Source organism: Pseudomonas sp. FW507-12TSA (genome assembly GCF_058781435.1).
In genome coordinates this window covers 111,706-166,567 of the sequence record NZ_JBYSWT010000006.1, presented here as the reverse complement: position 1 = coordinate 166,567, position 54,862 = coordinate 111,706, and the positions used below count along the sequence as shown (strand labels likewise).

Annotated in this window: 56 protein-coding genes (2 of these 56 running past the window's edge); 32 read left to right on the top strand and 24 right to left on the bottom strand. The window is 65.2% G+C overall.

What is annotated here, in order from left to right:
• Positions 1–413, top strand: partial view of a GMC family oxidoreductase gene (locus tag AC3WK8_RS08300; protein WP_103323863.1) — the end only. The gene continues 1,234 nt to the left of window position 1, outside the view; only the last 413 of its 1,647 coding nucleotides appear in the window; its start codon lies off the left edge, out of view; the stop codon is at positions 411–413.
• A gap of 208 nt (positions 414–621) precedes the next feature.
• Positions 622–2,244 carry an MFS transporter gene (locus tag AC3WK8_RS08295; RefSeq protein ID WP_103323864.1) on the top strand — a complete coding sequence of 541 codons (1,623 nt, stop codon included), beginning with the start codon at positions 622–624 and terminating at the stop codon, positions 2,242–2,244.
• A 50-nt stretch (positions 2,245–2,294) separates the two neighbouring features.
• Here the strand turns inward: AC3WK8_RS08295 and AC3WK8_RS08290 are convergent, their stop codons facing one another.
• Positions 2,295–3,512 carry a DUF2599 domain-containing protein gene (locus AC3WK8_RS08290; protein WP_022643832.1) on the bottom strand — a complete coding sequence of 406 codons (1,218 nt, stop codon included), beginning with the start codon at positions 3,510–3,512 and terminating at the stop codon, positions 2,295–2,297.
• 204 nt (positions 3,513–3,716) lie between these two features.
• Here AC3WK8_RS08290 and AC3WK8_RS08285 point away from each other — a divergent pair, with 204 nt between their 5' ends.
• Positions 3,717–4,457 (top strand): glycine-rich domain-containing protein, encoded by a 741-nt coding sequence (locus AC3WK8_RS08285; RefSeq protein WP_178087979.1) that lies wholly within the window; start codon positions 3,717–3,719, stop codon positions 4,455–4,457.
• Positions 4,458–4,562: 105 nt separating this feature from the next.
• Here AC3WK8_RS08285 and AC3WK8_RS08280 read toward each other — a convergent pair whose 3' ends face one another.
• Positions 4,563–6,020 carry a serralysin family metalloprotease gene (locus tag AC3WK8_RS08280; RefSeq protein ID WP_022643830.1) on the bottom strand — a complete coding sequence of 486 codons (1,458 nt, stop codon included), beginning with the start codon at positions 6,018–6,020 and terminating at the stop codon, positions 4,563–4,565.
• A 269-nt stretch (positions 6,021–6,289) separates the two neighbouring features.
• Between AC3WK8_RS08280 and AC3WK8_RS08275 the strand changes: the two genes are divergently transcribed.
• On the top strand, positions 6,290–6,586 hold the full coding sequence (locus AC3WK8_RS08275) for a hypothetical protein (RefSeq protein ID WP_022643829.1): 297 nt from the start codon (positions 6,290–6,292) through the stop codon (positions 6,584–6,586).
• A 57-nt stretch (positions 6,587–6,643) separates the two neighbouring features.
• Here the strand turns inward: AC3WK8_RS08275 and AC3WK8_RS08270 are convergent, their stop codons facing one another.
• Positions 6,644–9,004 (bottom strand): DNA polymerase II, encoded by a 2,361-nt coding sequence (locus AC3WK8_RS08270; RefSeq protein ID WP_103323866.1) that lies wholly within the window; start codon positions 9,002–9,004, stop codon positions 6,644–6,646.
• Positions 9,005–9,575: 571 nt separating this feature from the next.
• Between AC3WK8_RS08270 and AC3WK8_RS08265 the strand changes: the two genes are divergently transcribed.
• Both AC3WK8_RS08265 and AC3WK8_RS08260 read left to right on the top strand, forming a co-directional pair.
• Complete coding sequence (locus AC3WK8_RS08265; protein WP_031321517.1) at positions 9,576–9,905, top strand: hypothetical protein; 330 nt, start codon at positions 9,576–9,578, stop codon at positions 9,903–9,905.
• Positions 9,906–10,185: 280 nt separating this feature from the next.
• Positions 10,186–10,764 carry a GIY-YIG nuclease family protein gene (locus AC3WK8_RS08260; RefSeq protein WP_085596536.1) on the top strand — a complete coding sequence of 193 codons (579 nt, stop codon included), beginning with the start codon at positions 10,186–10,188 and terminating at the stop codon, positions 10,762–10,764.
• A 78-nt stretch (positions 10,765–10,842) separates the two neighbouring features.
• Here the strand turns inward: AC3WK8_RS08260 and AC3WK8_RS08255 are convergent, their stop codons facing one another.
• From AC3WK8_RS08255 to AC3WK8_RS08245, 3 genes are all read right to left on the bottom strand, one after another.
• Positions 10,843–12,693: an amidohydrolase gene (locus AC3WK8_RS08255; protein ID WP_085596537.1), complete on the bottom strand. Its 1,851-nt coding sequence runs from the start codon at positions 12,691–12,693 to the stop codon at positions 10,843–10,845.
• A gap of 28 nt (positions 12,694–12,721) precedes the next feature.
• Entirely contained in the window at positions 12,722–13,300 is a 579-nt protein-coding gene (locus tag AC3WK8_RS08250; protein ID WP_103323868.1) for an antibiotic biosynthesis monooxygenase, read from the bottom strand.
• A gap of 111 nt (positions 13,301–13,411) precedes the next feature.
• Positions 13,412–14,053, bottom strand: coding sequence for a hydrolase (locus AC3WK8_RS08245; RefSeq protein WP_068586830.1), 642 nt, complete (start codon positions 14,051–14,053; stop codon positions 13,412–13,414).
• Positions 14,054–14,211: 158 nt separating this feature from the next.
• Here AC3WK8_RS08245 and AC3WK8_RS08240 point away from each other — a divergent pair, with 158 nt between their 5' ends.
• The 6 genes from AC3WK8_RS08240 to AC3WK8_RS08215 all read left to right on the top strand — a co-directional run bounded on the left by AC3WK8_RS08240 (position 14,212) and on the right by AC3WK8_RS08215 (position 20,134).
• The gene (locus AC3WK8_RS08240) at positions 14,212–15,105 is read left to right on the top strand and encodes a LysR family transcriptional regulator (protein ID WP_103323869.1); all 894 of its coding nucleotides are present in this window, start codon (positions 14,212–14,214) and stop codon (positions 15,103–15,105) included.
• 76 nt (positions 15,106–15,181) lie between these two features.
• Positions 15,182–15,841, top strand: a complete 660-nt coding sequence (locus tag AC3WK8_RS08235; protein WP_103323870.1) for a methyltransferase family protein — start codon at positions 15,182–15,184, stop codon at positions 15,839–15,841.
• 622 nt (positions 15,842–16,463) lie between these two features.
• Positions 16,464–17,828, top strand: coding sequence for a glutamine synthetase family protein (locus AC3WK8_RS08230; protein ID WP_103323871.1), 1,365 nt, complete (start codon positions 16,464–16,466; stop codon positions 17,826–17,828).
• Between the two features lie 78 nt (positions 17,829–17,906).
• Entirely contained in the window at positions 17,907–19,220 is a 1,314-nt protein-coding gene (locus tag AC3WK8_RS08225) for an NAD(P)/FAD-dependent oxidoreductase (RefSeq protein WP_103323872.1), read from the top strand.
• 66 nt (positions 19,221–19,286) lie between these two features.
• Complete coding sequence (locus AC3WK8_RS08220; protein WP_068586767.1) at positions 19,287–19,673, top strand: GFA family protein; 387 nt, start codon at positions 19,287–19,289, stop codon at positions 19,671–19,673.
• The gene (locus AC3WK8_RS08215) at positions 19,670–20,134 is read left to right on the top strand and encodes a hypothetical protein (protein WP_085596542.1); all 465 of its coding nucleotides are present in this window, start codon (positions 19,670–19,672) and stop codon (positions 20,132–20,134) included. The genes AC3WK8_RS08220 and AC3WK8_RS08215 overlap by 4 nt, the downstream gene beginning before the upstream one ends.
• Before the next feature lie 131 nt (positions 20,135–20,265).
• On the opposite strand, the gene nadE is transcribed toward AC3WK8_RS08215, so the two are convergent.
• Genes nadE through AC3WK8_RS08200 form a run of 3 tightly spaced genes read right to left on the bottom strand, consistent with a single transcriptional unit; the run spans position 20,266 to position 22,999 of the window.
• Positions 20,266–21,111, bottom strand: coding sequence for an NAD(+) synthase (gene nadE, locus AC3WK8_RS08210; protein ID WP_085596543.1), 846 nt, complete (start codon positions 21,109–21,111; stop codon positions 20,266–20,268).
• 1 nt (position 21,112) lies between these two features.
• On the bottom strand, positions 21,113–22,342 hold the full coding sequence (pncB, locus tag AC3WK8_RS08205) for a nicotinate phosphoribosyltransferase (protein WP_085596544.1): 1,230 nt from the start codon (positions 22,340–22,342) through the stop codon (positions 21,113–21,115).
• Positions 22,343–22,351: 9 nt separating this feature from the next.
• Positions 22,352–22,999 carry a nicotinamidase gene (locus tag AC3WK8_RS08200; protein ID WP_085596545.1) on the bottom strand — a complete coding sequence of 216 codons (648 nt, stop codon included), beginning with the start codon at positions 22,997–22,999 and terminating at the stop codon, positions 22,352–22,354.
• A 184-nt stretch (positions 23,000–23,183) separates the two neighbouring features.
• On the opposite strand from AC3WK8_RS08200, the gene AC3WK8_RS08195 reads away from it, so the two are divergent.
• From AC3WK8_RS08195 to AC3WK8_RS08185, 3 genes are read left to right on the top strand one after another with little or no spacing between them, the layout of a single operon-like run.
• Complete coding sequence (locus AC3WK8_RS08195) at positions 23,184–23,729, top strand: adenylyltransferase/cytidyltransferase family protein (RefSeq protein WP_022643813.1); 546 nt, start codon at positions 23,184–23,186, stop codon at positions 23,727–23,729.
• Between the two features lies 1 nt (position 23,730).
• A complete protein-coding gene (locus AC3WK8_RS08190) occupies positions 23,731–24,438 on the top strand; it encodes an NUDIX hydrolase (protein WP_022643812.1) in 708 nt (235 codons plus the stop codon).
• Positions 24,439–24,443: 5 nt separating this feature from the next.
• Positions 24,444–24,950, top strand: coding sequence for an NUDIX hydrolase (locus AC3WK8_RS08185; protein ID WP_103323873.1), 507 nt, complete (start codon positions 24,444–24,446; stop codon positions 24,948–24,950).
• Here AC3WK8_RS08185 and AC3WK8_RS08180 read toward each other — a convergent pair.
• Positions 24,947–25,852 (bottom strand): LysR family transcriptional regulator, encoded by a 906-nt coding sequence (locus AC3WK8_RS08180; RefSeq protein WP_022643810.1) that lies wholly within the window; start codon positions 25,850–25,852, stop codon positions 24,947–24,949. The genes AC3WK8_RS08185 and AC3WK8_RS08180 overlap by 4 nt on opposite strands.
• Positions 25,853–25,955: 103 nt before the next feature.
• Here AC3WK8_RS08180 and AC3WK8_RS08175 point away from each other — a divergent pair, with 103 nt between their 5' ends.
• Positions 25,956–27,128 carry an aspartate aminotransferase family protein gene (locus AC3WK8_RS08175; RefSeq protein WP_103323874.1) on the top strand — a complete coding sequence of 391 codons (1,173 nt, stop codon included), beginning with the start codon at positions 25,956–25,958 and terminating at the stop codon, positions 27,126–27,128.
• Between the two features lie 81 nt (positions 27,129–27,209).
• Here AC3WK8_RS08175 and AC3WK8_RS08170 read toward each other — a convergent pair whose 3' ends face one another.
• Positions 27,210–27,746, bottom strand: coding sequence for a DUF4174 domain-containing protein (locus AC3WK8_RS08170; RefSeq protein ID WP_085596549.1), 537 nt, complete (start codon positions 27,744–27,746; stop codon positions 27,210–27,212).
• 662 nt (positions 27,747–28,408) lie between these two features.
• On the opposite strand from AC3WK8_RS08170, the gene AC3WK8_RS08165 reads away from it, so the two are divergent.
• The 3 genes from AC3WK8_RS08165 (at position 28,409) to AC3WK8_RS08155 (ending at position 31,773) form a co-directional block, all read left to right on the top strand.
• On the top strand, positions 28,409–29,398 hold the full coding sequence (locus AC3WK8_RS08165) for a response regulator (RefSeq protein WP_103323875.1): 990 nt from the start codon (positions 28,409–28,411) through the stop codon (positions 29,396–29,398).
• A gap of 3 nt (positions 29,399–29,401) precedes the next feature.
• Positions 29,402–30,349 carry a sensor domain-containing diguanylate cyclase gene (locus AC3WK8_RS08160; protein ID WP_103323876.1) on the top strand — a complete coding sequence of 316 codons (948 nt, stop codon included), beginning with the start codon at positions 29,402–29,404 and terminating at the stop codon, positions 30,347–30,349.
• A gap of 104 nt (positions 30,350–30,453) precedes the next feature.
• Positions 30,454–31,773 (top strand): YncE family protein, encoded by a 1,320-nt coding sequence (locus AC3WK8_RS08155; RefSeq protein ID WP_103323877.1) that lies wholly within the window; start codon positions 30,454–30,456, stop codon positions 31,771–31,773.
• A gap of 15 nt (positions 31,774–31,788) precedes the next feature.
• Here the strand turns inward: AC3WK8_RS08155 and AC3WK8_RS08150 are convergent, their stop codons facing one another.
• On the bottom strand, positions 31,789–32,907 hold the full coding sequence (locus AC3WK8_RS08150) for a saccharopine dehydrogenase NADP-binding domain-containing protein (protein WP_085596553.1): 1,119 nt from the start codon (positions 32,905–32,907) through the stop codon (positions 31,789–31,791).
• 447 nt (positions 32,908–33,354) lie between these two features.
• On the opposite strand from AC3WK8_RS08150, the gene AC3WK8_RS08145 reads away from it, so the two are divergent.
• A complete protein-coding gene (locus AC3WK8_RS08145) occupies positions 33,355–34,224 on the top strand; it encodes an isocitrate lyase/PEP mutase family protein (RefSeq protein ID WP_031321513.1) in 870 nt (289 codons plus the stop codon).
• A 33-nt stretch (positions 34,225–34,257) separates the two neighbouring features.
• Here AC3WK8_RS08145 and AC3WK8_RS08140 read toward each other — a convergent pair whose 3' ends face one another.
• Positions 34,258–34,662 (bottom strand): response regulator, encoded by a 405-nt coding sequence (locus tag AC3WK8_RS08140; protein WP_022643802.1) that lies wholly within the window; start codon positions 34,660–34,662, stop codon positions 34,258–34,260.
• 164 nt (positions 34,663–34,826) lie between these two features.
• Between AC3WK8_RS08140 and AC3WK8_RS08135 the strand changes: the two genes are divergently transcribed.
• The 3 genes from AC3WK8_RS08135 to ppnN all read left to right on the top strand — a co-directional run bounded on the left by AC3WK8_RS08135 (position 34,827) and on the right by ppnN (position 37,875).
• The gene (locus AC3WK8_RS08135) at positions 34,827–35,576 is read left to right on the top strand and encodes an SIR2 family NAD-dependent protein deacylase (RefSeq protein ID WP_103323878.1); all 750 of its coding nucleotides are present in this window, start codon (positions 34,827–34,829) and stop codon (positions 35,574–35,576) included.
• Between the two features lie 51 nt (positions 35,577–35,627).
• Entirely contained in the window at positions 35,628–36,281 is a 654-nt protein-coding gene (locus tag AC3WK8_RS08130; RefSeq protein ID WP_103323879.1) for a suppressor of fused domain protein, read from the top strand.
• Positions 36,282–36,501: 220 nt separating this feature from the next.
• Positions 36,502–37,875 carry a nucleotide 5'-monophosphate nucleosidase PpnN gene (gene ppnN, locus AC3WK8_RS08125; protein WP_022643799.1) on the top strand — a complete coding sequence of 458 codons (1,374 nt, stop codon included), beginning with the start codon at positions 36,502–36,504 and terminating at the stop codon, positions 37,873–37,875.
• A 58-nt stretch (positions 37,876–37,933) separates the two neighbouring features.
• Here the strand turns inward: ppnN and AC3WK8_RS08120 are convergent, their stop codons facing one another.
• A complete protein-coding gene (locus tag AC3WK8_RS08120) occupies positions 37,934–38,959 on the bottom strand; it encodes a hypothetical protein (protein ID WP_256592202.1) in 1,026 nt (341 codons plus the stop codon).
• Between the two features lie 135 nt (positions 38,960–39,094).
• Between AC3WK8_RS08120 and AC3WK8_RS08115 the strand changes: the two genes are divergently transcribed.
• Both AC3WK8_RS08115 and AC3WK8_RS08110 read left to right on the top strand, forming a co-directional pair.
• Positions 39,095–39,469, top strand: coding sequence for a DUF2784 domain-containing protein (locus AC3WK8_RS08115; RefSeq protein ID WP_103323881.1), 375 nt, complete (start codon positions 39,095–39,097; stop codon positions 39,467–39,469).
• Positions 39,470–39,601: 132 nt separating this feature from the next.
• Entirely contained in the window at positions 39,602–40,303 is a 702-nt protein-coding gene (locus AC3WK8_RS08110) for a TetR/AcrR family transcriptional regulator (RefSeq protein ID WP_103323882.1), read from the top strand.
• Here the strand turns inward: AC3WK8_RS08110 and AC3WK8_RS08105 are convergent.
• Together AC3WK8_RS08105 and AC3WK8_RS08100 are read right to left on the bottom strand one after the other, a co-directional pair.
• Positions 40,300–41,121, bottom strand: coding sequence for a helix-turn-helix domain-containing protein (locus AC3WK8_RS08105; protein ID WP_103323883.1), 822 nt, complete (start codon positions 41,119–41,121; stop codon positions 40,300–40,302). The two genes, AC3WK8_RS08110 and AC3WK8_RS08105, sit on opposite strands and share 4 nt — an antisense overlap.
• Before the next feature lie 16 nt (positions 41,122–41,137).
• Positions 41,138–41,596, bottom strand: a complete 459-nt coding sequence (locus tag AC3WK8_RS08100; protein ID WP_053136225.1) for a GNAT family N-acetyltransferase — start codon at positions 41,594–41,596, stop codon at positions 41,138–41,140.
• A gap of 141 nt (positions 41,597–41,737) precedes the next feature.
• Between AC3WK8_RS08100 and AC3WK8_RS08095 the strand changes: the two genes are divergently transcribed.
• Positions 41,738–42,139, top strand: coding sequence for a DUF6713 family protein (locus AC3WK8_RS08095; protein ID WP_103323884.1), 402 nt, complete (start codon positions 41,738–41,740; stop codon positions 42,137–42,139).
• A gap of 13 nt (positions 42,140–42,152) precedes the next feature.
• Positions 42,153–42,476, top strand: a complete 324-nt coding sequence (locus AC3WK8_RS08090) for a DUF2834 domain-containing protein (protein ID WP_103323885.1) — start codon at positions 42,153–42,155, stop codon at positions 42,474–42,476.
• A gap of 9 nt (positions 42,477–42,485) precedes the next feature.
• Here AC3WK8_RS08090 and AC3WK8_RS08085 read toward each other — a convergent pair whose 3' ends face one another.
• Both AC3WK8_RS08085 and acuI read right to left on the bottom strand, forming a co-directional pair.
• A complete protein-coding gene (locus tag AC3WK8_RS08085) occupies positions 42,486–43,841 on the bottom strand; it encodes an MATE family efflux transporter (RefSeq protein ID WP_103323886.1) in 1,356 nt (451 codons plus the stop codon).
• A gap of 127 nt (positions 43,842–43,968) precedes the next feature.
• A complete protein-coding gene (acuI, locus tag AC3WK8_RS08080) occupies positions 43,969–44,952 on the bottom strand; it encodes an acrylyl-CoA reductase (NADPH) (RefSeq protein ID WP_085596563.1) in 984 nt (327 codons plus the stop codon).
• 200 nt (positions 44,953–45,152) lie between these two features.
• Between acuI and AC3WK8_RS08075 the strand changes: the two genes are divergently transcribed.
• Genes AC3WK8_RS08075 through AC3WK8_RS08065 form a run of 3 tightly spaced genes read left to right on the top strand, consistent with a single transcriptional unit; the run spans position 45,153 to position 47,566 of the window.
• Positions 45,153–46,088, top strand: a complete 936-nt coding sequence (locus tag AC3WK8_RS08075; RefSeq protein ID WP_103323887.1) for an ankyrin repeat domain-containing protein — start codon at positions 45,153–45,155, stop codon at positions 46,086–46,088.
• 28 nt (positions 46,089–46,116) lie between these two features.
• On the top strand, positions 46,117–46,566 hold the full coding sequence (locus AC3WK8_RS08070; RefSeq protein ID WP_022643789.1) for a DUF7832 domain-containing protein: 450 nt from the start codon (positions 46,117–46,119) through the stop codon (positions 46,564–46,566).
• A gap of 58 nt (positions 46,567–46,624) precedes the next feature.
• Complete coding sequence (locus tag AC3WK8_RS08065; RefSeq protein WP_085596565.1) at positions 46,625–47,566, top strand: class I SAM-dependent methyltransferase; 942 nt, start codon at positions 46,625–46,627, stop codon at positions 47,564–47,566.
• Positions 47,567–47,689: 123 nt separating this feature from the next.
• Here the strand turns inward: AC3WK8_RS08065 and AC3WK8_RS08060 are convergent, their stop codons facing one another.
• From AC3WK8_RS08060 to AC3WK8_RS08040, 5 genes are all read right to left on the bottom strand, one after another.
• Positions 47,690–48,148, bottom strand: coding sequence for a GNAT family N-acetyltransferase (locus tag AC3WK8_RS08060; protein ID WP_103323888.1), 459 nt, complete (start codon positions 48,146–48,148; stop codon positions 47,690–47,692).
• A gap of 140 nt (positions 48,149–48,288) precedes the next feature.
• Complete coding sequence (locus AC3WK8_RS08055) at positions 48,289–49,413, bottom strand: agmatine deiminase family protein (RefSeq protein WP_103323889.1); 1,125 nt, start codon at positions 49,411–49,413, stop codon at positions 48,289–48,291.
• A 40-nt stretch (positions 49,414–49,453) separates the two neighbouring features.
• Entirely contained in the window at positions 49,454–50,563 is a 1,110-nt protein-coding gene (locus AC3WK8_RS08050; RefSeq protein ID WP_103323964.1) for an extracellular solute-binding protein, read from the bottom strand.
• A gap of 2 nt (positions 50,564–50,565) precedes the next feature.
• Positions 50,566–51,474 (bottom strand): N-carbamoylputrescine amidase, encoded by a 909-nt coding sequence (gene aguB / locus AC3WK8_RS08045; RefSeq protein ID WP_103323890.1) that lies wholly within the window; start codon positions 51,472–51,474, stop codon positions 50,566–50,568.
• Positions 51,471–52,529 carry an agmatine deiminase family protein gene (locus AC3WK8_RS08040; protein WP_068586877.1) on the bottom strand — a complete coding sequence of 353 codons (1,059 nt, stop codon included), beginning with the start codon at positions 52,527–52,529 and terminating at the stop codon, positions 51,471–51,473. Before AC3WK8_RS08040 ends, aguB begins: the two co-directional genes overlap by 4 nt.
• Positions 52,530–52,668: 139 nt before the next feature.
• Here AC3WK8_RS08040 and AC3WK8_RS08035 point away from each other — a divergent pair, with 139 nt between their 5' ends.
• Together AC3WK8_RS08035 and AC3WK8_RS08030 are read left to right on the top strand one after the other, a co-directional pair.
• The gene (locus tag AC3WK8_RS08035) at positions 52,669–53,529 is read left to right on the top strand and encodes a LysR family transcriptional regulator (protein WP_085596569.1); all 861 of its coding nucleotides are present in this window, start codon (positions 52,669–52,671) and stop codon (positions 53,527–53,529) included.
• A gap of 92 nt (positions 53,530–53,621) precedes the next feature.
• Entirely contained in the window at positions 53,622–54,242 is a 621-nt protein-coding gene (locus tag AC3WK8_RS08030) for a LysE family translocator (protein ID WP_085596570.1), read from the top strand.
• Positions 54,243–54,351: 109 nt separating this feature from the next.
• Here the strand turns inward: AC3WK8_RS08030 and AC3WK8_RS08025 are convergent, their stop codons facing one another.
• Positions 54,352–54,862, bottom strand: the 3' portion of a protein-coding gene (locus AC3WK8_RS08025; protein ID WP_256592203.1) for a LysR family transcriptional regulator. The gene runs 275 nt beyond the window's last position; only the last 511 of its 786 coding nucleotides appear in the window; its start codon lies beyond the right edge, outside the window; the stop codon is at positions 54,352–54,354.

The following is a 54,862-nucleotide window of genomic DNA, read 5'->3' as shown; positions in this document are numbered from 1 at the left end:
ACTACCTGAGCCATCCGCAGGACCTGCAAGTGGCCGCCGACGCCATCCGCCTGACCCGGCGCATCGTCGCCGCCCCGGCCCTGCAAGCGTTCAGTCCCAGCGAGTACCTGCCCGGCGCGCAATTGCAAAGCCAGGAGCAATTGCATGAAGCCGCGGCGAAGATCGGCACCACCATCTTCCATCCGGTGGGCACCTGCCGCATGGGCCACGACGCCCAGGCCGTGGTCGACGCCCAGTTGCGCGTGCATGGCATCCCCGGGCTGCGCATCGCCGACGCCTCGATCATGCCGCGCATCACCTCCGGCAATACCTGCTCGCCGACCCTGATGATCGCCGAGAAAGCCGCCGAACTGATTCTTGCCACGACCACAAGGAGCCCCGCCCCGGAAAAACAGACCGCCGCCCACGCCTGATTGTAGGAGCGAGGCTGCTCGCGCCAGAGCCAGCCGGCACGCCAGAGAGATCGAGCCGCCCACGCCGGCGCTAGCGCGGGCAAGCTTCGCTCCTACAGAAAAATCCAACGCCGGACCGTAGGAGCCAGGACTGCGAAAAACAAGATAGCGACGCCACGCCGGCGCCGACAGTGGAACAACAAAAACAATCACTGTAAGGGATATCGATATGTCGGAACATGCTCAAGCGATGGACTCCACGGCCGTGGCGCCCACCAGCAAGGAAAGCCAGAAAGTCATCTTCGCCTCGTCCCTCGGTACCGTCTTCGAGTGGTACGACTTCTTTCTCTACGGTGCCCTGGCGGCGGTGATCAGCAAGCAGTTCTTCGCCGGGGTCAACGACACCACGGCCTTCATCTTCGCCCTGATGGCCTTCGCCGCCGGCTTCGTGGTACGGCCCTTCGGCGCCCTGGTGTTCGGCCGCCTGGGGGACATGATCGGGCGCAAGTACACCTTCCTCGTCACCATCATCCTCATGGGCCTGGCCACCTTCGCCGTGGGCCTGTTGCCCAACTACGCCAGCATCGGCATCGCCGCGCCGATCATCCTGGTGGCCTTGCGCATGCTCCAGGGCCTGGCGCTGGGCGGCGAATACGGCGGCGCCGCGACCTACGTGGCCGAGCACGCTCCCCAGGGCAAGCGCGGCCTGCACACCAGCTGGATCCAGTCCACCGCGACCCTGGGCCTGCTGCTGTCGCTGCTGGTGATATTGGCCTGCCGCTACTTCACTGGCGATCAGTTCGACGTCTGGGGCTGGCGCTTGCCGTTCCTGCTGTCGATCGTGCTGCTGGGCATCTCCACCTGGATCCGCATGAGCCTGCACGAGTCGCCAGCGTTCCTGAAAATGAAGGAAGAAGGCCAGGCCAGCAAGGCGCCGATCCGCGAATCCTTCGGCAATTGGGAAAACCTCAAGGTGGTGCTGATCGCCCTGTTCAGCATCAACGCCGGGCAGGCAGTGACCTTCTACGCCGCGCAGTTCTACGTGCTGTTCTTCCTCACCCAGTTCCTCAAGATGGATCCGGTCCTGGCCAACAGCCTGCTGATCGTCAGCGTGGTGATCGGTGCGCCGATGTTCATCTTCTTCGGCTGGCTCTCGGACAAGGTCGGCCGCAAGCCGGTGCTGATGCTCGGCCTGCTGCTGGCCACGGTGCTGTACTTCCCGATCTTCAAGGGCCTGGCCCACTACGCCAACCCGGCCATCGACCAGGCCAGCCGCCAGGCGCCCATCACCGTCACCGCCGACCCGGCCACCTGCACCTTCCAGTTCGACCCGGTGGGCAAGGCGCGCTTCGACAGCCCCTGCGACAAGGTCAAGACCTTCCTGGTGAAACAGGGCCTGCCCTACTCCAGCCTCGCCGCCCCGGCCGGCAGCCCGGTGCAGGTCAGCATCGGCGACGTGAAGATCGACGGTTTCGACGAGGCGGCCCTGCGTGGCGCGGTGACCCTGGCCGGCTATCCGCAACAGGCCGATAGCCAGAACGTCAACAAGCGCATGGTAGTGGCGCTGATCGTCGCCCTGATCCTGATTGCCGCCATGTGCTACGGCCCGCTGGCGGCGTTGATGGTGGAACTGTTCCCGACCCGCATCCGCTACACCTCGATGTCCCTGCCCTACCACATCGGCAACGGCTGGTTCGGCGGATTCCTGCCCACGGTGTCCTTCGCCCTGGTGGTTTACACCGGCGATATCTTCTACGGCCTGTGGTACCCGGTGGCGATCACCGGGGCCAGCCTGCTGGTGGGCCTGTTGTGCCTTAGGGAAACCCGCAAGGTCGACATCAACCACATCTGATGGCCACGACCGCCAGCCAGGGCACGGCCCTTGGCCGGCGGCCGGCTCACTCAGATGTTGTTGCAACCCTTGGCGATGGAGTCCTCATTGGAGGTATAGGGGCGCGAGGGCTCCAGGTTCCACTGCGGCTTGTCCCGGGCGATGTTGAAGTGGCAGACCAGTTGGCGGCGCATGCTGCCCACGCTGCTGTCGCGGTTGTCCGGGTTGTTCTTCCACTGCGCGTCCAGGTAATGGTCGCTGGCCAGTTCATTGAAGAAGTTGTTGGTCTGGTTGTCCTGGACCTTGCGCCCGCAATCGGTGGGGGTGACTTCCAGGGTCATGATCTTCTTGCCGAAACCCGGGTCGTCGCGCTCGATCCAGGTAGCGCTCTGCACATAGCGTTCGCAGCTGTTCTTTTCGGTGATGGGGTAGATCACCTGCTTCTTGTTGTCGTAGACGAAGCTCGCCTCCTGCTGGGGTGTCTGCGGCAGCTTCATGTTGATCACCGGCAGGTATTGCCGGACCGCCTGGTACCACTGGATCTGGTTCAGGCGCGCGCCTTCCAGGCCGCCGTCCTCGGTGTAGAACAGCGCCAGGATCGACGGCGACTGCGGCGGTTTTTCTTCCCACTTGGCCAGGCGCAGTTCGTTCTGGGTACCGAAGGATTCGGCGGCGATCTGCGCCATGGACCGGATGCTCTGGTAGAACGCCGGGCCGGCTGCGGCATTGCGTTCGTCACGCACGTCGAAGGAGCACTGGCGCGAATGATCGCCTCGATTCTGCCGGTAGTTGGCACCCCATTGCTCGGCGGTGGTCACGCCGATCTCGTGGCAGTATTTCTCGACGCTGCCGGGGGTGCGCCGCGAGTCGGTGCAGCCTTGCTGCTGGCGATCGTCGGTGGCGGCATCGATGGGGAAGGAACACAGCACGGCGTAGTCCTGGTGATCCTTGGGGTTGCCGAAGATGGTGTCGAAGATGAAGCCGCTCTGCAGGCCGTAGGCCAGCTTGCGGAACTTGGAGTCCTTGCGCAGGTAGGACGCCGAGACACCGCCACTGGCCTGGCTTTTCGGGCTGATGCTGTAGAACTGGTAGTCGGTGGAGGGCCAGGTGGCGCGAAACAGCACCCCCGAACAGAGGAACGCCGGCTTGGACGGGCCGCCACAGTCCTGCCGGGTGTCGTTGTACAGCTGGTTGAGACGGGCCACCGTATCGCTGCCCTGGTCGGCCTGGACAGTGGGCAACAGGCACAGGCCGGCCAGGCCCATGGCGAAGGAGATGCTGAGTTTCATGACATGACTTCCGTGTGGAGTGAGTTCCCTGGCCGGTCGCCAGCGCGACAGGCGCCTGCCAGAGGATAGAAGCGCGACCTTGCGCCACTGGGGTTTTTCCGCTGGCTGTCCCCGATCGCCACTGCCCCGGGATCAGCGCTGCGCGACTTGAACAAAGCGCGGCTTTGCGCCACTGTCTCGGCACTTTTGCGCGGGAGATCTTGCATGCTGTTCATCTTTCCCACAGTGGCGGCCCTGGCCTTGGCCCTGCTGTTCTGGCGCCGGCAGAAAGCCCTGGCGGCGCTGCGCCGCGAAGCCTTCATCCGCGACTTCAGCCTGCCGCCCGGCTTGTTCACGCCCCTGCGGGCCCGGCATCCCCAGCTGACCCTCAAGGACTGCCAGCTGGTGGCGCAGGGGTTGCGCCAGTTCTTCCTGGCCTACCTCAAGAGCGGCCAGCGCTATGTGTCGATGCCCTCCCAGGTGGTGGACGACTTGTGGCATGAGTTCATCCTCCATACCCGGGAGTACCAGGCGTTCTGCCACAAGGCCTTCGGCCAGTTCCTGCACCACACCCCGGCGGCGGCCCTGGGCCAGAATGCCGAGCGCCGGAGCGACGACGGCCTGCGCCGGACCTGGCAGCAGGCGTGCCGCGAGGAAAACATCAACCCTGCCCGCCCCAGCCGCCTGCCGTTGCTGTTCGCCCTGGATACCAAGCTGCAGATCGCCCAGGGTTTTCACTACGTCGCCGACTGCCAGTCCCTGCGGCGCCTGGCCGATAGCAGCGCCGGCAGCACGGTGGTGCATTGCGGCAGCGACCTGCACGGCAGCTCTGCGGACAGCGACTCGTCCCCCAGCAGCTCCGACAGCGACAGCTCGCGCTTCGGCGGCGATGGCGGCGGCAGCGATGGCGGCGGCGACAGCAGTGGTTGCGGGGGCGGCGGTTGTGGCGGCGGGGGCGGCGACTGAGCGCCGGGGAAACATGTGGCGGCCGAGCTGCTACCGAGCAGGTGGCGGCCCTGGCCGACAGAGTGGAAACGGCGCATCGCGCGCCGCTCCACTGGACCTGATCGATCAGGCGATGATGTCGGTCGTTGCTGCCTGGCCGACGATACCCACGGCGAAGTCCGTCGTGCCGTGGCCGGTGAGGTCAACCAGCAGGCTGCTCTGGTTGGTGCCGGCGTTGTAGCTGAGGATCGCGTCGCCCGCATGGCCGGTGAAGGCCTTGACGAAGTTCAGGGCTGCGCCACCGGTGGCGAACTGCGGGATCCCGGTCAGGTCGATCTTGTCCTGGCCGCTGGTGAAATCCATGATCCAGTCCGGTGCGTTGACGGTGGAGTCCGACGCCGCGCCGAAGACGAAGGTGTCCGCCCCGCTTCCGCCCCACAGGGTATCGGCGCCGCCACCACCGTAGATGATGTCGTTGCCGGCACCACCCTTGAGCACGTTGGCCGCTGCGTTGCCGATCAGCAGGTCGTTGCCGGAACCGCCAATGGCGTTCTCCACGGTCACGCCATAGGCGATGGAAACGTTGCCCACCAGGCCGCCAACGTCGGAGAAGGCACCGGCGTTGAGGTTGATCTTCTGGTTATGGCTGAAGCCGGAGAAGTCCAGGGTGTCGTTGCCGCCGCCGTCCCAGACTGCGAACACCAGCTTGTCGCTGTTGGAGTGGGCGCTGTAGAAGTCCCGGCCGGTGTTGGAGTTGAAGCCGTACACGGTGTCGTCGGCGCGGGTCTGGTAGTTGGCGCCGTAGAGCTTCTGCACCGCGACGATATCGTCCACCAAGGGTGCCGAGGCATAGGCGCCACTACCGTCCTTGGTGAAGTTCTGCCCGGTGTTGCTCTCACTCCAGTAGCTCATCAGGCTGTAGCCACGGGTGTCCTGGGCGTAGCTGGCGTCCTTGTAGGTGGGGTTGCCATTGCCGGCGTTGTAGGTACCCGGATGGGACAGGCCCAGGGTATGGCCGATCTCGTGGGTCAGGGTCTGGCGCCCGTAGTTGCCGGTGCCGGGGGTCTCGTTGACCCGGTACTGGCTGTTGATCAGGTACCAGGACTGGCCGTCGTAGCTGCCACCGGACGGCAGGTAGGCGAAGGCCGCGCCGCCGGTGCTGACGTTGTAGTTGCCGAAGGTCATGTGCCCGTCGCCACCCTTGGCCGCCTCGGTGAAGCTGACGTTGGCCACATCCGCCCAGGACTGCATCGACAGCACGGCCTGGGCCTTCTGCAAGGCGCTGAACTGGCTGAAGGTACCCAGGGACGGGTTGTAGTTGGCGGGTTTCTCGGTGAGGAAGGTGTAGGTCAGGTCGATCTTGCCGTCACCGTTCTTGTCGTGCCAGGACAGGTTCTTGCGCAGGATCGCATCCGCGGCCTGGTCGGCGGTGAACGACGGCTTGCCGTTCACGAGATCGCTGCCACCCCGGTCATAGCGGTGGCTGAAAGCCTGTACCTGTTGGTAGGCGTTGCTGGCTTGTGCGGCCTGGTCGGCCCAGTTCCAGGTGATTTCCGACAGTGCTTTTGACAGTGTCTTTGACATTGCTACGTCCTTGTTCCAAACAAGATGATGTTCGATAGAACACAAACGACCCCGCCTGCGAGATCGTCCTATCACTCGCCCAAAGAGGCGTTGGAACGCTGCCACAGTGATCGGCGGCCAGTCCATGGTTTTCTTCGCCCGACCACGGTGTGAAAAACCCACTGGCGTGGGGTCGATTTCCCCCTCGCGCGCGCATCGCGCCGGCGATAGGCTAGGCACTTGTCCGGGGCTGGCCACATCGTGCCCGTCCCTTTCACGAGGAGTCCGTAATGCGCAAGATCCTGTTGCTGGGCGCTTTGCTGAGCGTCGCCGGTGCAGCCTGTGCCGAAGGCGTGCCACTGTTCAACGTCGCCTGCCCGGGCAACCTGGCGGTCAGTGCCGACCAGGGCGGGCCGGTCTACATCAACGGCAAGGCAGTGCAGAGCATTGCCGTGGATGACCGGCATTTCCAGGCCAGGATCCCGGAGGCCACCCTGTCCATCAGTGTCGAGGACGACGAGTCGGTCACGGTGAAGTACAGCGGCAAGCACGGCACCAACCTCGTGTGCGAAGCCGTCGACGACTGATCCCTGAAACTCATTCGCTGGCCGTTTTGACAGCTCGCAGGGGGGTGTCGGGTTCTCTCAGAACAAGCCCATCTGCCCGCCCACCAGGGTCGAGAAGTCGTCCTGCACGAAAGGCAGGATGGCGTCCGCCACTGGCTGCAACTGGCGCGTCAGGTAGTGCTCGTAGTCGATGGCGGCGCGGCGGTTCTCCAGGGGCTCGGGACCGGCCAGGGTGATCACGTAGCTGATCCAGCCTCCGCGCTGGTATTGCAGTGGCCGGCCCTGCTCACGGTTGTAGTCATCGGCCAGGCGCGCCGCGCGGACATGGGGCGGGACATTGCGCTCGTAGTCGTCCAGGGGCCGGCGCAGGCGCTTGCGGTAGATCAGCAAATCGTCCTGCTGGCCAGCCAGGGTGCGCTGCACGTAGTCGCGCACATAGTCCTGGTAGGGCTGGCGATGGAAGATCCGTCGATACAGCTCCTGCTGGAATTCCCGGGCCAGCGGCGACCAGTCGGTGCGCACGGTCTCCAGGCCCTTGTAGATCATCTCCTGGCTGCCATCGGCGCGCTGGACCAGGCCGGCGTAGCGCTTCTTGCTGCCCTCCTCGGCGCCGCGGATGGTGGGCATCAGAAAACGTTTGTAGTGGGTTTCGAACTGCAACTCCAAAGCGCTTTCCAGGCCGTACTGCTCGCGCAGGTGATCGCGCCACCACTGGTTGACGTGGGCCACCAGGGCCCGGCCGATCTGCCCGGCGCGCTCCTCGTCATGGGAACTGCCCAGCCAGACGAAGGTGGAGTCGGTATCGCCATAGATCACCTGGTGGCCCTGGGCCTCGATCAACTGCCGGGTGCGGGCCATGATCTCGTGCCCGCGCAAGGTGATGGACGAAGCCAGGCGCGGATCGAAGAAGCGGCAGCCACTGGAACCCAGCACACCGTAGAAGGCGTTCATGATGATCTTCAGGGCCTGGGACAACGGCGCGTTGTGTTCGCGCTTGGCCACTTCCCGACCCTCGGCCACCCGCTGGACGATAGCCGGCAGGCAATGCCGGGTACGGGAGAAACGCGCCCCGCGAAAGCCCGCCACCGAATGTTGTTCGTCACTCTGGCGCAGGCCTTCCACCAGGCCCACCGGATCGATCAGGAAGCTGCGGATGATCGAGGGGTACAGGCTCTTGTAGTCCAGCACCAGCACCGATTCATAGAGGCCGGGCCGCGAATCCATGACGAACCCGCCAGGGCTGGCCTGGGGTGGCAACTCGCCAAGATTGGGGGCGACGAAACCCTGGCGGTGCATCAGCGGCATGTACAGGTGGGTGAAGGCGGCCACCGAGCCGCCACTGCGATCGGCCGGCAAGCCGGTGACCGTGGCGCGCTCCAGGAGGAAGGTCAGCAACTGGGTCTTGGCAAAGATCCGCGTCACCAGTTCGCAGTCCTTGAGGTTGTAGCGGGCCAGGGCCGGCTTGTCCTCTGCGAACATGCGGTTGATCTCGTCCATGCGCTGGTAGGGGTTGTCGATCGACTTGCCCTCGCCCAGCAGGGTCTGGGCGACGTTTTCCAGGCTGAAGGACGGGAAGCTCCAGGTGGCCGAGCGCAAAGCCTCGATGCCGTCGATGAGCAAGCGCCCCGCCGCCGAGGCGAAGTAATGGTTGTGGGTGGCGTGCTCGCGCCAGTGCATCTCCTGCCCACCACGGCCCAGGCGCAGCGGCACCGCCAGGCGCCGGGCATGTTCATGCAGTACCCGCAGGTCGAACTGCACCAGGTTCCAGCCGATGATCGCGTCGGGGTCGTGCTCGGCCAGCCACTGGTTGAGCTTCTCCAACAATTGCTCGCGGCTGGCACAGAACTCCAGGTCGAAGTCCACCGCGCTGTCGTCGGCGCGGGCCTTGCCGAGCATGTACACCTGGCGCTGGCCACAGCCTTCCAGGGCGATGGAATACAGTTCGCCGCGCTCGCTGGTCTCAATATCCAGGGACACCAGGCGCAGCTGCGGGCGGTAGTCGGCGGCGGGTTTCAGCTGCGCGTCCAGCAGCAGCCCATCCGGCCCCGGTTGACCATTGAACTCTACCGGCGCGGTGATGAAGCGCTCCATCAGGTAGCGCTCCGGCGGCCGGATATCGGCCTCGAACACATCGACCCCGGCGCGGCGCAGGGTCTTGTCCAGGCGGATCAACTGGTTGTGCTGCGGGCAATACAGGCCCATGACCGGACGCTGGTGGAAGTCGCGCAGTTGCAGGGGGCGCAGCTCGACATCCGGGTCGTCGGCCAGCAAGCGTTCGGCCTGGGGTCGCTGCACGGCCGGGATGAACGCCACGGAGGTCTGCAATGGCAAGCGGAGATGGCGCGGGCCCTGGTCGGTGGCCAGCCAGAATTCGACTTCCGTGCCCGCTGGCGTATCGCGCCAGTGCCGCGTCAGGACGAAGCCTTGTTGTACATCCACCGTTGCAACCTCAGAGCCGATTCAAGGCGCCGATTCTACCTGTCCCGGCCTTGCTTAGGGGCCTGGATGATGGCTTTACGGCTTTTGTCGGACAATATGTAGTGCTTGAAAATTTTCACTACAAAACCGTTGACGAGTGGATTGCGCCCTTGCATGATGCAGGCGTCCCCCCGATCGGGGGATGAGGCAAAGGTGTTATGAGCAAGCTCGTCTGACCGCCGAGCTGTCGACCCGGATGTGTACTGCCCACAAGGCAGATTGATGAAACTGACCTGGCATTGACCGTCCTCGATTCGACGGGAAAGCCGGCGAGAACTCTTCAAGATGCTTGTGGCCGATGGTGGGAATGTCGGCAGCTTCATCCAGGTTCATGCTGCTTTTCTATCGTTGTGACGCTCTCTGCGTAGCAGTTGATCAAGGTAACTACACACATCAGGCTCTGGGCCTTATCTGTATCCGACAGACACCCTCTGTCGCCCTGTTTCCGGTATCAGGGTTCAACTTACCGAAGTAGCAAGATGAATTAGCGAAACAACTTAGATAGATCGATGAATGGTCAAGGGGGCTACAAATGAATCTTAACAACCAACCCACTATTGATGAATTGGCACGTATGTTCGCCGCACGCAAAGACAGCCACGACAGCCACATCCTGTGGGTCGCCAAGTCGGGTCAAGTGCATATCGACTGCCTGTCGCCCCATAACCATGAAGCAGAGTTCGACCGTAACAACCAAGAGCTGGCGGCCCGCCTGAAGATGTACCGCCGCGGCCAGGGCTACGTCGGCAAGAAGGCCGCCGCCGACAAGGATTTCATCGGCCGGGTCCTGGAGACCCTGAAGACCGAATGGCAATCGTTGCGCGGCAACTCGGAAGTTCGGGTCATCGATCGGTTTTGTTGAGACAAGTTTCAACCTGATATAAAACAACAGGGGCGCTGAACTTTCAGCGCCCCTTTTTATTGCCCGCAATTAATCCGAACAACATCTTCCAGCTCACTCATCACGGTTCGTGAACACGATCACCTGGCAACTGGACAGCCTGATGGCCAGTTAGTAGCATCGCCCCGCTCAAACCGGCCAGGCGGTTGGCAAAGGGGGCTGCAGTATTCACTGACGCCTGGATGTCACCACCAGGCACGATATTCGAAAGCCAAGTCGAACCTTAAAAAAAGGACTTTGTGTGACTGATCGCAGCGGTGTCTTGCGTTACATCATTGAACGGTACTACTCGGACGATCTGGAAGACGCCGAAGCCCGTACCGGATACAGCGTCAAGCAGATCCAGGAGTGGTGCTCAGGCCATTGCCAGCCCCAGCACATCACCGTCGAGTACTTCATTCACCGCGCCTTCACGCCTGAATTCCAGTCGGTGATCGAATTCGCCGAGTTCAAGCCGGATCAACAGGTGATGAAGCAGTTGAAGGTCCTGTTCAAAGGACACGAAGACCGGGCCGGCATCTATGCGTTCTATGACTCGATGGCCAACCTCATCTACCTCGGCAAAGCCACCAACCTGCTCAAGGAAGCCTATTCGGCCATACGCCGGGATGTGCACATCCAGTTCCCCGCGGGAATCAAGAAGAAGCCCGAGAAACGCTATGAACTGGTGCGCTACATTTCTGCCTACGATGTCGGCAGCTCAGAATGGCGAGACTTTCCAAAGCATGTCGAGTCCCTGATCCTGCGTATTTCCAAACCAATCCTGAACAAGAACATCGGTCATATCGAACAGGCGTATGCCGCGCCTGGTGAAGACTGAGACACTTGCCTGCCGCGAATGCCCAGCCAGCAGGCGACAGCACGCCGCAGCGTCCTGTCGCCCTTTTATCGGCTGGGTTCAAAAGGCAAAGCACGAGCAGCCGAACGCTCCCCAGAAGCCCTGGAAATCGCTGACCGGCACCTTGGCCAAGCGCGCCCGCTCGTGCCCGTGGGCATGCACCGCGCAAGGACCGCTGCACTGGTGCAACTGAGCCGACAACGGCGCGGCAGGCTTCCAGTGCCCTGGCACCTTGGCCACCGGCGACCAGTCCGGTGTCACGGGCAAGCTGGGCGGCGCCAGCGAGTGGAAGTCGCCGGCAGCATGCACCACCTTGCCATCCACCACCGTCAGCAGCGACTCGATCCACTTGATCGCCTCTTCCTCGATGCTGAAGTAGTCCGCCGAGAGGGCCACCAGGTCCGCCAGTTGCCCGACCTTGAGCTGGCCTTTCTTGCCCTGTTCCGAGGAGAACCAGGCGCTGCCGTGGGTATACAGCTCCAGTGCGGTATCGCGATCCAGGCCCTGGGGATACAGAGCCAGCCCACCGACGGTCTTGCCACTGACCATCCAGTACAGCGAGGTCCAGGGGTTGTAGCTCGAGACTCGGGTGGCATCGGTACCGGCGCCCACTGGCACACCTTCGGCGAGCATGCGCTGGATCGGCGGGGTCATCTCGGCCGCCCTGGCGCCATAGCGGTCGACGAAGTACTCGCCCTGGAAGGCCATGCGGTCCTGGATCGCGATCCCGCCGCCCAGGGCCCGGACCCGCTCGATATTGCGCGGGCTGATGGTCTCGGCATGGTCGAAGAACCAGGGCAAGCCGTTGAAGGGGATATCGCGGTCGACCTTTTCGAAAACATCGAGCATGCGCGAAATGGATTCGTCATAGGTCGCATGCAAGCGGAACGGCCAGCGCTGCTCCACCAGATGGCGGACCACCGGCTCCAGCTCCTGCTCCATGTCCTGAGGCAGATCGGGGCGCGGCTCGAGGAAGTCCTCGAAATCGGCGGCGGAGAACACCAGCATCTCCCCTGCCCCGTTGTGCCGCAGGAAGTCGTCGCCCTGGCCGTAGCGCACGCTGCTGGTCCAGTTCTTGAAGTCCGCCAGCTCTTGCTTGGGTTTCTGGGTGAACAGGTTGTAGGCGATGCGCACCGTCAATTGCTGCTGGGCCGCCAGGTGCTCGATCACCTGGTAGTCGTCCGGGTAGTTCTGGAAGCCGCCACCCGCGTCGATGGCACTGGTGACTCCGAGGCGATTGAGCTCACGCATGAACTGGCGGGTGGAGTTGACCTGGTACTCCAGCGGCAACTTGGGCCCCTTGGCCAGGGTGGCGTAGAGGATCATCGCGTTGGGTCGGGCGATCAGCATGCCGGTGGGGTTACCGTTGCCATCGCGGACGATCTCGCCACCCGGCGGGTTCGGCGTATGGCGATCGTAGCCCACCACCCGCAGCGCGGCGCGGTTGAGCAACGCCCGGTCGTAGAGGTGCAGGACGAATACCGGGGTATCCGGTGCCGCCTGGTTCAACTCCTCCAGGGTCGGCATGCGCTTCTCGGCGAACTGGAATTCATTCCAGCCACCGACCACCCGCACCCACTGCGGCGCCGGGGTGCGCTGGGCCTGTTCCTTGAGCAGGCGCAGGGCATCGGCCAGCGATGGCACGCCTTCCCAGCGCAGTTCCAGGTTGTAGTTGAGGCCACCACGGATCAGGTGCAGGTGCGAGTCGTTGAGCCCGGGGATCACCGTACGGCCCTTGAGGTCGATGACCTGGGTGCTGCTGCCGCGCAGGGCCATGGCCTGGGCATCGTCGCCCACGGCGATGAAGCGCCCGTCCTTGATCGCCACGGCAGTGGCCCGGGGGTTGGCCCGGTCCACGGTGTGCAGGCGGCCGTTGAACAGGATCAGATCGGCAATTGCGTTGTGGTTCATGGCATGGCTCCGATTGAAGCGAAAAGGTTCAGGCCGCACCGCGCGGTTGCAGCCAGCGGCTGAACAGGCGGGTGACCCGAGGCATGAAAACGTAGACCACCAGCAGCACGATGCTCAGGGTGATCAGCACATTGGCTGGCACGTAACCGCCAAGCCAGGGCAGCCGGGCGAACAGCGGCTTCCACAGCTGCGGCACGAGGAAGGTCAGCGGCAGGATCACCAAGAAGGTCACGCAGGCTTGCTTCCAGCGCGGCGGCGGGGCCGGCGCGGCACCGTCCTGGGGGGTGAACCAGAACTCGCGCTCGACATTGACCTCGGTCTGGTCGCCATCGGCCAGCAGATGCTGGGCCTGCTGCACCAGTTGCCGGCGGTCGGCGGAGTCCAGCCAGTCTTGCAACTGCTCGGTGCTGGCAAAGCGCAGCACGCTGGTGAAGAGCCCGAGGCCGCCGCTGTGGCCGCGCACCACATCGATCCCCAGGTGCCCCGGATAACTGCGGGCCTTGGCGATGATCTGGCGCAGCCAGGTCTCATAGGCCTGCTCCTGCCCCTTCTTGATGCGGTGGCGCACCAGCAGGGTGACCACGCCATCGGTAAGTTCAATATTCATCTGCGACTCCACACTGCCAGGAGAAGGAACAACGGCGGGGAGCGACTCGCCCCATGCCGCACAATCTCGAAAACCGCCGCCCAAGCGCCTTGGCGCTGCGGCGGCCAGGGACTACAAGCGGCGCTGCCCGGCCTTGTGCACCATGCTGTAGGCGTAATCGACCCCCATGCCATAGGCACCGCTGTGCTCCAGCACCAGGGCCATGACCGCGTCGTAGGTATCCTTGCGGGCCCAGTCGCGCTGGTACTCGAGCAGCACCTGCTGCCAGGTCACCGGCACCGCGCCGGCCTGGACCATGCGCTGCACCGCCATGTCGTGGGCTTCCTGGCTGGTTCCGCCGGAGGCATCGGTGACGATGTACACCTCATAGCCCTCGGCCAACGCCTCCAGGGCCGGGAAGGTCAGGCAGACCTCGGTCCACAGCGCCGCCATCACCAGCTTCTTGCGCCCGGTGGCCTGCACGGCCGCCACCAGGTGGCGATCCTCCCAGGAGTTCATCGAAGTCCGCTCGATGGGCTGTTGCTCGGGAAACACCGCCAGCAGCTCCGGCCAGATGTAGCCGCTGAAGCTCTCGGTCTCCACCGAGGTGAGGATGCTCGGCACGTTGAAGATCCTGGCGGCCTTGGCCAGGGCCACGGTGTTGTTCTTCAGCGCCTGGCGGTCGATCGATTGCACGCCGAAGGCCATTTGCGGCTGGTGGTCGATCAAGATCAGGGCCGAGTTGTTCGGGGTGAGCAGTTCACGAATGGACATGGCGCGTTCCTTTTGCAGTCAGGGTGAAGGGCGAACATGACCGGCTGATGGCGCTGGGAGCGTCCTGCGGGGCCGGCTTGGTGGTTAATCTAGGCCTTGGCTGAAACAGGAACAATTCCCTAAAATCGAGAATCATTGATTCCAAAACAGGGACAATCATGGATCGTATCGAATGCATGCGCGCCTTCGTCGCCACCATCGACGAAAGCGGTTTTGCCGCCGCCGCACGGGCGATGGACGTGCCCCGCTCCAAGGTCAGCAAGCAGATCCAGGCCCTGGAGGAAAGCCTCGGCGTGCAACTGCTGCAGCGCACCACCCGCAGCCTGCGCCTGACCGAGACCGGCGCCGAGTACTACGAATCCGCCCGTGAAGTGCTGGCAGCGGTGGACGAAGCCGAGCAGCGAGCCCGGGACGGCAACGCCGAGCTGCGCGGAGTCTTGCGGGTCAATGCGCCGATGTCCTTCGGCCTGCGCCGGCTCGGGCCACTGGTGCCGCTGTTCCATGAATTGCATCCGCTGATCGAATTGCAACTGGTGCTCAGCGACCAGCAAGTGGACCCGGTGCGCGGCGGCTTCGACGTGACCCTGCGGATCGCCAGCCTGGCGGATTCCTCCCTGGTGGCCCGGCAACTGGCGCCGGCCCCACGGATCATGGTGGCCTCCCCCGCCTACCTGGAACGCGCCGGCGTGCCGCTCCAGCCCAAGGACCTGGGCAGCCACCGGTTTCTCGGCTACGGCTACCTGCAAAGTGGCGTCAGCCTGCAGTTGAGCAATGGCAGCGATACCCAGCGGGTGCATGCGACCGGCCCCCTGCATGCCAACAATGGCGACCTGTTGGCCCAGGCAGCCGAAGCCGGCATGGGAATCGCCCTGCTGCCGGACTTCATCGTCGAAGAGGCCCTGGTGGCAGGACGCCTGGTGCCGGTGCTGTGCCAGTGGCAGGCGCCGCCCATCAGCATCAACGTGGTCTACCCTTCGGCCCGGCGAGTACCGCAGAAGACCCGGGCCTTCATCGACTTCCTGGTGAGCCGGCTGGCCCAGCCCAGCGCCTGAACCGGACCAACGCACACCTGGCCGAGCCAGCACGCTCCTACACTCAAGGGAGGTTCCTGATGCTTGTGCGGTCATCATGAAAATCTCTTCTCGACTGGCCATCTCCAGCCTGCTGGGTGCCCTGGCCTACCTTGGCCTGGCGATCTGGGGACGCGGCGGCTTCGCGGCGTTCTTCGCCCACCCGGCGCTGGCCTTGGTCGCCATCGCCACCTTGCTGATGGTGCTGGCCTCGCTGTACAGCGAGGTCAACCTCAGCAGCGGCGAACAGGAAGACCGAGGCAATCGCTGGGTGCTGCCGGTGTTCGGCCTGATCGGCCTGGCGAGCGGTTTCCTGCCGGCCTATTGCGATCGCCTGGAGTTCTGGACCTTCGGCGGCGAGGCCCTGCGCTGGCTCGGCGCACTGCTGTTCATCGCCGGTGGCGCCTTGCGCCTGTGGCCAGTGTTCATCCTCGGCCGGCGCTTCAGCGGCTTGGTGGCCATCCAGCCCGAGCACCGCCTGGTGACCGACGGCCTGTATCGCCATTTGCGCAACCCCAGCTACCTCGGTTTGCTGGTCAACGCGGTGGGGTGGGCCCTGGCCTTTCGTTCCGGGCTGGGGCTGTTGCTGGCGGCCCTGACCCTGGTGCCGCTGATTGCCCGGATCCACGCCGAAGAAGCGCTGCTACGCGAGCATTTCGGCCAGCCCTACGAGGACTACTGCGCCCGCAGCTGGCGCTTGCTGCCCGGCCTCTACTGAAATGCCGTAAAAAAATCAGACACCCTTGCCAAGGCCAACGCCCCGCTCTAGCCCGGGACTTGGCACCGACTCCATGGCGGCCTGCCGGGGCTGGCTGGCCCCACCACCCCTTACATTGGCCAAAGGATTCTTGCAGTATGGGCTCGCCCCGGGGCTTGCTGCCCCAGGGGCACCCGGAAGAACAAGCACAACGAACTCGACAGCGAGATCACCGGCCGATGTACCTCTCGAACCCGTACCACGGATTCACCAGCCCCGCCCCCACGGCTTGCAGCCAGGGTCGCATGGGCATGGCCGTCACACGGGGTTCGCTACCTGCTCGCCACCTTAGCCACTTCGCCCATCCCCCTCATGAGGTCCATGAGGGTCGCGCCGCCGCCATCGGTTATTACCTGCTGGACAGGTCCTGCCCATGAAGCTCCTGGTCAACCTGCCCATGGCCCTGTGCCGTTCCCGCCTGCGCCACTCCTCACGTCCTCCGGATCACTCGCTCCTGGGCTGATCGCGCAACGTTGCGCATCACCCCTCCAGACCTGTTTTGCGTCCCTGCGAACGCCCCATGCGTGGTGTCGTCGCAGGACCTGAAAACCTGTGCGCCCTGAAGGCGCAAGCGAGAACGACAATGAATTTTGCCGCCCCCGAAGAGGCCCGTGATTTCCTGGCTGCCAACCCCGATATCGACATGATCGAGCTGTTCATCCTCGATGCCAACGGCGTGCCCCGAGGCAAGCTGCTGCACCGCGAGGAACTGCTGGCGGTGTACGAAAGCGGCCGCCCCCTGCCCAGCACCATCCTCGGCCTGACCCTCAATGGCGACGACGTGGAGAACTCCGGACTGGTGTGGGACGTGGGCGATATCGACTGCCGTGCTTACCCACTGGCGGGCAGCCTGGTGCGCCTGCCCTGGCGCCAGATCCCCACTGCCGCGGTGCAGGTCAGCATGCACCCGCAAGAGGGCATGCCCGCCAGCATCGCCGACCCGCGCCACCTGCTGATCAAGGTCATCGACCGGCTCAAGGCCGACGGTTATTACCCGGTGATGGCCTGTGAGCTGGAGTTCTACCTGCTGGACGCCAGGCGCGACGGCAATGGCCGCCCACAGCCAGCGCTGGATGCCGACGGCGGCCGGCCGCGTACCACCCAGGTCTATGGCCTGCGGGAACTGGAACAGATCGAGCCTTTCCTCGCCGACCTCTATGCCGCCTGCAAGCTGCAGGGGATTCCGGCGCGCACGGCGATTTCCGAATACGCCCCAGGCCAGGTGGAGATCACCCTGGAGCATGGCGACGCCCTCGCCGCCATGGACCAGGCCGTACGCTACAAGCGCCTGGTCAAGGCCGTGGCCCACCAGCATGGAATGCAGGCCACCTTCATGGCCAAACCCTTCGACCACCTGGCCGGCACCGGCATGCACATGCACGTGAGCATCGCCGATGCCGCCGGCAACAACCTGTTCGCCGACCAGGACCCGGCCGGCACCCCGCTGCTGCGCCAGGCCGTGGGTGGCATGCTCGCCTCGCTGCTGGACTCGTTGCTGTTGTTCTGCCCCAACGCCAATTCCTACCGGCGCTTCCAGGCCAACAGCTATGCACCGCTGGCCCCCACCTGGGGTGTCGACAACCGCACCGTGAGCCTGCGGGTTCCCGGCGGCCCGGCCAACAGCCGGCACATCGAACATCGCATTTGCGGCGCCGATGCCAACCCCTACCTGGCCGCCGCGGCGATCCTCGCCGCAGTCCATCGTGGCCTGGCTGAACAACTCGACCCGGGTGATCCGGTGCAGGGCAACGGTTATGCCCAGGCCAAGGAGCTGTTGCCCACCGACTGGCTGACCTCGCTCACCACCCTGGAACGCTCGACCTGGGCCCGCGAGGCCATGGGCGACGAATTCCTCGGGGTGTACCTGGCGGTCAAGCGCGCCGAGTACCGCCAGTTCATGGCCGAGGTCGGCGAGCAGGACTGGCGCTGGTACCTGACCCAGGCCTGAGCCCCCTGCGGGCAACCCGACTTGCTGGCCGCTGCCTACCAGCAGCGGCCCGGTTCATTCTTTTGCGAGGATTTTCCCATGAGCGCCGCCTTCGATCCGCGGACCCCGGCAGCCGAGCGCTGCCCCAGCTACTACAGCGCCACCCTCAACCAGGAAACCCGGTACCCGACCCTGCAAGGCAGCCAGCAGGTGGACGTGGTGATCATCGGTGGCGGCTTCACCGGCGTTGCCAGCGCCGTGGAGCTGGCCGAGCGCGGCCTGAAGGTGGCCATCGTCGAGAGCCACAAGATCGGCTGGGGCGCCAGCGGGCGCAACGGTGGCCAGGTCACCGGCAGCCTGTCCGGCGATGCCGCCATGCGCAAGCAGATGCGCCGCAGCCTGGGCGACGAGGTGGATGACTTCATCTGGCACCTGCGCTGGCGCGGGCACCAGATCATCCGCCAGCGGGTGGAGAAATACGCCATTGCCTGCGACCTCAAGCACGGCCACCTGCATGCCGCCTACAAGCCCGGGCACCTGGCCGAGTTGCGCGCCGCCTACGACGAAGCAGTAGAGCGTGGCATGGGCGACGAGGTCAGCCTGCTGGACCGCGAGCAGGTCCGCGGCCTGCTGGAAAGCGATCTCTACCACGGCGCGATCAAGAACACCCGCAACCTGCACCTGCATCCGCTGAACCTGTGCATCGGCGAGGCCCGCGCCGCCGAAAGCCTCGGCGCGCTGATCTTCGAACACAGCCCGGTGCTGGAGATCGTCCATGGCCCGCAGCCGGCGGTGGTCACCGCCCAGGGCCGCATCGAGGCCCGCCAGGTGTTGCTGGCCGGCGACGTCTACCACAAGCTCGAGCCCGGGCAGCTCAAGGGCAAGATCTTCCCGGCCATGGGCGGCATCGTCACCACCGAACCTCTGGGCGACCTGGCCCGGCGCCTGAACCCCGAGGACCTGGCGGTGTACGACTGCCGCTTCGTCCTCGACTACTACCGGATGACCGCCGACGGTCGCCTGCTGTTCGGCGGCGGCGCCAACTACAGCGGCAAGGATTCGCGGGATATCGCCGGCGAGCTGCGGCCGTGCATCGAGCGTACCTTCCCGGCGCTCAAGGGCGTGGCCATCGACTTCCAGTGGAGCTGCGCCATGGGCATCGTGATCAACCGCATCCCGCAACTGGGCAAGCTCTCGGACAACGTCTGGTACTGCCAGGGCTACTCCGGGCATGGCGTGGCCACCAGCCACATCATGGGCGAGATCATGGCCGAGGCCCTGACCGGCCACCTGGGCCGCTATGACACCTTCGCCGCCTGCCAGCACATCCGCGTGCCGTTCGGCGACCAGCTGGGCAACCCGATGCTGGCCGCTGGCATGTGGTATTACCAGATGCTGGAAAAACTGCGCTGAAGCCGGTCGGAGGGCATGCTAGATTCGCCCTCCAGCCACTACGGCACACCCTGGAGGAGGACCAGCATGAGCGCAGAGATGTACCAGGGCGGCTGCCTGTGCGGGCAGATTCGCTTCGAGGCCCGGGGGCCTGCCGCCAATCCCCATACCTGCTCGTGCAAGCTGTGCCAGCGCCATAGCGGCGCCCTGACCCTGGCCTGGGTCGAGTTCCCCCGCGAGCGGGTGCGCTGGACTGGCCCGGGCGGCGCACCGAGCACGTTCAGGTCGTCGGACTATTCCAGCCGGGCGTTCTGTGCCCAGTGTGGCAGCTCCCTGGGCGCCATCGACGACGCCCCCACGGTCGCCCTGCTGCTGGGGACGTTCGACAGCAACAACCGCAAGGCGCTGATGCCCACCCACCACTCCTACAAGAGCCAGCGACCGCGCTGGTGGCACGCCGGAGAAACGCCATGAACCCAGGCAGCGGCTACGACAAACTGGCGACGAATATCTGGACCTGGTACGGCCAGGATCAGTACCGCTGGCTCATCCTCCTGGGCGAACTGGGACCGGCCCTGGAGTTCCTGGCCATGGATGCGGACCAGCAACGGGTGGAGATCGGTTGCTGCGCGGAATGCAACCTGTGGTCCGATCAGCTGGATTACCTGGAGCGTTTCGTGCGGGATTTCCCGGCACGACTGGACCCGGCCCTGCACCAGCACCTGCAAGCCTTGTTGACGGCCTGTGAAGGGCTGAGCCCGGAAGCCTACGGCATGACGCTCGAGGACAATGGTTTCGAACACCGGCAATGGCAGCCATTGCGCCAGGCGGCCCAGCAAGCGCTGGAGGACCTGGGCTGGCCCGAGGCAAGGGAACATATGCCCGAGCTGGTCGCCGATTGCCGTGTGGCCCTGGACAAGTGGCGCGATGGTTGAAACCGCGTGTAGCCGCTGACGCAGGCTCGGCACGAGCCACATCTGGATATCCGAAATTTGCCTGATGTACCCCATCGCCGGGTTTGGCGGGCGCTGCGCACCCGATCGCAGCCTCGCCCGCTCGGCAGCGGTTAAAGGGACCGGGTATGTGGCGCCGGAGTGCGGGGCAAGGCACGCTTGTGGGCGGTGCGCTGGTAGGCGTTTTCGATCAATTGGCGCACGGTGTCGGGTACCGGCTGGCCCATCAGGTAGGCGTCGATCTCCTCGTAGCTGCACCCATAGGCGTCCTCGTCCAGCTTGCCCGGCGCCAGTTCCTCCAGGTCCGCAGTGGGCGCCTTGCGCACCAGGTGCCCAGGCGCGCCAAGGGCATCGGCCAGCAGCCGCACCTGGGTCTTGGTCAGGCTCGACAACGGCGCCAGGTCGCAAGCGCCGTCGCCGTACTTGGTGAAGAAGCCCATCAACGCCTCGGCACCATGATCGGTACCCACCACCAGGCCATTGCTCAGGTTGGCCACCGCGTACTGGGCCAGCATCCGGGCCCGGGCCTTGACATTGCCCTTGGTGAAATCCGTGAGTGCCGCCGAAGGTTCCAGGCCGTCGAGCTGCACCTCACGCATCAAGCCATCGACGCTGTCGGCGATATTGCAGGTGCTGATCTCATCGGGGCGGATGAATTCCAGGGACGCCTGGGCGTCGTGTTCATCCGCCTGGTGGCGATACGGCAGGCGCATGGCAATGAATCGCACCCCATGGCCGGCCTCGCGCATCTGCTCCACCGCCAGCTGGCACAGGCGCCCGGCCACCAGGGAATCGACGCCGCCGCTGATGCCCAGCACCAGGCTGTGGCAACCGGAATCACCCAGGACCTGCTGGATGAATGCCACGCGGCGGGCAATCTCGGCAGGCTCGCCGCCAGCGACCAGTTGCCGGTCGATGCCCAGTTCCCGGGCGATACGTTCTTGGGTCGGATGGGTCATGTCAGGCCTCCAGGGGCGAGTTGGCAAGATCGACGTTGAATACCTGCGCCGCATAGCGAAGGAAGGATGGGTCTTCGCAGACGTTCTTCACCGGGTCGTCGGAGAACTTCACCACCGGCTCGCCATGCACCCGCACCAGCTTCATCACGATGCTCAGCGGTTCCACGCCCTCCACATCGCAGGCCAGGCTGGTGCCCATGCCAAAACCGAAGCGGGCCTGGCCGCGCACATGACGCAGGATCGGCAGGCATTTCTCGAAGTTCAGGCCATCGGAGAACATCAGGTCCTTGCTCCGCGGATCGATACCCAGTTCCCGGTAGCGGGCCAGGACCTTGTCGGCCCAGACCAGCGGGTCCCCGGAGTCCTGGCGCAGGCCGTCATACAACTTGGCGAAGTACAGGTCGAAGTCCTTGAGGAAGAAGTCGGTGCTGATGCAGTCGGTCAAGGCGATGCCCAGGCGCCCGCGATACTCGCGCACCCAGTTCTCCAGCGCGGCGTTCTGGCTTTCCCGCAGCCGTCCCAGTTGCTGGTGCACCATCAGCCATTGGTGGGCCATGGTGCCGATCAGCGGCAGGTCGAACTCGTAGGCCAGGTGCGCATTGCTGGTGCCGACGAACACCCCGGGAAAATCACTGTGCATGATCTTCACCACTTCGCGCTGGGCCTTGAACGACAAGCGCCGGCGGGTGGAGAAGTCCGAGACCCGCAATTCGGCGAGTTCATCGCGGCTGGCATTCTTCTCCAGCCATTCGAACTTCTGGTAGAGCCGGCGAGTGACGTCCGCCAGTTCGACATCCGGATATTTGTCGCGATTGCGCAGCTCGCTGACCATGGCCAGCACCGGTTGCTCGAACATGATGCAATGCAGCATCGGGCCACGGACGCGGATGCTCAACTGACCCTCGACGGCGGCCACATGGATGTAGCGCAGGTTGAAGCGGAACAGCCCGAGGAACTGCTCGAAATCAGGGGTCAGGTATTCGCGAAAACGCTTGTTGAACAAAAAGCGCTGCTCGCCTTCGCGCATCTGCAGGTCGGCCAGTTTCTCCAGCTCCTGGCGGATCTCGGGGATCAGGTGCACCAGGGACTCTTTGGAGCGAACGATGAACTGGTACTCGACCTCGACATTGGGGTGCTGGTGCAGCACCGCCTGCATCATGGTGAAGGTGTAGTAGTCGGTGTCCAGCAGGCTCTGGATCACGCCGTTGTCGCGGTCAAATGCACTTTCCATGGTGACTCCTCAAACGCTGGCCAGGCTGGCGGTTTCTTCGCGGGTCGCGGCTATCGCGATACCGGCTTGCTGCATGTCGGCGATGGCCTGGGTGGCGCCCTCGGCGCTGATGGCCCGGCACGCCGGCAGGTGGATGATCACCTTGAAACCGGCAGCGGCCAGTTGCAGGGCGGTGGTCTTGACGCAGAAGTCCAGGGCCAGGCCGCCAACGATGACCCGCTGCACGCCCTGGCTCTTGAGGTACTCGATGACGCCGGTGGAGAGCTTGCCGTGCAGGTCGTGGTAGCAGGCGCCGTAGGGGTGCAGGTCCGGCTCCACGCCCTTCCACACGAAGTAGTCGTAGTCATAGGGGCTGGGCAATTCGTCCAGCAGGGTGAAGCCCTCGGTGCCTGGAACGCAGTGGCTGACCCAGGTCAGGTCGGCGTGTTCCAGGCCTGTGGGCTGCAGCATCTGCTCGTGCCCGGCCACCACCCAGGGAGCCTGGGGACTGTGGGCGTCCTTGCTGCCAACGCGCAGGCTGGCCAGGGTCGCCATGAAGTTGAGCTCACCACCGATGCGGTCGCCCTCGGCCACCGGCAACTCGTCCGGGCACAGCGGGGTGAAGCTCTTTTGCGCATCGACATCGAAAGAAGCGGTCTTCATCGTTTGGCTGTTCATGCTGGGTCTCTCCTCTGCATGGAGCACAAAGTACACGTCATGTACTTTTGTGGCAATCCCCCCTGCTCCAGTTTTTTTCAGTGCCGCCAGATCAATCACAAATTAAATAATCGCCTCAAACAGCAGTTGCAGCAGGGCAATCCAGTGATAAAGTACACGTCATGTACCAATTGAGGATTAGCCGATGTTCGAACTGGCCCTGTATGGCGGCGCTTTCAATCCGCCCCACGCCGGACACGCCCAAGTGATGCTCGAGGCTGCTCGCCATGCCCGGCGCGTCCTGGTGGTGCCCAGCTTCCGCCACCCCGACGGCAAGCGCATGGCCGATTTCGAACAACGCGCACTCTGGTTGCAGGCCATCACCGGACACTTGCAAGCGCAATGCCCGGCCGAGCTGGCGGTGAGCCGCCTGGAGCAGACACTGGCGCTGGCCGATCCCGGCCCGGTGTACAGCATCACCCTGCTCGAGCGCCTGGCCGACGACCTGGCCCTGGAGGGCAAGCGCATCGCCCTGGTGGTCGGTGAAGATGTGGCGCAGCAGCTGCCCAGGTTCCATCGCGGCCAGGAGTTGCTGCAGCGCTTTTCCATCCTGCGCATCGAGGAACAGCCCGGCGTGCGCAGCACGGTCTTGCGCCAATACCTGGCTCGTGGCGAAACACCGCCCAGCCAGTGGCTGGCTCCGGGGATGAATCCGCTAAACTACGGCCTCTACGCCGTCCACGGAAGTTGATATGCACGACCGCCCCACCCTCGCCAACGCCTACCTGCACACCATCGACCTGTGCCTGTTGCGCTACAACCGTGACAGCGGCGAACTGGACATCCTCCTGCACCAGCGGGACAGCGAGCCCTTCGCCGGGCACTGGGCGCTGCCCGGGATCGTGGTCAACGGCGATGTCGAGGACCGCAGCCTGAACGACGCGGTGGAACGCCTGCGCCGCTCGAGCAAGGTGGACATGCCCCTGGCCTGGCTGGAACAGGTGGGCACGGTGGGCGATGCCTTCCGCGATCCGCGCTGCTGGTCGTCCTCGACCTTCTACCTGGGGATCGCCAGCGAACCCGTGCAGCCTGGCCCGCAGCAAGGTTTCTTCAGCTTGCGGGAAGTGGCCAGCGGCGCCTTCAAGCTGCCCTTCGACCACAACAGCCTGGTGGCCCAGGCCCATGAACGACTGCTGTCCAAATCCTTGTACAGCAGCCTGCCGCTGATGTTCCTCGGCAACGAATTCAGTGCCCCCGAGGCCGTGGCGATCTTTTCCACCGTGCTGCAACGCCCGGTGCTCAAGACCAGCATCCGCCAACGCCTGCTGAAGATGAGCGAAGCCGGCTACCTGCGCGACACCGGGCGCAAGAAGAGCGGCGACGGCGGCCGCCCCCAGGCGACCCTGGACAACCTCAAACCCGAGCAGGTGTACCTGTTCGATCGCTGCTTCCTGGAGTGACCCACATGAGTTCGAACCCCGATAACCAGTGCCTGCTGCAAACCCCCTATTTCAGGGTGGTCCGTGAGCAGGGCTACTTCATCATCAAGGAGGCCCAGGCGGTGAACGGCGTGGTCGCCATACCGACCCTGGCCGATGGCCGGCTGATGCTGGTCGACCTCAGGCGCCGGGCCATCGGCGGCCAGTCCATCGAGTTTCCACGAGGGGCCATCGATGCCGGCGAAAGCCCCTGCGATGCCGCCGCCCGTGAACTGCAGGAGGAAACCGGCTGGCAGGCATCGCAGGTGCGCCAGCTGGGATTGCTGCACAGCAACACCTCGCTGATCGCCAGTGCCGTTGCCGTGTGCCAGGTGGAAATCGCCGAGCAGCAGGCCGGCGCCACCGATGGCGAAGTGGACAAGGTGCTGTGGGTCAGCCGCCAGGAACTGCTGGCGATGATCGCCGCCGGGCGCATCACCGACGGCCATACCCTGTCGGCGGCGATGATGCTGCTGGCCCACGAAGCGAGCTAGGGCCGCCCCCACTTCTCCAGGGCGAACTCGACGAAACTGCGCAGCTTGGGCAACCGGTAGCGGTCCTGGGCATAGAGCAGGTGCATCGCCCGCAGCGGCAGCTGGTAGTCCTGCAACACGGCCACCAGCCGCCCCTGGCGCAGGTCTTCCTCCACCAGCGCATCGGGCATCATCACGATCCCCAACCCGCCCCGCGCCGCGCGATGCAGGCCGGAGGACGTATTGGCCAGCAATGAGCCGGACACGGGTATCAGCACATCCCCCTCGGGCCCGTGCAAGGGCCACTGGGTCGCGGTGGAACTCCACTCGTCTCCCGCCGGAAAGGCGAAGGCCAGGCAGTTGTGCTGCGCCAGGTCCTCGGGCACCTGCGGGGTGCCATGGTGCTCCAGGTATTGCGGCGCGGCGCAGATGGTCAGGGTGTAGTCCTGCAATGGCCGGGCAATCAGTGCATTGGTGTCCAGGTTGCCCAGGCGGATGGCCACGTCGAAGGTGCCATCGGTGAGGTCGAAGCGCTGGTTGGCCAGGTTCAGCTCGACCTTGACCTCCGGGCAGCGCTGGCGGAATTCACTCAGGGCCGGCGCCAGGCGCTCGGTGCCGAACGTCACCGGCGCGGTGATGCGCAAGGTCCCGGACGGCGTGCCCTGGGCCTGCTCCGCCAAGTGCTCGGAGTCGGCCACCAGGCCCAGCACCGCCAGGCAACGCTGGTAATACTCGGTGCCGAACTCGGTCAGGCGCTGGCGGCGAGTGGTGCGGTTGAGCAGGCGCACCCCCAGGCGTTGCTCCAGGGCCCGCAGGTGATTGCCCACCATGGTGGTGGAAAGGCCGCACTCCCGGGCGGCGGCGGTCATGTTCCCCGCCTCCACCACCTTGACGTATACCGACATCGCCTGGAACAGATCCATTATCAAGCCCTGCTTCAAGATGATTAAAGATCTGCCGAGTTTATCTAGCCTGGCTGGCTAACGATACTGGCGACACCCCCACCCGTGATGGAAGTGAACCGCCATGAGCGCCGCCCTGATGAGTACCTACCAGCCTTTGTCCCTGAACTTCAGCAAAGGCCTGGGCACCCGCCTCTGGGACCAGGCCGGCCGCGAATACCTGGACGCCATCGCCGGCGTGGCCGTGACCGGTGTCGGTCATTCCCACCCGCGCCTGGTCAGCGCCATCAGCGAGCAGGCCGGACTGCTGCTGCACACCTCCAACCTGTACAGCATCGACTGGCAGCAGCGACTGGCGGGCCGGCTGACGGCGCTGGCCGGCATGGACCGGGCGTTCTTCAACAACTCCGGGGCCGAGGCCAACGAAACCGCACTGAAACTAGCGCGCCTGCATGGCTGGTACAAAGGCATCGAGCAACCGCTGGTGGTGGTGATGGAGAACGCCTTCCACGGCCGTACCCTGGGCACCCTGTCGGCCAGCGACGGGCCGGCGGTACGCCTGGGCTACGGGCAATTGCCCGGGGATTTCCTCAAGGTGCCCTTCGGTGACCTGGCGGCCCTGGAGCAGGCCGCCAGCCGCCATGGCGCACGCATTTGCGCGGTGCTGCTGGAGCCGATCCAGGGCGAGAGCGGCATCCAGCTGGCACCAGCAGGTTATCTGAAGGCACTGCGCGAGCTGTGCTCCCGGCGCAACTGGCTGCTGATGCTCGACGAGATCCAGAGCGGTATCGGTCGCACCGGCCGCTGGTTCGCCTGCCAGCACGAAGACGTGGTGCCGGACGTGATGACCCTGGCCAAGGGCCTGGGCAACGGCATCCCCATCGGCGCTTGCCTGGCCCGGGGCAAGGCCGCGCAACTGTTCACCCCCGGCAGTCATGGCAGTACCTTCGGCGGCAATCCCCTGGCCTGCCGGGTGGCCTGCACGGTACTGGAGATCATCGAGGAACAGGGCCTGCTGGCCAACGCCGAACGCCAGGGCGCGTTGCTGCTCAAGCTGTTGCGCGAGGAACTGTCGGGGCATCCGCAGGTGCTGGAGATTCGTGGCCTGGGCTTGATGATCGGGCTCGAACTGCGGCATCCGGCTCCGGACCTGGTGCAGGCTGCCGCCCGGGATCATGGGCTGCTGATCAACGTCACCCGGGGCAAGACCATCCGCCTGCTGCCACCTTTGGTGATCGATGAGGACGAGATACGGACGATCGTCCAGGCATTGCGCCAGTTGCTGGATCGCCCATGAGCGCCTGCGGGAAACATCCCGCTGCGCGGAGCAATGCCGGGGGCTAACGCAGTTAGCTCCCGGCAGGTGCTGACACCTGGCTCAGTCGTCCAGGGCCTGGGGCGCCGCTGCGGGCTTGGCCTGCTTGCCAGCCTTGGCATTGGCTGGCTTGGCCTGGGGTTCCGGCGCCGGGGCCGGGGCGGCCGCCTGCTTCTCGGCCGCCGGCAATTGATCGATGGCGCTGAACACGTCCTTGAGTTCGATGGCCCCGGAATGCTCCAGCTTCTTCTCGCCATCCTTGCCCACCAGGATCACCTTGGTCTGGGCCCCCGCGCCCAGCTTGAGGCTGCGGATCAGGGCCATGGTGGATTGCGGGTCGATGTCCTTGCCATCGCGCTGGCCGATGGTATTGAGCACCGTGTACAGGACCATGTTGCGTTCGTTGAAGGCCTGGCGATTGGCAGGCTCCTCGAGGGACTTCTTCAAGCTCACCAGGGTCGGGTCGACGCTGCTGGGGGCGATCACGATCAATGGCCGTGATTTGCCCAGGTCCTGGGCCAGTGGGCCATCGTTGTCGGCAGCCAGGACGGGGCCTGCGACAGCGAGCAGAGTTGCGAGGGTCAATGACCGAATGAACATGCGTCTCTCCTTATATTTTCCACGCAGTAATGATTGCGCATTGCGGGAAAAGGTCCAGGCCACGACTCAAAATCTGACATTTTTCTAACCCCGGCACCCGCGGCCCGGCTGGGCCACGCCAGGCGGCGCAGGACCGCCGACACGCTTGCCAATCGACTCCCCGCCTTCTGTAACAGCAGCGAAACCTGCCTGGCCACTACTACCTGGCGTAGTCTTCAAGTGCTTCTCGAATAACAGCCTGCAATATGACACCCCTAATTCTTCGCCTCGACAAGCACACACACTTGCGACAACTAACCAACCAGTCCTGAACGCTTTAAAGTTATTTACGAAGTGTCATTTTATAAACGCCAGAAAACAGTCATTAACGAACCGGTTCATTTAACTAGAGGGGCCACTCTTCGGCGCCATCGCCGCTCCACTTAGCTGTCGACAAGCAGCGCCAGGCCTGACGCAAGTTATACAAGCGCCTCCAGGCAACTACACCGAACAATGATCTGGAACAAACAACCCGATTACCCACTACTTGTTCTTTCATTATCCGTCGCTCTATAGTTCGGCGCGGCACGGACAGCCCGTAACAAACACAATACAAACGGCAACTCGTTACATTCCCGAACACTATCCAACTGCGGATTTATTCGAATGAGCGTCCGATCCCGATGATTCCCCTCCTCGTCTGCGACGATTCGAGCATGGCCAGGAAGCAGGTGCTGCGTACCCTGCCCGGCGAATGGCGGGTATCCGTGACCCAGGCCTGCAATGGCCGCGAAGGGCTGGAGGCATTGCGCAAGGGACTGGGCAAGGTGGCGCTGCTGGACCTGACCATGCCGGTGATGGACGGCTACCAGGTGTTGAGCGCCGTGCAGGAAGAAGGCATCGACACGCAGATCATCGTCATCTCCGGCGACGTGCAAGAGGAAGCGGTACGCCTGACCCGGGAGCTGGGTGCCCGGGCATTCCTCAAGAAACCTTTCGATCCCCAGCAACTGCGCAGCCTGCTCCACGAGCTGGAGCTCCTGGACAACGGGCGCAGCAAGCCGGTGCCCGATCCGTCGCCGGCACCGGTGGTGACCTTTCGCGATGCCTTTCGCGAGACTGTGAACGTCTCCATGGGCTACGCCGCGGCACTGATCGCCAAGGTCCTGGATGTGTTCGTGCACCTGCCGGTCCCGCACGTCAACATCCTGGAGGCCGGCGAGCTGCAGATGCTGCTGACGGACGCCAATCGCTCGCGGCAACTGACCGCCATCTGCCAGAGCTACATCGGCAGCGGCATCGCCGGCGAGGCGCTGCTGATATTCCATGATTCCTCGGTGGCCGACATCGCCCAGTTGATCGAACAGGGCACCGACCCCTACCAGGAAATGGAAGTGCTGATCGACCTGTCCAGCGTGCTGATCGGTGTCTGCCTGAGCAGCATCGCCGAGCAACTGGACGTGTTCTTTTCCGTGGGTCATCCCCAGGTACTCGGGGAGCACACCGCCATCGACGAGCTGATCGTGCTCAACCAGCAACGCTGGAAGAACACCCAGGCCGTGGAGATCAGCTACAGCCTGGATGAGCAGAACATCCACTTCGACCTGCTATTGCTGTTCACCGAGGACTCCCTGGCCCTGCTGGAACAGAAACTCGCCTACCTGATGAGTTGAACCATGCCCAAACGAATGGATTTCAGTGAACTGCACTGGCTGCTGGCGGTGGTCCACGGCATCGACGTGGGAATCGTCGTGCTGGACCTCGAATGCCGGGTCCAGGTGTGGAACAGCTTCATGGAGAACCGCTCCGGCGTGGCCTCCAAGCAGGCCATCGACCGCTCGTTCTTCGAGCTGTTCCCGGAAGTCGAGCGCCCCTGGTTCAGCCGCAAGGTCGGGCGGGTGGTGGCCCTCGGCACGCCGGCCTTCACCATCTGGAAACAACGGCCGTACCTGGTGCGCTTCAAGAACTACCAGCCGATCACCGGCCAGGGCGAGTTCATGTACCAGAACACCACGCTGCTGCCCCTGCGCTCGTCCAATAGCGAGATCCACCACGTGTGCCTGGTGATCTACGACCTCACCGACGTGGCGATCAACAATCTGGGGCTGCAGAAGGCCAACCAGCAACTGCAACAGCTGTCGCGCACCGACCACCTGACCCAGCTCTACAACCGGGGCCACTGGGAACAGCGCCTGCAATTGGAATATGCCCGCCACGACAGGACCACCGCCCTGCTGATGCTGGACATCGACCACTTCAAGTCGATCAACGATCTCTACGGCCACCAGGCCGGCGACGCGGTGATCAAACGCCTCTCGGAGCTGATCCACCAGCACCTGCGCGACAGCGACGTGGCCGGGCGCTACGGCGGCGAGGAGTTCGCCATCCTGCTGCCGCGCACCGACCTGGACGGCGCCCATGCCCTGGCCGAGCGCCTGCGCCAGGCGGTGGAGCAACAGGCCGTGGTCCACCACGGCCAGAGTATCGCCTTCACCATCAGCCTGGGCATCGCCTGCCTGGATCACACCGCCCGCGACCACCGCTGCCTGGTCGAATGGGCGGACCGCGCGCTGTACGCCTCCAAGCATGCCGGACGCAACCGGATCAGCACCCACGCTGCCTGAGCCGCCCGGTAAAAAAAATCCCTCGGGGCGAGGAGAAATTCCCGGCCTTGGCGGTCAATCCGCAGTCCACTTGCCTGCCCGCGCTATTAAGGAGTGCCACGCGCATGTCTCGATCCACGCCGCAACAGAACGCCCAGGAACAATGGCACAACGCCGTGCACCGCTATGCCCAGGACATCAACCGCTATGTCGAGACCGGCATGCGTGAAGGCTGGGACAACCTGCAAGAGCCCTACCTGCCACCCACCGAGCACCTGCTACCGGCCTGGCAGGCAGCCCTGGAAGAGAACAACGCGGGCCCATGGGACCAAGCCACGCGCCAGGCTTTTCGCCAGGCCTGGCCGCCGGCGCACTTTCCCCTGACGCCACGCCTGGACGACCAGGGCCAGATGATCCCGGCCCTCGCCCTGCTGGCCGACGGCAGCCTGCTGGCGCGGATCGGCGCGCCCTACGAGGCGGGCTCGGTGGTGCACATCGACAACGATCGCGTCCGGACCCTGGACCGGGTGGAGTACTTCGGCGCCTGCCCGCAGCGCCGCTACTTCGCCTGGGCCCGGGCTGAAGGCATCCAGGTCACCGACGGTTGGGACGGCCCACAGGTGGCGAGCTTCGCCTGGCCCGAGCGGCTCGCCGGATTGCCCGCGGACCTGAAGCTGCGCGAACGCGCCACTCCCAGCCGCCTGATCCCCTTCCCCGACGGCCAGCGGGTGCTGCTGGTCAGTGCCGATGGCATCTTCGTCCTCCATGCCGGTGGCGCCACCCGCCTGCTGCGCAACCTGGAAGAGCTGCGCCAGGACCTGGCCAAGGGAGTCGCCGCCGAGGACCTCAACCTGGACCTGGACATGGAGCACGGGGCGATTTCAGCCGACGGCCAGTGGATCGCCGTGGGCGAGCAAAGCAGTTCGCACCTGGTGTTCGATGCCCAACTGCAGCAAGTGGCCGAGATCGGACCCGGCAGCGAATACCCGCACTTCGCCTGCTTCAACCAGCGCGGCGACCGCCTGCTGCTCAATGCCTGCCACTTCTACAGCGGTGCCAGCCTGGGCGTCGCGGTGGCGGACCTGCCGGGGCTGGTCACCGACTTCTACAGCGACGACCCACGCACACCGGTGCTGCAGGAGGGTGCCCGGGTATACGCCGCGGCCTCGCGGGGCGACGAGTTCATCATCGGCGATGCCTACGGTTACCTGCGGGCCTTCAGCGAAACCGGCGAGGAGCGCTGGCAGCACTACGTCGGCTCGACCCTGTGCGCCATGGACATCAGCCCCGACGGCCAGACCCTGGTGGCCGCCACCTACGCCGGGATCATCGTGCGCATCGAACTGGACCGTGGCCGCCCGGACTGGCAGATCGGCACCGGCGCGCACCACGAAGTGCAGCGCTGGTTGTTCTGGAAGGACCTGGCCAAGCCGCTTCTATGGTGAAAAAGCTCAGCCCGGCTAACGCGAGAACTCGACCTGCATCTGCAGGTTGGCCGGATCGTCGATGGCTTGCAGGTACTGCTCCAGGCTGACCTCACCGGCACAGGCGCGAGCCCCCGGGAGCAGCGGCTGGCCATCGAGCACCTTGAGGATCACCGCCACCGCTGCGCAGCTGGGGATCTCCGGGCCATGATCGTTGGCGGCGGTCAGTTGCGCTCTCATCGACAACGGCTGGCCGTCCTGGCCCAGGCCATGGACATCGACGTACATGGCGCTCAAGCCATCGCCCAGCCACTCGAACCAGGTTCCGCAGCGATGCAGGCGCGTAGCCCAGGGCGCCGGGTCGCGCACCAGCCCCAGCTTCACCGCCTGGGCCAGCAAGGCATTGGCCAGCCCGGCGACCTTGAGCCCGGCACCCGCCTTGAACGACAGGGTATGGGCGCCATAACGGGCGGCGAACAGATCCAGGTCCGGCACATCGACATTGGCCACCAAGCGTGTGCCCAGCCTTGGCAGCTTGCGCAGGGTCAGGCCCTGCCAGCCGATCACCGGGTGCGGCCGGCCGTCCTTGAGCTGCAGGATCGGCCGGCCGGCATAGGCCAGGACGCCGAGGATGGTGGACAGCCCCGGCATCTTCGCCGAGGAGGAAATGCCATGTTCGATACGTTCGATCCGGGAAAAACGCTGGCGATGCTCATCGATGATCGCCGTCGACAGGGTCGGCACCGAGCTGCAGCCGCTGAGCACCACCACCCCGGCGGCCCGGGCCTGGGCATCGAGGGCCGCGATGCCGGCGACGAACTGGCGACAGTCGGCCAGGTCGCAGTAATTGACCCCGGCCTCGATACAGCCGCGCGCCACGGCATGGGATTGCCCCTGGAACGGTCCACCGGTGTGGATCACCCAATCGATCTGCAGGCGCTTGAGCGCCGGTGCCCACTCCTCGCCCATGGCGTCGCCGCACCAGCCTTCGCAGGGCTGGCCGCCCTCCGCGCGCAAGGCCTGGACCTTGGCCTCCAGGCGGGCCGGGTCACGTCCGGAAACCACCAGGTGCAAGCCCCGACGGTGGATCAGGTAGCGGCAGATGATGCTGCCAAAATTGCCATAACCACCGACCACCAACACTCTGAGCGTCATTACCTGCATCCCTGAAATAAATACGTTGCGCCGCTGGATGAGCGGACCTTGCGGCGCGGCAGCTTCCGCGATTTGCCCTGGAGCGACAAGTGCCGGCAGCCGCCGGATACCTTCCGGCGAGGGCCCGACAGGGCCGCGCGGAACACTTGTAACATTAAGTTGCTAAAAAATTGCCAATGCCAGTCCGGCATAATGCTATGCAAATTCCTCATCCTCTACGGCCCAGGAGCGTGTTAGCCTCGTCCCGCTATGTCGGCCTCGCATAACAAACCCGCAGCTTCATTCAATCAAGCGGGATAAAGACGCCTTGCTACCCCCCTGCTTCACCTTCATCTGCCCAACCAACGTTTCGCTGCGAGCCTTTCGATCATCGGCTCGCCAAGGGAACTGATTGCAAAATTCGATTCGACCCGAAGGTCGATCTCTCGATCCCATCTCGGAGCTGTTATGTCCAGGCTTTCCCATCAAGATTTGCGCCGCGGTTTCCGTGAACTGATCGCCTCATCTTCCTGCTATCACACCGCTTCTGTGTTTGACCCGATGTCCGCCCGGATCGCCGCCGACCTGGGCTTCGAGGTCGGTATCCTCGGTGGTTCCGTGGCCTCGCTGCAGGTCCTGGCGGCCCCCGACTTCGCCCTGATCACCTTGAGCGAGTTCGCCGAGCAGGCCACCCGCATCGGCCGTGTGGCCCAGTTGCCAGTGATCGCCGACGCCGACCATGGCTACGGCAACGCCCTCAACGTGATGCGCACCGTGGTCGAGCTGGAGCGCGCCGGCATCGCCGCGCTGACCATCGAGGACACCCTGCTGCCGGCGCAATTCGGCCGCAAGTCCACCGACCTGATATCCGTCGCCGAAGGCGTGGGCAAGATCCGCGCGGCCCTGGAGGCCCGGGTCGATCCGGAATTGGCGATCATCGCCCGGACCAACGCCGGGATCCTGCCGGTGCAGGAAATCATCAGCCGCACCCAGCAGTACGAACGCGCCGGCGCCGATGCCATCTGCATGGTCGGCATCCGTGATTTCGAACAACTGGAGCAGATCTCCGAGCACCTGAACGTGCCGCTGATGCTGGTGACCTACGGCAACCCGGCGCTGCGCGACGACGCACGTTTGGCCCAGCTGGGCGTGAAGATCGCGGTGGATGGCCACGCCGCCTATTTCGCGGCGATCAAGGCCACCTACGATTGCCTGCGCGAACAGCGGCAGATCTTCACCCAGGCCTCGGACCTGAGCGCCACCGAACTGGCGCACACCTACACCCAGCCCGAGGAGTACATCGTCTGGGCGCGGGAGTTCATGAGCGTCAAGGAGTAACACCGGCAATTGGCCGGGGTGAGGCGCAACGCCTCAACCCTGGGCCGATTTCAACGCGCCTTCCACGCAATCCAGGACCTGGCCTATGGTCCAGGGCTTGCGGATGAAGGACACCGGATAGCGCACCCCGGAACTCTCGGGAGTCTCGTACCCCGACATCACCACGATCGGCATCCCCGGTAAGTGTTCGCCGCACAGGTTGCTCAGGCTTGCGCCATTGAGCCGGCCAGGCATGGTGATATCGGTCAGCAGCAGCGCCACGTCCGCGGCCCGTTCGTGGAGGAATTCCCAGGCCTGGTCGGCACTGTCCAGGGCCTGGGTGGCGTAGCCCTCGTCCTCGAGGATCTCGCACAGGAACTCCAGCACCGTCGGCTCGTCCTCCACCACCAGGATCAAGCGCCCGCAGGCGTCGCTATCGATGGGCGAAGCTGAATACATGGATCACACTCCCTGGCAAGTTGGATGGGCGAGCCAAGCCGCCGACACACTTATGAGCGAAGGCGCGAAGATAAATTCACTTGCCGCGACCGTCGGCGGATAATGCCAGCCCCGCACGCGCCACCCAAGTGGTGCCGTGGTTGAAAACGGAGGTGGTTCTTTCCATGGAGTTCGATCCCAAGCGACTGGCCCAGGCCAGGCACCTGGTGGTATTCAGCGGCGCCGGAGTCTCGGCGGAAAGTGGCATCCCGACCTTTCGCGATGCCTTGACCGGCCTCTGGGAAAACTTCGATCCGGCGCGCCTGGCCACGGTCCAGGCCTTTCGCGACGACCCGGCGCTGGTCTGGGGCTGGTACGAATGGCGGCGCCAGAAGGTGCTCGCGGCCCAGCCCAATCCGGCCCACCTGGCGATCGCCGAACTGGGCCGGCGCCTGCCGCGCCTGACCCTGATCACCCAGAACGTCGATGACCTGCACGAACGTGCCGGCAGCGTCGATGTGCTGCATCTGCACGGCAGCCTGCACAGCCCCAAGTGCTTCGCCTGCAACCGGCCCTTCAGCGGCGCGCTGCCCATGCCATCCGTGCCAGAGAGCGGCGCGCGCCTGGAGCCGCCACGCTGCACCGGCTGCAATGGCAAGCTGCGCCCCGGCGTGGTGTGGTTCGGCGAAGCGCTACCGGAGGCGGCCCTCAAGCGCGCCTTCCAGGCTGCCCGCGAGTGCGACCTGCTGCTGTCGGTGGGCACCTCCGGGCTGGTGCAGCCGGCGGCGCAGATTCCCCAGCTGGCCCTGCAGCAAGGCGCCTGCGTGGTGCATATCAACCCGCAGCCGCAACCCGGCAGCGCCCCCGGGGAATACCACCTGGCGGGCAAGGCCGGGCAGGTGCTGCCACAACTGCTACAGCAGGCCTTTACCTGATTTCCGGGTGGCCCGCAGTGGGCCACCCTCTGCTTTCAAGGATGTTTCAAGATGTCGGATACCCAAGACTTTTCATGGTTCGAAGCGGCCTGGGAACAGCGCGAGGAACAGATCTACCGGAGCTTGTTCGGTGACCTCGGCCCCGGGATCTACCCCCTGGACCCGAGCCTGTTCCGCGACGCCGAAGTCGATCCGCGCTGGCTGACCCATGGGGTCTTCGAGTCGCCCCCCAATGCCCGACGCGAGAGCTGGCTGTACGTCACCTCGGGCCTGTCCAATGCCTGGCACGCGGAGCAACCCGAGCCGGACGGCTGGTCCGGGATGGGTCGCGAGCTACTGCTGGAAACCCGTGAGCAATCGCCATGGGCGCTGTACCTGCTGCGCCACTTCTGCGCCTACCAACTGTTGTTGTCTGCCGGTCACTTCGGCGAGCGACCGCTGCTGGACGAGTGGGACCGCATGCGCCTGGGCAACCCCATCGACGGTGCCGGCAGCCTGGTCGAGAGCGTGCTGTTCATCGCCGCGCCGGGGTTTCCCGAGACCCAGCAACTGCTCTGCGGGCGTTTCGACTTCCTGCAACTGGTGGGCCTGACCGCAGCGGAACACACCTGGGCGCAGGCTGAAGGCTACCCCGAGCTGCTCCAGCGCCTGACCCAGGCCGGTGCCTCGCCGGTGATCGATCCACGGCGCGCCAGCATCCTGTGATGCGCCCGAAACCCGGGGGCAAGGGCACGCCTCATCATTTTTCCCGCCACGACGGGTCGTCATGAGGTAGATTCAAAGAGCGAACACCCTCGCAGCGATCGCCGCTTTCTTGCCCTGCCGCTGGAAACCAGCCCCCGGATACGGGCGGCCCCGTTCACTGCCCCGCTCTTTCGCGCCCCCGCCCCCGGGATCGGTGGCGCCGCTTTCAGGAAATGGATGAATGCCGCAAAGACATGTGATCAATGCTTCGGTCAGCCCGAAAGGCAGCCTGGAGACCCTCTCGCAACGTGAAGTGCAACAACTGAGCGCCGCCAGTTCCGGCAGCATCTACACGCTGTTCCGCCAGTGCGCCCTGGCCATCCTCAATACCGGCGCCCACGTCGACAACGCCAAGACCATCCTCGACGCCTACCACGATTTCGAAGTACGGATTCACCAGCAGGATCGCGGCGTGCGCCTGGAGCTGCTGAACGCTCCGGCCGATGCCTTCGTCGATGGCGAGATGATCGCCAGCACCCGGGAAATGCTCTTCAGCGCCCTGCGCGACATCGTCTACACCGCCAACGAACTGGACAGCCAGCGCATCGACCTGGAGAGCTCCCAGGGCATCACCGACTACGTTTTCCACCTGCTGCGCAACGCCCGCACCCTGCGTCCCGGCGTGGAGCCCAAGCTGGTGGTGTGCTGGGGCGGCCACTCGATCAACACCGACGAGTACAAGTACACCAAGAAGGTCGGCCACGAGCTGGGCCTGCGCAAGCTGGACATCTGCACCGGTTGCGGCCCCGGCGTGATGAAGGGGCCGATGAAGGGCGCCACCATCGCCCATGCCAAGCAGCGCATGAACGGCAGCCGCTACCTGGGCCTGACCGAGCCGGGCATCATCGCCGCCGAGGCGCCCAACCCCATCGTCAACGAGCTGGTGATCCTGCCGGACATCGAGAAGCGCCTGGAGGCCTTCGTCCGGGTCGGACACGGCATCATCATCTTCCCCGGTGGCGCCGGCACCGCCGAAGAGTTCCTGTACCTGCTGGGCATCCTGATGCACCCGGACAACCGCGACCTGCCGTTCCCGGTGATCCTCACCGGGCCCAAGAGCGCGGCGCCGTACCTGGAGCAGCTCAACGCCTTCGTCCTGGCGACCCTGGGCGAAGCGGCCGGCCAGCACTACCAGGTGATCATCGACAACCCGGCCGAAGTGGCCCGGCAGATGACCGAGGGCCTGAAGACCGTCAAGCAGTTCCGCCGCGAGCGCAACGACGCCTTCCACTTCAACTGGCTGCTGAAGATCGACGAAGGCTTCCAGCACCCGTTCGACCCGACCCACGAAAACATGGCCAACCTGCAACTCAGCCATGCCCTGCCCCCCCATGAACTGGCGGCCAACCTGCGCCGGGCGTTCTCCGGCATCGTCGCCGGCAACGTCAAGGACCAGGGCATCCGCCTGATCGAGCAGAAAGGCCCGTACAGCATCCATGGCGACCCGGCGATCATGCAGCCGCTGGACCAGCTGCTCAAAGCCTTCGTCGATCAGCACCGCATGAAGTTGCCCGGTGGTGCCGCCTACGTGCCCTGCTATCGCGTGGTCAGCTGAGCCCCGAAACCCGCCCCACCGCCGCGCGTCAGCCCATGGCGCGCGGTTCGTACCTCGATCAAGGCACGGCGCCAACCTCCGCTGATTCGGCTGGCGACTGCAACTGGCCTTCGAGCTGGCGCCCGAGGTAATACACCCCGGCCATGACCCCATGTTGCGGATCATGCAGTTGCCTGAGCCAGGCCTGGTCGAATGCCTCGCCCAGGTCCCGGCGGGTCTGGGCTTGCAAGTCGGGCCGAGCGTCGTCCTGGACCAGCGCCCGGACGCCGGCCACCCCTACCGAGATCAACGCCCCGGCCACACGCCCTACTGCAGCGGCCACGGCACCGGCGACCCCACGCCCGGCGAACTGGGCCTGGAGTTTTTCGCTGGTCTGTTGTGCTACCCGGGGCACGCCCGAAATACCAGTGGCCTGCTCGGGCAGGCGTAGCTGCTGCAGCAACGGCCCGTAGGCCGGCAACCGGACGATCGGCTCGACCTGCAACAACTGGCGCAGGCTGGCCCGCTGGCTCGCCTGCGGTCCCAGGTCGATGGCCATGATTCCTTCCAGGTGCTGGTCCAGTTGCGCCGCCGGCAACTGCAGGCGGGTGCTGACCTGCGTCAGTTGCAGGCGCAGCTGCTGCACGTAGAACTCCATGGCCTGGGCGGTGATCTGGTCGGCATCGATCTCCAGCGCCACCGGCGCCAGCACCCGCTGCTGGTATTGCTCCTGCAGGTATAGCGCCAGGCGCCTGGAAGCCTGCTCGCTGTCGCCCCGGCTGTTGAGCGAATACCAACCAACCTTCAGCGCCAGCCATTCCTGGGTCCAGTAGCCGCTGAACCAGGGGATGAAGCTCTCGTCGGTCTGCTGGTAGACCCGGGTCCGCCAATGCTCCATGGAACCCTGGGCGTAGACTTCGGCCTGTGCGGTGGCGCGAGCGGAGGCCTCCAGCAAGGCGCGGTCGACCTGGCGCCAGGTAGCCGGGGCCACCGGAGCCGGCGCCACGGGCTCGGGACCGCGGTTGGCGCAACCGGCCAACACCAGCAAGCCCAGGACGAACAACCAGGTTCGACCTCGACCGGCACCCAGCGCCTGTGAACACACGGCACGTCCCTCCGCTATCGGCGGCGCCGCGCCCATCCGAGCCGCGCCGACCTTTTTCCAGTATAGGTAGCGCGACACAGGTATATTGCCCGCGCGCTCGCGCCACGGACCTGCCGCCCTGCCCAAGGAACCTTCATGCTCTACCGTATCGCCGCCGACAGCCTGGTGCTGTTCCACCTGTCCTTCATCCTCTTCGTACTGCTGGGCGGCCTGCTGGTGCTGCGCCAGCCACGCCTGATGCTGCTGCACCTGCCGGCGGCGGCCTGGGGCGTGGCCGTGGAAGTCGGGCACCTGGAATGCCCGCTGACCCGCTGGGAGAACCTGCTGCGCCATGCCGCCGGACAACAGGGCTACGCCGCCGGATTCATCGAGCATTACCTGATCCCGCTGATCTACCCCGCGGGGCTGACCCCGGGCATCCAGTTGTGGCTCGGCGCCGTGGTGCTGCTGATCAACCTGTCGGTGTACGCCTGGCTGCTCCGATGCTGGCTGCGCCGGCGCCACGGCTGAAGCCCGCGGGGCCGGCCACTGGCCCCGATTTTCCGCAAAACGCACGGGCAGGCCATCCAGGCCTGCGCAACTGGCACAGGCACGTCGCTATATAGTTTTGTATATTTCGCTATCGAATCACGAGATCGCCCCATGCCCGCCTCTCCCGCATCCCCGCAATCACGCCCGCAACCGCCGCCGCGCCGCGAACGCCAGTCGCGCATGCGCCATCGGCAGCTGATCCTCGACGCGGCCTGCAACGAATTCGCCGCCAAGGGCTTCAGCGCCTGCCAGACCCTGGACATCGCCCTGCGGGCCGGAGTCCCCAAGGCCAACCTGTATTACTACTTCCACACCAAGGAGAACCTCTACGCCGAGGTCCTCGAACCGTTGCTCGAGCCCCTGGGCCAGGCCTCGGCCCTGTTGGCCGCCAACGCCGAGCCGACGACCGCGCTCACCGCCCATATCACCGCGCGGCTGCGAATCGTGCAGGCATACCCGTTGCGCTCGAAGATTCTCTGCAGCGAACTGCTCCATGGTGCGCAGCAGTTGCCCGATAGCTGGCGCCAGCGACTGCATGCCCAGCAACAGAACGAAATCGCCTGCCTGCGCAGCTGGATCGAGGATGGCCTGATCCAGGCCGTCGCTGCGGAGCACCTGCTGCTGTTCATCGCAGCGACCACCCAGACCTATCCCACCCTCGGCTGGCAGATCGCCCTGATCCAAGGCCGTGGCGAGCCCAGCGACGCCGACTTCCAGGACGTCGCCAGGACCTTGACCCGGATGATCCTGGCCGGCGCCGTGGGCGCTTCGGGCATGGGCCAGGACCGGCCGGCCCGGGCACTGGCGGTCTAAGGTTGCGCCAGCTGCGCGCAGGCCTCGCCCAGGGCCTGCCAGGTGGCTTCGTCGGCCGGGATCAGGTGTTCGATGCGCAGCGAGGCGACCGTGATGTCCTGGGGCATGCCGAAGGTGGTGAAGGTGGACAGGAACCGCAGTTCGCCCTGGGGCCCACGGACCCGAGTCAGCAACAGCGGCGCCGACACTTCGGCCGCATCCACCGCCAAAGGCACCGGCAGGGTCGCCAGCAGCGCCGCCAAGCCGGGAGCCTCGCCAGCCTCCCGGGATGCCCGTTGCCAGGCCACCTGGCGGATCTGCTCGGCATTGATCAGGCAATCACCCAAGCCTGCGGGCGCCAACAGCGTCACCAGCAGGTTGAAACCTTCGCCCAGTGCTTGCCGGGGCAGGCCCAGCAACTGGAACAGCGCCTGGGTCGCCCGATTGGCCGCCAGCACCTGCCAGCCGCTGTCGATGACGATCGCCGGCGCGGGGTTGTTGGCTTCCAGCAAATGCAGCAACGCCGTGCGCACCGGGGCCAACCCCGGATCGCTCAATGGCAGCGCGGCATAACGCGGCGCATAGCCGGCGGCGAGAAATACCCGGTTGCGCACTTCCAGGGGCGTTTCCAGGGTATCCAGAAGACGCTGCAACAAGGCCGGGCTGGGTTGTGCCCGACCGGTCTCGACGCAACTCAGGTGCCGTTGCGACAAGCCGGCCTGCAAGGCCAGGTCCAGCTGGCTCAGGCGCGCCTGATGGCGCAGCCGGCGTAATTGCATGCCTACGGCCTGCCGGTCGATGCGGGAATGCTCGAGGGTATCGGTCATGGAGACGGTCATCCGTTGCGCTCCGCCCTCAGCCCAGGGTCTTGCAGAAGATCAGCTCCGGATCCTGCTCGTCGAGGTTTTCGATCACCCCGCTGGGGTGGAACCCGGCCTTGGCGATCATGGCCCGGGAGGCCTGGTTCGACTGGTTGCAAGAGATGAACAATCGTGGGGTACGACACGCCTGCTCGGCAGCCAGGAGCAAGCGCAGCGCCACCCCCTGGCGTTGCTGCCAGGGGGCCACGGCCACCAGCGCGACGAAGCCGTATTCGAAGAAATCATGGTTGAGCAGCAGGTAGCCAACCACCTGCCCCTGCGCCACCTCGACCCAGCCCTCGCCCCGTGCAACGGCTTGGTCGACCTGCCGCCCCCGGGCCGGATGCTGGCGGGCGTAGGGATCGCACTCGAGCATGGCCGGCACGTCCGTGGGGTCGGCCAGGCGAATCGTTCGGCCAGCGCCGGCTGCTGGGTTCGGCTGGTGGTTGCTCATGGTCGTTCGGTCCTTGAAGAGAGGGGCACGGGCTTTAGCACAACGCATCGGTGCGCGGCTGTCTATGACCTGCGGGGTCATTGAGTGGCGCAGCGCTCGCCACTTAGCCTGTTTGCATGACGTTGTTCAAGGAGTTTTACCGTGAAAACCACCTTCTGGATGCTCTGTGTCGCGCTGTTCGCCGGCCATGAACTGGACGCCGTGGCCCAGGCCGAATGGCGCCTGCTCTATGGCCTGCGCGACCTCGAGCCAGCGCCGGCCCAGCAGTTGTTCATCGCCTTGCACGTGCCCCTGGGCCTCGCCTTGATGGCCCTGGCCGGACTCCCTCGGGCCCGGCTTCGGCGCATTACCCGACAGGCCCTGGCCGGATTCGCGGTAATCCATGCCGGGCTGCATTACCGCCTGCAAGAGCACCCGCTGTACCTGTTCGATTCGCTGCTGTCCCAGGGGCTGATCCATGCCTGGGCGGCTGCCGGCCTGGGCTACCTGCTGCTGGACCTGGGAACCCGGCATCCGCGATTCGCCAATGCCCACCGCCCCTGATCGAGGAACACTCATGCCCCGCCCCTACCCCGCGCTCCTGGCCTTGCTGGTTTTCAGCGGCTACACGCTGTTCACCCTGATGCAGGCCGAGCAATCGCTGCTGCAGTTCGGCTTGCAATTGCTGTCGCGCCCGGACACCGCGCAAGTGGTGATCGACCTGTACCTGATGGCCATCCTGGCCGGACTGTGGATGCTGCGCGACGCCCGCGCCCGAGGACGATCGGCGAGTTCGGTATGGCCCTACCTGCTGCTCACCGCCGTGTTCGTCTCCATCGGCCCGCTGCTGTACCTGGTGGTCTGCGGCTGGCGGGACCGAAGCCAGCCCGGGAACGGCTGACGCCGGGGCTCAGATCAGGCGCTGGATCTGCTTGTGGCGCCAGACCAGCTTGAAGTAGCTGACCTGCAGCACCAGCATCGCCAGGTAGGCCACCGGGAACGCCATCCACACCCCTTGCAGGCCGAACTGCGCATCCAGCAAGTAGGCCGCCGGCAACTGCACCCCGAGGATGCAGAAGATCGAGATCGCCACCGGCATCAGCACCGTACCGCTGGCGCGCATGATGCCGCCGATCACCGCCTGGAAGCCGAACACCAGCAGGCTCCAGAACATGATGTGCAACAGGTGCCCCGCCTGGACCAGGGCCGCCGGGTCGATGATGAACAACCCCAGCAGCCAGTGGGAAATCAGGTAGCCCAGCAGCACCAGGGCGCCGGTCAGGCACAGATTGATCAGCAACCCGGTGCGCAGGATCGGAGTGATGCGCTGCAGTTGTCCGGCACCGATGGCCTGGGCCCCGAGGATCGAGGCGGTGATGGCGATCGACAGCGCCGGGAACTGCACGTAGTTGACGATCTGGGTCACTGCGCCATAGGCCGCGGTGGCCTGGGAACCGTGGTGGTTGACCAGCGCCAGGATGACCAGCTCCGACAGCGAGATCACCACCATCTGCACTCCGGTGGGCAGGCCGATGCGCAGCACCTTGGCCAGGATCGCCCGGTCCAGCTTCAACGCCGCGAACAGCGCCCGATCGAAGGCCAGCGGATGGGGCTGGCCCCGCAGGCGCCAGACCAGAAAGCCCATGGCGATGATGTTGCTGGCCAGTCCGGCGAAGGCCGCACTCTGGATCCCCAGGGCCGGCAAGCCCAGCCAGCCCTGGATCAGTGCCGGGGTCAGGAGCAGGCCCACCAGGGTCGAGACGATCAGCGCCAGCAAGGGCGACAGGGTATCGCTGACGCCTCGCAGCAACTGGGTGAAGAGCACGAAGACCAGCAGCAACGGCAAGATCAGCATCATCACCCGGGCATAACCCACCGCGTCATCCAGCACGTCCGCCGGCGTGCCCAGGCCCTGCAGCACCGGCCGGGCGAAGAGCATGCCCAGCACCGCTCCCACCAGGCCGATCATGGCCCCGAGCAACAGGGTGCTGCCGGCCACCGACTTGACCGCATCCAGCTCCCGGGCGCCCCAGGCCTGGCCGATCAGCACCGAGGCCCCCGCACCCAGGCCGATCACCAGGGCGATGAAGAAGAACAGGATGGGAAACATGCCCGACACGGCCGCCAGGGCCTGGGTCCCCAACAGCTGGCCGATATAGATGCCATTGAGGGTGCCGGAGAAAGACTGCAGGAAATTCGACAGCACCATGGGCAGCAGGAAGAGCAAATACACCTGCCAGAGCGGTCGCTGGGGAGCAATGGACATGGAACGGGCAACCTCGAATCAGGGCGATGAAAAGGGCCACGGGCCCCGGGTATGACCGACCGCGATTATCAGGCTCGACGGTTCGGCAGGCGCACGGGATGGCCGCACGCGCTATGGCCAGTGCCGGTCAGCGGTTCACGTTGACCACCACCCGCCCACGGACCTTGCCCTCGAGCAACTCGGCGGCGACACCGATGGCCTCGCCCAGCGCCACTTCGCGGGTGATCAACTCCAGGTGCTCGAGGTCGACCTCGGCGGCCAACCGCTGCCAGGCATGGACCCGCTCCTGGTATGGCCGGGTCACGCTGTTGATTCCCAACAGGCTGACTCCACGCAAGATGAAAGGCGCCACCGAGGCCGGAAAATCCATGCCCTGGGCCAACCCACAGGCGGCCACCAGGCCATCGGCGGCGGTACCGGCGCAGACATTGGCCAGGGTATGGCTGCCCACCGAATCGATGGCCGCCACCCAGCGTTCCTTGGCCAGTGGTCGTCCCGGCTGGGACAGCTCGGCACGCTCGATCACCTGGCAGGCCCCCAGTTGCCGCAGGTAACCGGCCTCTTCCGGGCGGCCGGTGGCCGCGATCACCGAGTAGCCCAGGCGTGCCAGCAAGCTCACGGCAAAGCTGCCGACCCCGCCACTGGCGCCGGTGACCAGCACCTCGCCCTGCCCCGGGCGCAGGCCGTTACGTTCCAGGGCGATCAGGCACAGCATGGCGGTGTAGCCGGCCGTGCCGATGGCCATGGCCTGGCGCGGGGTGAAGGCTTGCGGCAGGTGGATCAGCCAGTCGCCCTGCACCCGAGCCTTCTGCGCCAACCCGCCCCAATGGCTTTCGCCCACGCCCCAGCCATTGAGCAAGACCTGGTCGCCTGCCCTCAAGCGAGGGTGGCTGCTGGACTCCACGGTGCCCGCCAGGTCGATGCCGGGGACCATGGGGAACTGGCGCACCACCGGGCTCTTGCCGGTGATCGCCAGGCCGTCCTTGTAGTTCAACGTGCTGTAGGCAACCTGCACACTGACCTCGCCCGGGGGCAGCCGGGCGTCTTCCAGCTGCGTCATATCGGCGCGATAACCTGCAGTGTCTTTGTCGATCACAATGGCGTTGAACATCCGGGACTCCTGCTTGGAAAGTGGTCTGTCGGCAACGGGCAAAGGCCGGGGGCACCAGCGCGGCACAGGGACATGCCGGCGAAGGCGCCATCCTACGCAAGGCCCCGCGTAGCGTCCACGTTGACACCGACATGGCAAACCCGGGCATCGCGGCGTTACCATTGCGCCCGAGTTTTTGTTGATCGAACGGATTCCCGACCTTGTCCCACCTTCTGGAAAAAGCCGCTGCCCGTGGCGACCTCGCCGCACTGACCCGCCTGCTGGATGCCGGCGCAGACATCGAATGGAAGCACAAGGGAACCGGCCGCACCGCGCTGCTGGCGGCCACCATCGCCGGCCGCCTGCCCGCCGTGGCATTGCTGCTGCAGCGTGGCGCCAACCCGCAACAACCCTGCAAGGCCCTGGGCTACAGCTCGCTGTCCTGGGCTGCCGGCAACGGTGCTTGCGCCATCGCCAAGCTGCTGATCGAACACGGCGCAGCCCTCGACCAGGTCTCCCCAGACCTGCGGCGCAGTGCCTTGATGAATGCCGCCCAGGGCGGCCATGCCGAGATGGTCAGCCTGCTGCTGCAGGCCGGGGCCGATGCCCAACTGCTGGACTTCCAGCAGCGCAACGCCTGGTCCCTGGCCGAAGACAAGGGCCATGGGCGAATCATGCAGTTGCTGGCACAAGCCGGTGCCGGGGAACAGCCTCCAGCGCAACCGTCCCCGTACCTGCCGTGGCCGGATCTGCCGGCCGATGCCCACAGCAGCAGCGACCCGATCACCCAGGTGCGAGCCTATACCTTGGCCGTGGAGGCCTGGGAACGGCGCGGCAAGGCCCAGGCACGCGACGGCCTGGACCAGGACTTCTGGGCCGAGCCCCGGCAGTTGCTGGAGCGCTTCTGCACCCTGCGCGACAGGGCCTATACCCGCGCCTCCTATGGCTCGCCCACCACCTACTCGAAGGACAACGAACTGCTGGCCTGCCAGCTGCTCAAGCCGAGCCAGGCCGAAGTGCTGATCCGCGACCCCGCTTCGCGCAGGCTGCGCTACGAGTATCGTTTCCTGGTCAAGCTGGCGGCCGGGCAATGGCGGATCGACAACGTCAAGCGGCGCCTGGCCGGCACCGAGAAATGGGAAAACACCATTCTTTGAATCGCATGTACACAAGGACCCATGCCCGATGAAATACGACGACGCTTCCTGGCATTACGGCGGGGACTTTCCCAGCGACCTGCCGCCCAGCGCCGGGGGCACCCATATCGGCCTGTTCCTGGCCTGGATGCTGCTCAACGGCTTTGCCAGCGAAGAACTTGAAGAAGATGCCGCCGAGGAACTGGCGCAGCTACGTTCACGCAAACTCGATGGCCGTGAGTTCCTGTTCAAGATGCTCGATGAAAGGCTCTACGACGAAGACTTCAACGCCGAAGGCAATGCCTTCGCTGCTGCCTACTATGCGGGAAAGGACAGCAACGTCCGCTACAGCGAGGACTATGAGCAGCTCCTGGCACCAGTCCCCGATACGATCTACCGGGTGGAGAACAGCTGGAGCAACTACGACCTGCTCGCTCCGGTGCTCGATGGCCGGCTGGCGCAATGGCGAGCCATGGGCCGCCCGGAACACCTGGACTGAACCGCGCCGGCCGGCAATTGTGGTTAAATGCCGCCCCGAAAAATTGCCGGTCGCGCCGATGAACCCTCAAGCCCTCGCCACCCTCAACCAACACCTGCTGGACGCCCTGGCCAGCGCCCCAAGCGAAACCCGGCGCCTGTTCCACGGGCGCGGGCGCTGCTGGCCGGGCCTGGAACAAGTGACCGTGGATTGGCTGCAAGGCGTGCTGCTGGTGTCGCTGTTCAAGGAAGTGCAAGCCGGGGACCTGGCTGCCTTGAAACAGCTGCTGGTGGACCTGGGCGCCACTGCGCAGTGGCAGGCCAGCGGCGCCACCAGCCTGATGCTGCAACACCGCTACCTGCCCGACAGCCTCGGTGAATGGTTGCTGGGCGAGCCGGTGGAATCCTGCACCATCACCGAGGAAGGCCTGGATTACCGGGTGGACCTGGGCAGCAAGCAGAACAACGGCTTGTTCCTCGACATGCGCTACGGGCGCAACTGGGTGCGGGCCAATGCCCAGGGCCTGAAGGTGCTGAACCTATTCGCCTACACCTGCGGATTCTCGGTGGCGGCGATCGCCGGCGGGGCCGAGAAGGTGGTCAACCTCGACATGTCCCGGGCGGCCCTGAGCCGTGGCCGCGACAACCATCGGCTCAACGGCCACGACCTGGGCCGGGTGAGCTTCCTCGGCCATGACCTGTTCAAGTCCTGGGGCAAGGTCAAGCAAGGCGGCCCTTACGACCTGGTGATCATCGACCCGCCCTCCTTCCAGAAAGGCAGCTTCGTGCTGAGCAAGGACTACGCGCGAGTGCTGCGGCGCCTGCCGGAGTTGCTGACGCCGACGGGCCGGGTGCTGGCCTGCATGAACGATCCAGCGTTCAGCGTGGAGTTCCTGCTGGACGGCATGGCCGAGGCCGCGCCAGGGCTGCGTTTCGAACAGCGCCTGGACAACCCGCCGGAATTTCCCGATGCCGATGCGCAATGCGGCCTGAAGGCCCTGGTGTTCAACCAGCCAGCGTAGCCGTGGCGGCCACCGGGCCAGCCTGGCGGCGCAGTTGATCGACCGCATCGTCCTTTTTACGGCCGCTGCGCGCCCGGGCGCAGCCTCGCCAGCTCGGCATGAGCTTTCAGGATCGGCGCGGGGTTAGAGTGGCATCCGGTATTCGATGAATCCCGAATTGTCCGCCACCCAGTCGTAGAGCTTTTGCGCGCGCTTGTTGGTGGCGTGGGTGTGCCAGTACAGCCGTGCGCAATCGTGTTGGCGGGCAAAGGCCTGGACCCACTCGATCAGCTGTTTGCCAGTGCCGCCGCCACGGACCTGCGGCGCCACGTACAGGTCCTCCAGGTAGCAGAAGTCCGTGGCGGCCCAGGTCGAACGGTGCAGCACGGAGTTGACGAACCCCACCAACTCGCCACCTTGCACCGCCACCGCCGAATACACCGGCTCCCGGGGGTCGAAGAAACGCTCGAACGTGCGCTGGCTCACCTGTTCCGAAAGGCTTACCTGATAGAAATCCTGGTAAGCCAGCCACAATTGCTGCCATTGCTCCCGATCTTCGGCCTGGATGGCCCGTACCACTACCGTCTGTTGCTGCTCGCCCATGACGCTCTCCTCATGAAAAACCGGAAACAACACTGCTTCCCGGGGATATCGAAGAGCGCCAGCTTAGGCAGCTAACGGCCTGTTGTAGCAGGCCAATTCTAATTTCAACAGCAGACCACTTGCCCTCGCCTGCCAGCACCTCACAACGCTGGCAACTGATGGGTGACGCAATGGATCCCACCCCCGCCTGCGGCGATGGCATCGATATCCAGCTGCACCACCTCGCGCCCGGGGTAGAGCTGGCTGAGCAGGTCGTGGGCCTTGGCGTCGGCCACGGGATCGCCGAACTCCGGGGCGATCACCGCGCCGTTGATCACGAAGTAATTGATGTAGCCCGCGGCGAAGTCTTGGTTGCCCCGGCTGAAACGGCTCTTGCGCGGATTCAAGGGCGGCGACAGGGTGTGCACCTTGAGCTTGCGGCCATCGGCATCGGTGGCGTTGCGCAGGATCTCCAGGTGCGCGCGGGTCACCGCGTGGTCGTAGGAGTCCGGATCGTTGTCGAGGTTGGCCACCACCACCCCGGGAGCCGCGAAGCGCGCATAGAAGTCGACGTGGGCATCGGTGATGTCGTGCCCCTTGATCCCCGGCAGCCAGATGATCTTGCGCAGGCCCAGGCAAGCCTTGAGCTCGGCTTCGACCTCGGCCTTGCTCCAGTCGGGGTTGCGATTGCGGTTGATCCAGCTGCTCTCGGTCATGATCCCGGTGCCGTGGCCATCCACCTCGATACCGCCGCCCTCGCCCACCAGTTCGCTGCGCAAGTAGGTGGCGCGCGCGCCATCGGCGACCTGGCGTGCCAGGCGCGCATCCCGGGAATGGCGCTGCTTGTTGCCCCAACCGTTGAAGTTGAAGTCCACTGCGCCCAGCTCGCCTCGGGAGTCGACCACGAAGTTGGCGCCGATATCGCGCATCCAGATATCGTCCAGCTCGGTGATCACATAGGTGACATTGCGAGTGCCACACAGCTCCTCGGCCAGGCCGCGCTCATGCTCGCGGCAGAACAGGGTCAGCGGCTCATGGGCGGCAATCGCCCGGGCGATCCGGCCCTGGGCCTCCTGCACATCGCCAGTGAAATCTTCCCAGATCGCATCCTGGGCACCGAAGGCCATGAAGGCCCGCTGGTGACGATCGCCTTCGTCGGGCATGACCCAGCCCTCCTGTTCCTGTTCTTGGGCCAAGACCCGACGGGCGCCCAGGCCCAGGGTAGTCACGGCGGCGAAACCGGCCAGCAGCGAGGCCTGTTTGATGAATGTACGTCGGGTCGACATCGGTCTTTCTCTCAAGGGGGATTGCCTGAAGTGGAACGGCTCAGGGTGCTTTTATCGTAGCCGTCTTGAACTGGGTCCAGATGCGCATTCGGGCCCGCATGTCGGCCTGGGGAATATCGCGCCCCGGCACCAGGCGGGCAAAGGTCGCGGCATCCGGGTAGATATCCGGGTTGCCCACCATCCGTGGATCGATCTGCGGCCGCGCCTTGGCATTGGCCGTGGGGTAGCCGGTGAAATTGCTGATGGCCGCCATGTTCTCCGGGCGCATGACGAAGTTGATGAAGGCATAGGCGTACTCCGGGTGCCGGGCATCCTTGGGGATCGCCATGGTGTCCATCCACACCGTGGTGCCCTCACGCGGGATGCGGTACTGGAAGTCCACCGGCTTGCCGGCTCCGTCGGCGGCGCGCTGGGCCTGGGTCACATCGCCGCTGTAGCCCAGGGACAGGCACAGGTTGCCATTGACCAGGTCGGTCACTGGCTGCGACTGGAACTTGCGGATGTACGGCCGCAGCTTGAGCAACAGCTCGCTGGCCGCTTGCAGGTCTGCCGGCTCGGCGCTGCGCGGATCGCGCCCCAGGTAGTTGAGCGCCACCGCCAGTACTTCGTCGGGCGAGTCGATCACCGAGATCCCGCAATCGGCGAAATGCGCCGCCAGCTCCGGCTTGAACAGCAGGTCCAGGCTGTTGACCGGTGCATTGGGCAAGCGTTGGGCGATCTGCCCGGCGTTGTAGGTCAGGCCGATGGTGCCCCAGGTATAGGGCACCGTGGCCTGGCTGGCCCGGGGGTACTGCTTGCGCAAGGCTTGCAGGCCGGGCTCGATGTCGTCCATTTGCGCAAGCTTGGCGGGGTCGAGGTTCTGCAGGCTGCCAGCACGCATCAGTCGCTCGGCCACGGTGTCGCCGGGGAAGATCAGGTCGTAGCCGCTGCCGCCGGTCATCAGCTTGGCCTCCAGGACCTCGCTGCCTTCCATGACGTCGTAGATCACCTTGATCCCGGTCTCGGCGGTAAAACGCGCCAGGGTGTCCTGGGCGAAGTAGTCGGCCCAGTTGTACAGGCGCAGGGTCTTTTCTTCAGGCGCGGCCTGGACCTGCGCAGCCATCAATGCCAGTGCCAGCGCGCCAAGGCGCAATGTGCCGATGCGGTTCATGCTCATGCCTCCCGAGGGTTCCAGCGTGAATGCAGGTGTTGGCCGTCGAGGCTCAGCAAGGGCCCGTACATTTCCGGACGACGATCACGGAAGATGCCCCAGGTCCGGCGCTCCTCGGCCATGGCCGCCAGGTCCAGCTCATGCAAGAGCATGCCGGTGGTGTCGCGGTCGGCCTCGGCCAGCAGCTGGCCCTTGTGGTCGCAGATGAACGAGGAACCGTAGAACTGCATGTGCAGCTCTGAGTCGCTGCGAGCCACTTCCCGCCCGACGCGGTTGGCCGCCACCACCGGCAGCAGGTTGGCCGCGGCGTGCCCACGCATGGTCATCTGCCAGTGATCCTTCGAGTCCAGGTCGGCGGCGCCAGGCTCCGAGCCGATGGCCGTGGGGAACAGCAGCACCTCGGCACCCTGCAATGCCAGGCAACGGGCGGTTTCCGGGAACCACTGGTCCCAGCAGATGCCCACGCCCAGGCGGCCGAACGCCGTGTCCCAGACCTTGAAGCCGGTGTCGCCGGGGCTGAAGTACTCCTTCTCCTGGTAACCGATGGCGTTGGGGATGTGGGTCTTGCGGTACACCCCGAGCAGGCGTCCGTCGGCATCGGCCACGCTCAGGGAGTTGAAGTAGGCGGTGCCGGCCCGCTCGAACCAGCTCAGCGGCAACACCACCCCCAGCTCCTTGGCCAGGGCGGCAAAGCGCTTGAGTATGCGGCTCTGGCCATACTCTTCGGCCAGTGCCAGGTGCCGGTGCTGCTGTTCGATGCAGAAGTACGGCGTGGCGAACAGCTCCTGCAGCAGGATCACCTGCCCGCCGCGGGCTGCGGCCTCGCGCACCAGTTGCTCGGCACGCTCGAGGTTGTCCGCCAGGTCCCAGGTACAGGGCATCTGCAACGTCGCGACGGTCAAGTTGCTCATGCCGACACCTCCAGTGGCCAGCGCGGTTGCTGCTGGGTGATGCAATGCACGCCACCACCGCCATGGGCCAGGTGGTTGATCTGCACCGGCACCACTTGCCGCCCGGGGAAGGCCTTGGCCAGGACCTGGGCCGCGACCTGGTCGGCCTCGATACCATAGGCCGGCATGATGATCGCGCCGTTGGCGATGTAGAAGTTGGTATAGGAAGCGCAGAACACCTCGGCCTGGGTGTCCACCGCGGCAGTGGCTTCGAACAACTCCACCAGTTCGAAGGCGCGGCCCTGGGCATCCCGGGCCAGCTCCAGGGCACGGCGGTTCTCGCGCACCACTTCGGCGTACACCGAGCCTTGGTCATGGGTGGCGTCCACCAGCAGCAGGCCGGGACGGGCGAAGGCACAGACGCCATCGACATGGCCATCGGTCATGTCGCCGGTCACGTAGTCCGGATCGCCGGGCAGCCAGATGGTTTTCTTCACTCCCAGCAGGCGCTCGAAGATCTCTTCCATCTCGGCCTTGCCCAGGCCCGGATTGCGATTGGGATTGAGCAGTACCGACTCGGTGGTGATCAGGGTGCCTTCGCCGTCCACATGGATGGCGCCGCCTTCGTTGGCCAGGTGGGTGCCGAAGCAGTCCAGCCCCAGTTGGTCGAGCAGGCGCCGGGCCAGGCTGCGGTCCAGCTCATGGGCCGACTTGCCGCCCCAGGCATTGAAGCGCCAGCTGACGCCGGCCAGCCCGTGCTGGGGATGGCAGACGAAACTCGGCCCGGAGTCGCGGCACCAGCTGTCGTCCACGGCCTGGACCACCCGCTCGACGTTGGCGCCGCAGTGGCGCCGGGCGCTCTCCAGGGCCGAAGGATCGACCACCAGCTTGACTGGCTCGAAACGTGCGATGGCATTGGCCACCCGGGCGAAATCCGCCTGTACGTCGGCCAGGGTCACGCCCCAGCCCGACTCCCACAGGTCCTGGTTATGGGGCCAGACCATCCAGGTCGCCGCGTGGGGCACCCACTCGGCGGGCATCCGCCAACCGCTGTTTCGACTGTCATTGCTGTGCATGGGAATCGCGCCTCTCGATTAAGGTTTTGTTATCAGCCAACAAATACCGGTGCAACCAATGGCGCCCATGCTATGGCTTTGAAAATCCCGCAACAAACGATAGATTTAGTGAAATTCTGATTAGCTGGGCTTATCGATAATGTTAAAACACTGGCCTCCCCTGAACGCCCTGCGCGGCTTCGAAGCCGCCGCGCGCCTGGGCAGCTTCCACCAGGCGGCGCAGGAGCTGCACCTGACCCAATCGGCCATCAGCCAGCAGATCCGCAGCCTAGAAACCTTCCTCGAACAGCCGCTGTTCTACCGCAGCGGGCGCAGCGTGACCCTGACCGATGCCGGGCATGACCTGCGCAGCACCACCCAATCGCTGCTGCAACAACTGGCCGTGGGCATTCGCCGCCTGGAGCAGTACCGCAAGCCCAACCAGCTGGTGGTCAACACCAGCCCGGCCTTCGCCCGCCACTGGCTGCTACCGCGACTGGGCGAATTCAACCGCCTGCACCCGGAAGTGGACCTGTGGCTGTTCACCAGTTTCGAGCCGCCGGACATGGCCACCCAGACCATCGACGTGACGATCCGCGACGACCTCAGCGCCCAGGCCGAATGCAGCTACCTGGAGCTCTGCAGCGACCAGCTCTATCCGGCCTGCCATCCCTCCCTGCTGGAGCAGCCCCAGGCGCTGCGCACCACCTTGCACGGCGAACGGGAAATGGACTGGAGCCACTGGGTGGTGGAAGGCGGCACCGACGTCGGCCAGCGCAGCAACGGCCTGAACTTCTCCGACCCGGGATTGCTGCTGGACGCCGCCTGCGCTGGCCACGGCATCGCCCTGGTCAGCCAACTGCTGGCCCAGCAAGCCCGGGCCCAGGGCCAGTTGCAGCCGCTGTGCGAACAAAGCGTGCGCGGCCCGACCTGGGCCTGGCTGGTGCATCGCGACAGTGAAGGCAGCTCGCTGACCCGCAGCTTCTGCAGCTGGTTGCAAAACGCCCTGGAGCAGGCCTGAAAAACCGCTTTGCATTCCTGGCGGTAACCCCTGCCCCGGCGCCGCCTTAAGCTGGCGCCGGTGCAATCCGCACTGCCTCCAAGGAATCGCGCGTGCCCCCGATCCCCGACATCAACTGGTCATTGTGGTTGTCCACCATGCTGCCCATGGCCCTGAGCGCCGGTCCCGGCAACCTGATGGTGGCCAGCTCCGGCGCCCGCAGCGGCGTGCGCCGCTCCCTGCGCTTCATCCTCGGCCTGGACCTGACCTACTTCCTGCTGGCCCTGCTGGTGGGCCTCGGGCTCTACCACAGCCTGGCGCAGCAGCCGCAACTGCTGCGGGGCCTGCGGATCGCCGGCAGCCTGTACATCTTCTGGCTCGGCCTGCGCCTGTTGCTGCGCCCACTGCGCAAGCCCGGCGAGCCAGAACAGGCGCTGTTGTTCCGCGATGGCGTGGTGCTGCAACTGGGCAACGTGCAAGGGCTGGTCATGCTGCTGGTGATGTTCTCCACCTTCAGCCCGGCCACCAGTGCCGGCAGCCTGGCGGTGGTGGCGCTGAGCGCCGCGCTGATCGCGGTGAACCTGTTCGGCCACCTGCTCTGGGCGGGCCTGGGCTCGAGCCTGCAACCGCTGCTACGTGCCAGGCCGGGCTTGCTCAAGGCGCAAAATGTGCTGTTCGGCTTGCTGCTGATGGGGGTGGCGGCGTGGATCTTCCTGCGCAATGGCCTGGCCTGAGCCGACCGCCTCAGTGGTCTTGCAGGCCATGCTGGCGCAGCACCCGGTCAATGAACTGCACCACCTGCTCGACCCGCTCCTGGCCCTGGGTCGCCAGGTTGCGCAGCAGCTAGATATCAGCCCGATGCGCCGGGACATCCGGCAACACCCGGCACAGCCCCAGGGGTTCGGCGATATAGGCCGGCAAGGCGGCGATCCCCAGGCCAGCCTGCACCGCCTGGAGCTGCGCTTGCAGGTTGGCGGTGCTCATCCACAGCGGCTGGCCGCCACTGAGCCGGTCCAGCCAGCGGGCCAGGGGCATATGTTCCAGGGCCTGGTTCCAGCCGATCAAGCCATGCCGGGCCAAGTCTTCGGGCGCTTGCGGACACCCCTGGGCCTGGGCATATGCCGGGGAGCAGAACAGCGCCTGGGTCAGCGCGCCGACCTTGCGCAAGGTGAAGTTGCTACCGGCTTCCGGCCGGTGCAGGCGCAGCACCAGGTCACTGTGGCTCTGGGTGAGCTTGACCGAGCGCGCGGCATTGACGAAGTCGAAACGGATCTCTGGATGACCCGCACGAAACGCCGCCAGGGCCGGGATCAACAGATGGCTGCCCATCAGCTCCGGGCAATCGATGCGCACC

Coding starts and splice junctions, on each gene's coding strand:
- ppnN (WP_022643799.1), top strand. CDS start 36,502: ATGCCGCAAAGACATGTGATCAATGCTTCGGTCAGCCCGAAAGGCAGC.
- AC3WK8_RS08240 (WP_103323869.1), top strand. CDS start 14,212: ATGGATCGTATCGAATGCATGCGCGCCTTCGTCGCCACCATCGACGAA.
- AC3WK8_RS08275 (WP_022643829.1), top strand. CDS start 6,290: ATGCGCAAGATCCTGTTGCTGGGCGCTTTGCTGAGCGTCGCCGGTGCA.
- AC3WK8_RS08110 (WP_103323882.1), top strand. CDS start 39,602: ATGCCCGCCTCTCCCGCATCCCCGCAATCACGCCCGCAACCGCCGCCG.
- AC3WK8_RS08135 (WP_103323878.1), top strand. CDS start 34,827: ATGGAGTTCGATCCCAAGCGACTGGCCCAGGCCAGGCACCTGGTGGTA.
- AC3WK8_RS08150 (WP_085596553.1), bottom strand. CDS start 32,907: ATGACGCTCAGAGTGTTGGTGGTCGGTGGTTATGGCAATTTTGGCAGC.
- AC3WK8_RS08225 (WP_103323872.1), top strand. CDS start 17,907: ATGAGCGCCGCCTTCGATCCGCGGACCCCGGCAGCCGAGCGCTGCCCC.
- AC3WK8_RS08245 (WP_068586830.1), bottom strand. CDS start 14,053: ATGTCCATTCGTGAACTGCTCACCCCGAACAACTCGGCCCTGATCTTG.
- AC3WK8_RS08115 (WP_103323881.1), top strand. CDS start 39,095: ATGCTCTACCGTATCGCCGCCGACAGCCTGGTGCTGTTCCACCTGTCC.
- AC3WK8_RS08130 (WP_103323879.1), top strand. CDS start 35,628: ATGTCGGATACCCAAGACTTTTCATGGTTCGAAGCGGCCTGGGAACAG.
- AC3WK8_RS08140 (WP_022643802.1), bottom strand. CDS start 34,662: ATGTATTCAGCTTCGCCCATCGATAGCGACGCCTGCGGGCGCTTGATC.
- AC3WK8_RS08285 (WP_178087979.1), top strand. CDS start 3,717: ATGCTGTTCATCTTTCCCACAGTGGCGGCCCTGGCCTTGGCCCTGCTG.
- AC3WK8_RS08220 (WP_068586767.1), top strand. CDS start 19,287: ATGAGCGCAGAGATGTACCAGGGCGGCTGCCTGTGCGGGCAGATTCGC.
- AC3WK8_RS08185 (WP_103323873.1), top strand. CDS start 24,444: ATGAGTTCGAACCCCGATAACCAGTGCCTGCTGCAAACCCCCTATTTC.
- AC3WK8_RS08195 (WP_022643813.1), top strand. CDS start 23,184: ATGTTCGAACTGGCCCTGTATGGCGGCGCTTTCAATCCGCCCCACGCC.
- AC3WK8_RS08160 (WP_103323876.1), top strand. CDS start 29,402: ATGCCCAAACGAATGGATTTCAGTGAACTGCACTGGCTGCTGGCGGTG.
- AC3WK8_RS08255 (WP_085596537.1), bottom strand. CDS start 12,693: ATGAACCACAACGCAATTGCCGATCTGATCCTGTTCAACGGCCGCCTG.
- AC3WK8_RS08165 (WP_103323875.1), top strand. CDS start 28,409: ATGATTCCCCTCCTCGTCTGCGACGATTCGAGCATGGCCAGGAAGCAG.
- AC3WK8_RS08100 (WP_053136225.1), bottom strand. CDS start 41,596: ATGAGCAACCACCAGCCGAACCCAGCAGCCGGCGCTGGCCGAACGATT.
- pncB (WP_085596544.1), bottom strand. CDS start 22,342: ATGGAAAGTGCATTTGACCGCGACAACGGCGTGATCCAGAGCCTGCTG.
- AC3WK8_RS08290 (WP_022643832.1), bottom strand. CDS start 3,512: ATGAAACTCAGCATCTCCTTCGCCATGGGCCTGGCCGGCCTGTGCCTG.
- AC3WK8_RS08170 (WP_085596549.1), bottom strand. CDS start 27,746: ATGTTCATTCGGTCATTGACCCTCGCAACTCTGCTCGCTGTCGCAGGC.
- AC3WK8_RS08200 (WP_085596545.1), bottom strand. CDS start 22,999: ATGAACAGCCAAACGATGAAGACCGCTTCTTTCGATGTCGATGCGCAA.
- AC3WK8_RS08230 (WP_103323871.1), top strand. CDS start 16,464: ATGAATTTTGCCGCCCCCGAAGAGGCCCGTGATTTCCTGGCTGCCAAC.
- AC3WK8_RS08265 (WP_031321517.1), top strand. CDS start 9,576: ATGAATCTTAACAACCAACCCACTATTGATGAATTGGCACGTATGTTC.
- AC3WK8_RS08280 (WP_022643830.1), bottom strand. CDS start 6,020: ATGTCAAAGACACTGTCAAAAGCACTGTCGGAAATCACCTGGAACTGG.
- aguB (WP_103323890.1), bottom strand. CDS start 51,474: ATGAGCAACTTGACCGTCGCGACGTTGCAGATGCCCTGTACCTGGGAC.
- AC3WK8_RS08215 (WP_085596542.1), top strand. CDS start 19,670: ATGAACCCAGGCAGCGGCTACGACAAACTGGCGACGAATATCTGGACC.
- AC3WK8_RS08055 (WP_103323889.1), bottom strand. CDS start 49,413: ATGTCGACCCGACGTACATTCATCAAACAGGCCTCGCTGCTGGCCGGT.
- nadE (WP_085596543.1), bottom strand. CDS start 21,111: ATGACCCATCCGACCCAAGAACGTATCGCCCGGGAACTGGGCATCGAC.
- AC3WK8_RS08105 (WP_103323883.1), bottom strand. CDS start 41,121: ATGACCGTCTCCATGACCGATACCCTCGAGCATTCCCGCATCGACCGG.
- AC3WK8_RS08180 (WP_022643810.1), bottom strand. CDS start 25,852: ATGGATCTGTTCCAGGCGATGTCGGTATACGTCAAGGTGGTGGAGGCG.
- AC3WK8_RS08060 (WP_103323888.1), bottom strand. CDS start 48,148: ATGGGCGAGCAGCAACAGACGGTAGTGGTACGGGCCATCCAGGCCGAA.
- AC3WK8_RS08035 (WP_085596569.1), top strand. CDS start 52,669: ATGTTAAAACACTGGCCTCCCCTGAACGCCCTGCGCGGCTTCGAAGCC.
- AC3WK8_RS08085 (WP_103323886.1), bottom strand. CDS start 43,841: ATGTCCATTGCTCCCCAGCGACCGCTCTGGCAGGTGTATTTGCTCTTC.
- AC3WK8_RS08235 (WP_103323870.1), top strand. CDS start 15,182: ATGAAAATCTCTTCTCGACTGGCCATCTCCAGCCTGCTGGGTGCCCTG.
- AC3WK8_RS08295 (WP_103323864.1), top strand. CDS start 622: ATGTCGGAACATGCTCAAGCGATGGACTCCACGGCCGTGGCGCCCACC.
- AC3WK8_RS08040 (WP_068586877.1), bottom strand. CDS start 52,529: ATGCACAGCAATGACAGTCGAAACAGCGGTTGGCGGATGCCCGCCGAG.
- acuI (WP_085596563.1), bottom strand. CDS start 44,952: ATGTTCAACGCCATTGTGATCGACAAAGACACTGCAGGTTATCGCGCC.
- AC3WK8_RS08175 (WP_103323874.1), top strand. CDS start 25,956: ATGAGCGCCGCCCTGATGAGTACCTACCAGCCTTTGTCCCTGAACTTC.
- AC3WK8_RS08090 (WP_103323885.1), top strand. CDS start 42,153: ATGCCCCGCCCCTACCCCGCGCTCCTGGCCTTGCTGGTTTTCAGCGGC.
- AC3WK8_RS08155 (WP_103323877.1), top strand. CDS start 30,454: ATGTCTCGATCCACGCCGCAACAGAACGCCCAGGAACAATGGCACAAC.
- AC3WK8_RS08070 (WP_022643789.1), top strand. CDS start 46,117: ATGAAATACGACGACGCTTCCTGGCATTACGGCGGGGACTTTCCCAGC.
- AC3WK8_RS08050 (WP_103323964.1), bottom strand. CDS start 50,563: ATGAACCGCATCGGCACATTGCGCCTTGGCGCGCTGGCACTGGCATTG.
- AC3WK8_RS08250 (WP_103323868.1), bottom strand. CDS start 13,300: ATGAATATTGAACTTACCGATGGCGTGGTCACCCTGCTGGTGCGCCAC.
- AC3WK8_RS08190 (WP_022643812.1), top strand. CDS start 23,731: ATGCACGACCGCCCCACCCTCGCCAACGCCTACCTGCACACCATCGAC.
- AC3WK8_RS08145 (WP_031321513.1), top strand. CDS start 33,355: ATGTCCAGGCTTTCCCATCAAGATTTGCGCCGCGGTTTCCGTGAACTG.
- AC3WK8_RS08065 (WP_085596565.1), top strand. CDS start 46,625: ATGAACCCTCAAGCCCTCGCCACCCTCAACCAACACCTGCTGGACGCC.